At 56.6% G+C, this 57671-nt stretch carries 50 protein-coding genes and 1 pseudogene (1 of these 51 running past the window's edge); 34 read left to right on the top strand and 17 right to left on the bottom strand.

Annotated elements, in window-relative coordinates:
* Positions 1-186: 186 nt before the first annotated feature.
* Positions 187-897, bottom strand: coding sequence for a Crp/Fnr family transcriptional regulator (locus MJ257_RS11840; RefSeq protein WP_178023249.1), 711 nt, complete (start codon positions 895-897; stop codon positions 187-189).
* Positions 898-1095: 198 nt separating this feature from the next.
* On the opposite strand from MJ257_RS11840, the gene MJ257_RS11845 reads away from it, so the two are divergent.
* Both MJ257_RS11845 and MJ257_RS11850 read left to right on the top strand, forming a co-directional pair.
* Positions 1096-1548: a V4R domain-containing protein gene (locus tag MJ257_RS11845; protein ID WP_240269433.1), complete on the top strand. Its 453-nt coding sequence runs from the start codon at positions 1096-1098 to the stop codon at positions 1546-1548.
* A gap of 152 nt (positions 1549-1700) precedes the next feature.
* Positions 1701-3194, top strand: coding sequence for a methyl-accepting chemotaxis protein (locus tag MJ257_RS11850; RefSeq protein ID WP_240269434.1), 1494 nt, complete (start codon positions 1701-1703; stop codon positions 3192-3194).
* Positions 3195-3248: 54 nt separating this feature from the next.
* Here the strand turns inward: MJ257_RS11850 and MJ257_RS11855 are convergent, their stop codons facing one another.
* From MJ257_RS11855 to abc-f, 6 genes are all read right to left on the bottom strand, one after another.
* A complete protein-coding gene (locus tag MJ257_RS11855; protein ID WP_240269435.1) occupies positions 3249-3593 on the bottom strand; it encodes an EamA family transporter in 345 nt (114 codons plus the stop codon).
* Complete coding sequence (locus MJ257_RS11860) at positions 3577-3930, bottom strand: DUF2304 domain-containing protein (protein ID WP_240269436.1); 354 nt, start codon at positions 3928-3930, stop codon at positions 3577-3579. The genes MJ257_RS11855 and MJ257_RS11860 overlap by 17 nt, the downstream gene beginning before the upstream one ends.
* Positions 3931-4656: a glycosyltransferase family 2 protein gene (locus MJ257_RS11865; RefSeq protein ID WP_240269437.1), complete on the bottom strand. Its 726-nt coding sequence runs from the start codon at positions 4654-4656 to the stop codon at positions 3931-3933.
* Positions 4653-5951 carry an ArnT family glycosyltransferase gene (locus MJ257_RS11870; protein ID WP_240269438.1) on the bottom strand — a complete coding sequence of 433 codons (1299 nt, stop codon included), beginning with the start codon at positions 5949-5951 and terminating at the stop codon, positions 4653-4655. The genes MJ257_RS11865 and MJ257_RS11870 overlap by 4 nt, the downstream gene beginning before the upstream one ends.
* Positions 5952-6046: 95 nt before the next feature.
* Positions 6047-6727, bottom strand: coding sequence for a DNA-3-methyladenine glycosylase family protein (locus tag MJ257_RS11875; RefSeq protein WP_240269439.1), 681 nt, complete (start codon positions 6725-6727; stop codon positions 6047-6049).
* Between the two features lie 13 nt (positions 6728-6740).
* On the bottom strand, positions 6741-8729 hold the full coding sequence (gene abc-f, locus MJ257_RS11880; RefSeq protein ID WP_240269440.1) for a ribosomal protection-like ABC-F family protein: 1989 nt from the start codon (positions 8727-8729) through the stop codon (positions 6741-6743).
* Between the two features lie 441 nt (positions 8730-9170).
* Between abc-f and MJ257_RS11885 the strand changes: the two genes are divergently transcribed.
* The 3 genes from MJ257_RS11885 (at position 9171) to MJ257_RS11895 (ending at position 11526) form a co-directional block, all read left to right on the top strand.
* On the top strand, positions 9171-10025 hold the full coding sequence (locus MJ257_RS11885) for an amino acid ABC transporter substrate-binding protein (protein WP_240269441.1): 855 nt from the start codon (positions 9171-9173) through the stop codon (positions 10023-10025).
* 62 nt (positions 10026-10087) lie between these two features.
* Complete coding sequence (locus MJ257_RS11890) at positions 10088-10756, top strand: amino acid ABC transporter permease (RefSeq protein WP_240269442.1); 669 nt, start codon at positions 10088-10090, stop codon at positions 10754-10756.
* A 14-nt stretch (positions 10757-10770) separates the two neighbouring features.
* Positions 10771-11526, top strand: coding sequence for an amino acid ABC transporter ATP-binding protein (locus MJ257_RS11895; protein WP_240269443.1), 756 nt, complete (start codon positions 10771-10773; stop codon positions 11524-11526).
* Between the two features lie 51 nt (positions 11527-11577).
* Here MJ257_RS11895 and MJ257_RS11900 read toward each other — a convergent pair whose 3' ends face one another.
* The 4 genes from MJ257_RS11900 to MJ257_RS11915 all read right to left on the bottom strand — a co-directional run bounded on the left by MJ257_RS11900 (position 11578) and on the right by MJ257_RS11915 (position 15308).
* Positions 11578-12528, bottom strand: a complete 951-nt coding sequence (locus MJ257_RS11900) for a DUF4097 family beta strand repeat-containing protein (RefSeq protein WP_240269444.1) — start codon at positions 12526-12528, stop codon at positions 11578-11580.
* Positions 12525-13145 (bottom strand): HAAS signaling domain-containing protein, encoded by a 621-nt coding sequence (locus tag MJ257_RS11905; protein ID WP_240269445.1) that lies wholly within the window; start codon positions 13143-13145, stop codon positions 12525-12527. Before MJ257_RS11905 ends, MJ257_RS11900 begins: the two co-directional genes overlap by 4 nt.
* Positions 13142-13468 (bottom strand): PadR family transcriptional regulator, encoded by a 327-nt coding sequence (locus MJ257_RS11910; RefSeq protein ID WP_155608870.1) that lies wholly within the window; start codon positions 13466-13468, stop codon positions 13142-13144. The genes MJ257_RS11905 and MJ257_RS11910 overlap by 4 nt, the downstream gene beginning before the upstream one ends.
* Before the next feature lie 271 nt (positions 13469-13739).
* On the bottom strand, positions 13740-15308 hold the full coding sequence (locus tag MJ257_RS11915) for an FAD-dependent oxidoreductase (RefSeq protein WP_240269446.1): 1569 nt from the start codon (positions 15306-15308) through the stop codon (positions 13740-13742).
* A gap of 183 nt (positions 15309-15491) precedes the next feature.
* On the opposite strand from MJ257_RS11915, the gene MJ257_RS11920 reads away from it, so the two are divergent.
* Genes MJ257_RS11920 through MJ257_RS11930 form a run of 3 tightly spaced genes read left to right on the top strand, consistent with a single transcriptional unit; the run spans position 15492 to position 19475 of the window.
* Entirely contained in the window at positions 15492-17159 is a 1668-nt protein-coding gene (locus tag MJ257_RS11920) for a spore germination protein (RefSeq protein ID WP_240269447.1), read from the top strand.
* Positions 17149-18357 carry a Ger(x)C family spore germination protein gene (locus tag MJ257_RS11925; protein ID WP_240269448.1) on the top strand — a complete coding sequence of 403 codons (1209 nt, stop codon included), beginning with the start codon at positions 17149-17151 and terminating at the stop codon, positions 18355-18357. Before MJ257_RS11920 ends, MJ257_RS11925 begins: the two co-directional genes overlap by 11 nt.
* A gap of 14 nt (positions 18358-18371) precedes the next feature.
* Complete coding sequence (locus tag MJ257_RS11930; RefSeq protein ID WP_240269449.1) at positions 18372-19475, top strand: GerAB/ArcD/ProY family transporter; 1104 nt, start codon at positions 18372-18374, stop codon at positions 19473-19475.
* Here the strand turns inward: MJ257_RS11930 and MJ257_RS11935 are convergent.
* Entirely contained in the window at positions 19392-19784 is a 393-nt protein-coding gene (locus tag MJ257_RS11935) for a YczF family membrane protein (protein ID WP_240269450.1), read from the bottom strand. The genes MJ257_RS11930 and MJ257_RS11935 overlap by 84 nt on opposite strands.
* Positions 19785-19939: 155 nt before the next feature.
* On the opposite strand from MJ257_RS11935, the gene MJ257_RS11940 reads away from it, so the two are divergent.
* The 20 genes and pseudogenes from MJ257_RS11940 (at position 19940) to MJ257_RS12035 (ending at position 43437) form a co-directional block, all read left to right on the top strand.
* Positions 19940-20329 (top strand): Fur family transcriptional regulator, encoded by a 390-nt coding sequence (locus MJ257_RS11940; RefSeq protein WP_240269451.1) that lies wholly within the window; start codon positions 19940-19942, stop codon positions 20327-20329.
* Positions 20302-21126 (top strand): winged helix-turn-helix transcriptional regulator, encoded by an 825-nt coding sequence (locus tag MJ257_RS11945; protein WP_372489783.1) that lies wholly within the window; start codon positions 20302-20304, stop codon positions 21124-21126. The genes MJ257_RS11940 and MJ257_RS11945 overlap by 28 nt, the downstream gene beginning before the upstream one ends.
* Positions 21127-21259: 133 nt before the next feature.
* Positions 21260-22510 (top strand): methyl-accepting chemotaxis protein, encoded by a 1251-nt coding sequence (locus tag MJ257_RS11950; RefSeq protein ID WP_240269453.1) that lies wholly within the window; start codon positions 21260-21262, stop codon positions 22508-22510.
* 131 nt (positions 22511-22641) lie between these two features.
* Positions 22642-24165 (top strand): annotated as a pseudogene (locus MJ257_RS11955) (spore germination protein).
* Positions 24152-25378, top strand: coding sequence for a Ger(x)C family spore germination protein (locus MJ257_RS11960; protein WP_240269454.1), 1227 nt, complete (start codon positions 24152-24154; stop codon positions 25376-25378). The pseudogene MJ257_RS11955 and the gene MJ257_RS11960 overlap by 14 nt, the downstream one beginning before the upstream one ends.
* The gene (locus tag MJ257_RS11965; protein ID WP_240269455.1) at positions 25371-25595 is read left to right on the top strand and encodes a hypothetical protein; all 225 of its coding nucleotides are present in this window, start codon (positions 25371-25373) and stop codon (positions 25593-25595) included. The genes MJ257_RS11960 and MJ257_RS11965 overlap by 8 nt, the downstream gene beginning before the upstream one ends.
* A gap of 33 nt (positions 25596-25628) precedes the next feature.
* Positions 25629-26705 carry a GerAB/ArcD/ProY family transporter gene (locus tag MJ257_RS11970; RefSeq protein ID WP_240269456.1) on the top strand — a complete coding sequence of 359 codons (1077 nt, stop codon included), beginning with the start codon at positions 25629-25631 and terminating at the stop codon, positions 26703-26705.
* Positions 26706-26792: 87 nt separating this feature from the next.
* A complete protein-coding gene (locus tag MJ257_RS11975; RefSeq protein WP_240269457.1) occupies positions 26793-27641 on the top strand; it encodes a uroporphyrinogen-III synthase in 849 nt (282 codons plus the stop codon).
* Between the two features lie 64 nt (positions 27642-27705).
* Entirely contained in the window at positions 27706-28014 is a 309-nt protein-coding gene (locus MJ257_RS11980; protein WP_240269458.1) for a phasin family protein, read from the top strand.
* A gap of 2 nt (positions 28015-28016) precedes the next feature.
* A complete protein-coding gene (locus MJ257_RS11985) occupies positions 28017-29687 on the top strand; it encodes an ABC1 kinase family protein (protein WP_240269459.1) in 1671 nt (556 codons plus the stop codon).
* A gap of 90 nt (positions 29688-29777) precedes the next feature.
* Entirely contained in the window at positions 29778-31226 is a 1449-nt protein-coding gene (locus MJ257_RS11990) for a DEAD/DEAH box helicase (protein ID WP_240269460.1), read from the top strand.
* A 135-nt stretch (positions 31227-31361) separates the two neighbouring features.
* Positions 31362-32258, top strand: a complete 897-nt coding sequence (locus MJ257_RS11995; protein WP_240269461.1) for a M15 family metallopeptidase — start codon at positions 31362-31364, stop codon at positions 32256-32258.
* Positions 32259-32501: 243 nt separating this feature from the next.
* Entirely contained in the window at positions 32502-33365 is an 864-nt protein-coding gene (locus tag MJ257_RS12000) for an ABC transporter ATP-binding protein (RefSeq protein WP_240269462.1), read from the top strand.
* Positions 33366-33379: 14 nt separating this feature from the next.
* Complete coding sequence (locus MJ257_RS12005; RefSeq protein ID WP_240269463.1) at positions 33380-34183, top strand: (2Fe-2S)-binding protein; 804 nt, start codon at positions 33380-33382, stop codon at positions 34181-34183.
* Positions 34184-34547: 364 nt separating this feature from the next.
* Positions 34548-35909: an FAD-dependent oxidoreductase gene (locus MJ257_RS12010; RefSeq protein ID WP_240269464.1), complete on the top strand. Its 1362-nt coding sequence runs from the start codon at positions 34548-34550 to the stop codon at positions 35907-35909.
* A gap of 250 nt (positions 35910-36159) precedes the next feature.
* Positions 36160-36996 carry a formate/nitrite transporter family protein gene (locus MJ257_RS12015; RefSeq protein WP_240269465.1) on the top strand — a complete coding sequence of 279 codons (837 nt, stop codon included), beginning with the start codon at positions 36160-36162 and terminating at the stop codon, positions 36994-36996.
* Between the two features lie 584 nt (positions 36997-37580).
* A complete protein-coding gene (locus MJ257_RS12020; protein ID WP_240269466.1) occupies positions 37581-39650 on the top strand; it encodes a molybdopterin-containing oxidoreductase family protein in 2070 nt (689 codons plus the stop codon).
* A 154-nt stretch (positions 39651-39804) separates the two neighbouring features.
* Positions 39805-41028, top strand: coding sequence for an MFS transporter (locus MJ257_RS12025; RefSeq protein WP_240269467.1), 1224 nt, complete (start codon positions 39805-39807; stop codon positions 41026-41028).
* A 47-nt stretch (positions 41029-41075) separates the two neighbouring features.
* On the top strand, positions 41076-41567 hold the full coding sequence (locus tag MJ257_RS12030) for a GNAT family N-acetyltransferase (protein ID WP_240269468.1): 492 nt from the start codon (positions 41076-41078) through the stop codon (positions 41565-41567).
* A gap of 100 nt (positions 41568-41667) precedes the next feature.
* Positions 41668-43437, top strand: a complete 1770-nt coding sequence (locus tag MJ257_RS12035) for a glutamine--tRNA ligase/YqeY domain fusion protein (protein ID WP_240269469.1) — start codon at positions 41668-41670, stop codon at positions 43435-43437.
* 69 nt (positions 43438-43506) lie between these two features.
* On the opposite strand, the gene MJ257_RS12040 is transcribed toward MJ257_RS12035, so the two are convergent.
* Together MJ257_RS12040 and MJ257_RS12045 are read right to left on the bottom strand one after the other, a co-directional pair.
* Positions 43507-44484 (bottom strand): LacI family DNA-binding transcriptional regulator, encoded by a 978-nt coding sequence (locus tag MJ257_RS12040; RefSeq protein ID WP_240269470.1) that lies wholly within the window; start codon positions 44482-44484, stop codon positions 43507-43509.
* A gap of 185 nt (positions 44485-44669) precedes the next feature.
* Positions 44670-45887, bottom strand: a complete 1218-nt coding sequence (locus MJ257_RS12045) for an MFS transporter (protein WP_240269471.1) — start codon at positions 45885-45887, stop codon at positions 44670-44672.
* A 132-nt stretch (positions 45888-46019) separates the two neighbouring features.
* Here MJ257_RS12045 and mobA point away from each other — a divergent pair, with 132 nt between their 5' ends.
* Positions 46020-46706: a molybdenum cofactor guanylyltransferase gene (gene mobA / locus MJ257_RS12050; protein WP_240269472.1), complete on the top strand. Its 687-nt coding sequence runs from the start codon at positions 46020-46022 to the stop codon at positions 46704-46706.
* On the opposite strand, the gene moaA is transcribed toward mobA, so the two are convergent.
* A complete protein-coding gene (gene moaA, locus MJ257_RS12055; protein ID WP_240269473.1) occupies positions 46703-47710 on the bottom strand; it encodes a GTP 3',8-cyclase MoaA in 1008 nt (335 codons plus the stop codon). The two genes, mobA and moaA, sit on opposite strands and share 4 nt — an antisense overlap.
* A gap of 312 nt (positions 47711-48022) precedes the next feature.
* Here moaA and MJ257_RS12060 point away from each other — a divergent pair, with 312 nt between their 5' ends.
* Entirely contained in the window at positions 48023-48715 is a 693-nt protein-coding gene (locus MJ257_RS12060; protein ID WP_240269474.1) for a TorD/DmsD family molecular chaperone, read from the top strand.
* 351 nt (positions 48716-49066) lie between these two features.
* Here the strand turns inward: MJ257_RS12060 and MJ257_RS12065 are convergent, their stop codons facing one another.
* Together MJ257_RS12065 and MJ257_RS12070 are read right to left on the bottom strand one after the other, a co-directional pair.
* The gene (locus tag MJ257_RS12065; RefSeq protein WP_240269475.1) at positions 49067-52267 is read right to left on the bottom strand and encodes an efflux RND transporter permease subunit; all 3201 of its coding nucleotides are present in this window, start codon (positions 52265-52267) and stop codon (positions 49067-49069) included.
* A gap of 43 nt (positions 52268-52310) precedes the next feature.
* On the bottom strand, positions 52311-53219 hold the full coding sequence (locus MJ257_RS12070; protein WP_240269476.1) for a TetR/AcrR family transcriptional regulator: 909 nt from the start codon (positions 53217-53219) through the stop codon (positions 52311-52313).
* 191 nt (positions 53220-53410) lie between these two features.
* Between MJ257_RS12070 and cls the strand changes: the two genes are divergently transcribed.
* The 4 genes from cls to MJ257_RS12090 form a co-directional block, all read left to right on the top strand.
* Entirely contained in the window at positions 53411-54919 is a 1509-nt protein-coding gene (gene cls / locus MJ257_RS12075) for a cardiolipin synthase (RefSeq protein WP_240269477.1), read from the top strand.
* A 63-nt stretch (positions 54920-54982) separates the two neighbouring features.
* The gene (fni, locus tag MJ257_RS12080) at positions 54983-56011 is read left to right on the top strand and encodes a type 2 isopentenyl-diphosphate Delta-isomerase (protein ID WP_240269478.1); all 1029 of its coding nucleotides are present in this window, start codon (positions 54983-54985) and stop codon (positions 56009-56011) included.
* A 673-nt stretch (positions 56012-56684) separates the two neighbouring features.
* The gene (locus MJ257_RS12085; protein ID WP_240269479.1) at positions 56685-57245 is read left to right on the top strand and encodes an ECF-type riboflavin transporter substrate-binding protein; all 561 of its coding nucleotides are present in this window, start codon (positions 56685-56687) and stop codon (positions 57243-57245) included.
* Between the two features lie 15 nt (positions 57246-57260).
* Positions 57261-57671, top strand: partial view of an ABC transporter ATP-binding protein gene (locus tag MJ257_RS12090; RefSeq protein ID WP_240269480.1) — the 5' end (the start) only. The gene runs 1353 nt beyond the window's last position; only the first 411 of its 1764 coding nucleotides appear in the window; its start codon is at positions 57261-57263; the stop codon falls past the right edge of the window.

The raw sequence follows: 57671 nt of genomic DNA on the forward strand, positions 1-57671 counted from the left end.
TTGATGGATTGTTGACGGTAGGCTGGTTGCCTATAGGGCCTCTTTGCACGATTATCCCTTTCGTTCAGGGAGTAGAGTCGATCCGTGATCTGTGTTTTTCGGTAGCCTGAGCCAACGGGATAATCGTGCAAAAAACCGTACGAACAGCGGGGGGGTTAATCTGGCGCCGGAAAACACCAGCCAGCCCTAGGCTTCCCCGGCCAAGCGGCGCAGCGCTGCCGCATCGCGGATCTGCAACTGACGGCCCGAGACGGTGAGCACGCCGTCGTCGCTGAGCTGGCGCAGCTTGCGGCTGAGCGTTTCCGGCGTCGCGCCGATGAGGCCGGCGAGTTCTTTTTTGGATACGGGAAGCATGAATGCTTCGGAGTTCGGCGCGGCTTTGCGGCGGAAATACAACAGCATCTTGGCTAAGCGACGGTCGGCCTCAAGCAAGGTCAGCACGGCCGCCCAGGCGTCGGCCTCCTCCAGCTGCGCGCTGAGCGCGGTCATAAACCGGGCCGCCGTGTTCGGATCACGGCGCAAGATATCGAGGAAATCGCTGCGGAGAATCCGGCAGACGCCGGTCGCATCGGCCGCTATCGCGCTGGCGTAATGGGGCTTCTCCTGCAATAGGGCGAACTGGCCGAAGAAATCCCCGGGAAACAGCAGCCGGATGATATGCTCTTTTCCGTTATCCTCCAGCTTGGTCAGCTTAATGATTCCGCGGTTGACGACAAACAGCGCATCCGAGCGGTCGCCTTCGTGGAAAATGACTTCGCCCTTTTGGTACTGCGAGGTACGCATCACGGAATGAAGCAGATCTACTTCCGCTTCCCGCAGTTGGGCAAAGACGGGGACGTGAGACAGACAGGACGGTGTATTTACCGTATCTCGGGCGTGACAAGCGCAGGAATTCATTAGTTAACCCTTCCTTTCTTGGGATGACATCGCGTTATTTTAACTCTAACGTAACAGTCGATGGATCCAAGGATAGTGATTGTTATCACAATATTTACGCCCCATTCTTGATCCAGATCAAGGCTCTTGGCATGCAGATGTGGCAAAGTAAACCTATCGAGGGAGATAACCCGATGAACGACGACAGGAGGAAGAAGAATGAAAGGTTATACGTTTCATGATCTGCGGCAGATCGACCGCTCCCGGCTGGGAAATCAGGTGCCGCTGGAATTGTTTCGGGCGATCCGGCTGATCGGTATGCAGCAGGGGTTGCCGCTGGAGGGGAAAGGAACAACCGCTTCGATCGGCCGCAAGATCGGCGAAAGCCTGCCCGTAACAACGTTGGACGAGCTGCTTGGCTTATTCGCAGAACTGCGCATCGGCCTGCCGCGAATGGTGGAGCAAGGTGAACGGCTGATACGGATCGCCATTGACGATTGCTTTTGCAAAGGGTTGCCGGTGATCGAGGAGAAGAAAGTGTGCGACCTGGAGGGGGCGATCTTGGAAGGGGCGCTCGGCAAGATGTTAAACCGAAAAGTCAACGTGCGGGAGACGAAATGCAATGTTTGCGGCGACGAGCACTGCGAGTACGAAATCCGAATTTATGAGTAATTGGGGGATGGCCTAGAGGAGTATCTGAAAAAATCGAAAAATGTCGAATAATCAGCTAAATATTAGGTAAAGTTTCTACATAAAACGACATATCCTGCCGATATTGATTTCATACGTCAATACTCTAAAGAGATGCGCAGGAGGTTATGGAAATGGCTGGTCAAGATGTGAGCGATTTTTTGTACAAGGATTTTCGAAAAAGGAACCTATTGATCTGTTTGACTTTAACGACGACGGTCATTTTGAGCCTCGCCATCCTGTTAGGACTACATACGAGCGCCATGGTTACCTCGCTGATCGTGATCCCGAACGCACTGATCTTGTCGCTGGTTTGGGGGGGATACGTGACCCGAAAGAAAGAAAATTGGATCCCCTATATCGCTATCGTGGGCATATTTATTACTTCGATGATTACCGTTCTTCAAGGAGGCGGGGGACCGCTCGGCGCGGTTTCGGCTTTCTTCGTTCTAAGCGTCGGCATCATGTACAATGATTTCAAGGTGGTCATGACCGGACTCGTCGCGGCTTTGGTGGTGATTCTGGTCAAATATACGGCGTTTCATGACCCGGCTGGCGAAGGCTCCAATATTGCGGTACTGCTGTATTTCTTTGCCGTGACCGCATGGGTGCTGCTGGCCCAATCCTCACTGGGACGCAAAATGCTGGCTAACTCGGCGAGAATGAATAAGGAAACGACGGAACTCTTGGCGCGTGAGCTGGAACGGGAGAAAATTACGTCTGAAGCAACCCAGACGATTGCGGTTAGCATCGGGGAAATCCGCGGCAACAGTCAGGACAACTACCATGCGTTTCAGGAAATGGCTACGGCATTTCAAGAGATGGCTTCCGGTGCGGCCGCACAAACGGAAACGATCGGCGGAATCTCGGATACTATCGTGACCTCGAACGGATACATCGACCGGATGACGACCGCTTTAAACGAGTTGGTAGAGACGGTGTCGGAAACCAAAGCGGCTTCCGGCGAAGGCGCGGCGGTCATCAGTCAATTGACGGAAACCATCGACCGCTTCCACGCGAACATGAATGCGATGAAAGAGGATATCGGAGCGTTGATCGGAAATATCCATCTCATCGCCGAACTGACCGCCTCGATTCGCGAAATTGCTGAACAAACGAGCCTTCTATCGCTAAATGCAAGCATCGAAGCGGCTAGAGCGGGCGAGCAGGGGCGCGGGTTCGAAGTGGTAGCTCATGAAATCCGCAAACTGGCGGACTTGACGAACGAATCCGCCAAACGAATTACGGATAATGTGGGTCAAGCCACGCATCAGGCCGATTTGTCCCAGGTACGGCTGGAGGAAAACGTCAAAGACATGGAACAGAGCCTGGCGCTGGTAAAGAAAACGGAAGGTGCGTTTATGTCGATTAACACCAACGTGGAGGAGCTGGCGCAAGGGGCAGTCGAAATGACCGACGTGGCCGGTTCGGTGCAGGAGAAGACGGACGAGATCGAGCAGGCGGTTAACGACTTTGTCGCCGTGGTTGAGCAGTCTTCGGCTACGCTGCAGGAACTGTTGGCTACCGTTGACACGTTGACTTCGCAGAACCTGCCGATGGTCCGTCGGATCGAGGAAACCGACCAGGCCGTCAAACAGCTGGTTGACATGAAATCGCAGGCGAAATAAAGTCATACCCCTAAAATAAACGGCTTGGTCCATGAGACCAGGCCGTTTTGTCCGTTATTTCGCCAGCAAATACACGCCGAGCAAGATGACGACTACGCCGAACAGCTTGGTCAGGGTGATCGTTTCGTGGAATAAGAAATAAGCCGGAACCAGCGCCAGAACATACGCCAAAGCCTGAAGCGGATAAGCGACGCTTAGCGGGAGGCGGGATAACACGACAAACCATAGCAGCGTAGCCAGTCCGTATAAACCGACGCCGCCGATCACTGCCGGCGAGGTCGCCAGCTTGCCCCAATGAAGACCTCCGGAACGGCCTAGACCGATTTTAAACAGGATTTGCCCGGTCACGAGTAGCAGGATATTGCCTAGCAACAGCAAATAACTAATGGTTTTGTCCATGGTCACGGACCGCCTCCCGTTCTTTAAGGATGACGACTTCCTGGGTCAAGCGCAGCACTTGGGCCGTCAGGCGGGTAATCACGATCGTCAGGTGCAGGATAAACGCAAAGCAGAACAGCAGGCCGAACAGGAAAAGCACGGCGGGAGCATACTTCACGCCAAGCTTGGCGGCGAGCCATTCGACGAAATGAACGTTCATAGAGCAGACCAGCAAAACTACGCTGAACAGGATCCAGAGCAGGGAGTACTGCTCCCGCAGTTTTTGGCGGCGCACCAGTTCCAGGACGAATACCAGGAACAATGCGGCAACAAACACGGAAAGAATATAGATCGCCATTTAGTCCGTCACCGCCGTCCGATGCAGCGGGCGGCGCAGCGCGCTCATGAGCACGGATAACGTCACCTTCACCATGTAGTAAGCGGAGCGCCACGGCGTTATCGACGATCTTCCGGTGGTGCGGGGGCGCATTTCAACCGGGATCTCGGCGATCCGGCAGCCTTGGCGTTTCAAGTACACGATCGATTCCACCTCGGGATAATCGGTCGGATAATACCTGGCATACAATTCGATGACCTTGCGCCCGGCGGCACGGAAGCCGCTGGTCGTGTCGGTGAAGCGTTCGCCGGTCACCCAGGAGACGAGCCGGGAGAAGAAGGCGATCCCCATCCGTCTCGCCGTGGAAGATCGGAAGGTCGCCTCCCCTAGGAACCGGGAGCCGATCACGAGGTCCTGCTCCGTAATTCCGGCAATCAGCTTGCGCAATTCTTCAGCCGGATGCTGGCCGTCGGCGTCCATCTGCACGGCGATGTCATAACCCATTTGCTTGGCGTAGAGATAACCGGTTTGCATGCCTCCACCGATGCCGACGTTGTAAGGCAGCGTCAACACCTTGGCTCCGGCTTCCCGGGCACAGCTCTCCGTGCGGTCGGTGGAACCGTCGTTGATCACGAGGATATCGGCCTCCGGCGCGTGCTCCCGCACCTCCCGGATCACAGAGCCGATGCTGGCCTCTTCGTTATAGGCCGGTATGATGACGAGAATGCTCAAAGGTTCGAGATTCATGAGGCGGCAGCCTCCTTTCGTGCCGACCTTTGATGCGAGCAGCGGAAGAACCGGGCGGACAAGTCGCCGAGCAAAAAAGATCCGAACAGGATCAGCAGCGTCATATTGGGATAGCCGTAACGGTTAAACGCTACGAACGGAACGTAGATCACCGTGAAATAAGCCAGCGCCAACAGGAGCGGGAGCAAGCGGTCCAGCTTCAGGCGGTGCGAGGCCATCGCCCACAGGATACCGGCCATGTTCACGTACATCATCACCTCTTGGGCAACGTTCATCACCGGACGGTTGACCGGCCAAAACGGGCGCGAGTAAAACGGATGGAAATACAGCTCCACCCATCTCCCCAGCGTATACCAATACAGGTATTTCATCGGCTCATGCGTAAAACCGTAACGAAGGATGTCCAGACCTTTGCGAATGGCCGCGGAATCGGCGCCTTCGAAGATCGTTTTTGGATCATATTGGGGGTAGGCTTCGAAAAAGCCGGCCGGCGGCAACTGCCAACGGATACGCGTACCGAGGAGAAACGGGCTTCCGCCGGAATTGGTAAACAGGATAAATTCATGAAACGTCACCCAGTTGCGGATCCACCAAGGCGTCAGCAGCAGAGCATAGGTTCCCCCCATGAGCAGGGTGTATTTCAACATCGTTCGCCAAGGAAGCTTCGTGCGCAGCCAAATGACCAGAAGAACGGCCGGGTACAAGGAAGCGTGCGGCTTAAAATAAGCCGCCGCCGCAGTCAGGACGCCGATCAGGACGTATAGGGCCGCTCCGCCGCGTTCCATGGCCAGGATCGTGCAACAGACGAGGAGCAGCAGCAGCGTGCGGAAAGTCGTTTCCGAGAGAATGACCCCGGAGGAAAAGTAATCGGGCGGGTACAGGGCAGACACCGTGCAGGCGATCAGTGCCGCACGGGTGTTGAAGATGCGCCTGCCGATCCAGAAGATGAGGTAGATGCACAAGGTCTGCAGAAGGCACTGGAATAGGCGGAAGGCGACGATGCCGCCCTGCTCCTGGCCGAAAACGGCCATAAACCCGGACAGCATCAGCGGCAGCCCGGGCATGATGAAGGCGGAAGGCGCCTCCTTGGTATTGTAGGCTAGTACGCCTTCGTTCAGCAGAAGACGAGCGGACTGAATATACTTCACGTCATCGTTGTTCGGGCGAACCGGGTCGCCTAAGAGGAAGTAATCGTTGTACATCAGGACGACAAGGCTCGATACGATTCCCACAAATGCCATCAGACCGAACAGATACCACTTGGTCGGGCGGCGGACTTCGGATAACGAGAACACAGCGATTCAACCCCACTTTGTTTGATTTTTGTCTCTAAAAATAGGCATGATCCCCTTCTATTTTATATTATATCCAATATATTCCTGTGACAAGCTTAATCTGTCCGGACGCCGCCCAGCCGCTCCCTAAAGGTTTCTCCCGAATCGACATGCCCTCGGTTGATGGCTTCCCATAAATACAGCGAAGCAATGGAGCCGTAAGACGGCCACCGCGTGGCCGCTTGTTGCAAGTATTTGCGGTCGTCCCGATCTTCCATGTCGTACACCCATTTGGCCGCCCGCTGCAGACCGGCATCGCCGTAGGACACGACATGTTCTCGGCCGAGAGCGAAGATCAGGAACATCTCCGCCGACCAGCGGCCGATGCCTTTGACGGAGACCAGCTTCCCGATGACTTCCTCATCCTCAAGCTCCTGCAGCCGGTCGAGGTCGATCTGTCCGGACAACACTTTGTCGCTTAAATCTTTCAGATAGGCGACCTTTGAAGCGGACAGCCCGGCTGCCCGCAAGTCGGCGTCGCTTTGGGCCAACAGGGCGGCCGGGGACAGATCCCCGGCCAATTCGATCACCCGGCCGCGAATGGTGGAGGCGGCCTTGACCGAGATCTGCTGGCTGATGATGGAGCGGGCCAGCTCGGTGAACAGGGGGCCTTGCGGTTTGGTCGCAAGGCTTCCGATCAGGGCGATCAGCCGGCCCATCCGGGGATCGGCGCTGGCCAGCGCCTGGGCCCGGGGTTCGTCCGGGTGCAGCTCAAATACCGGTTTCCCGAGGTTCATGGGATAACCTCCTTTAGTTTGGATTCTCCTCCAGCAGCGTGACGTACTGCTGGAGGAGTTCGTCGGCGCGGAGCTGCAGGGCGTCACGCCGCTCCTGCAGCTCTGCGAGCCGCGCGGCGTCGCAGGCAGCCTCCGGCGCCTGCATCGCCGCGTCCACCGCCGCCAGCTCCGCTTCGGCGGCGGCGTAGTCGGCCTCCAGCTTCCGCACGGAGGCCGGGTTTGCCCCGGGCTTGCGCGCCGCTCCCGCGGCCGCATCGTCTTCCGCGCGGGCGGCGCTTGCCGCGGCGCCCGCGCTTCCGCCTGCGGCGGCCGGGCCCGCTGCGCCGGGCCGATCGGCCGCGCGGCCTGCAAGCCCCGCGTCCCCGGCGGCGGCGGTCTTCCGGGCGAGATCCGCCCGGTAATCCTCGTACCCGCCGAGGGTGACGGTCAGGCGGCCGCCCGCCAGCGCCCACACCTGCCCCGCTACTTTATTGATGAAGTAGCGGTCGTGGGACACCGCCAGCAGCGTGCCCGGGTACTCTTCCAGCGCCTCCTCCAGCGCTTCGCGCGAATCGATGTCGAGGTGGTTGGTCGGCTCGTCGAGCACCAGCAGGTTCGGCTTCCGGTGCATCAGCACGGCGAGCCGAAGCCGCGTCCACTCGCCGCCCGAGAGGCTGCTCACCTTCTTGAATACGTCGGCGCCGTAGAATAGGAAGCGGGCCAGCTGCCCGCGGGCTTCGCCCGCTTCGAGGCCGATCTCGTCGCGGAAAAATTGCAGGACTGTCTCGTCGTGATCGGCAGGGGCTGCCTGCTGGGCCAGGTAACCCGGTTCAATGCGCGAGCCGAGCCGGACTTCCCCCTCTTGCGGCGGCTCCTGGCCCAGGATGTTCTTGAGCAGGGTGCTCTTGCCGGCCCCGTTGTCGCCGATCAGCACGGCCGCCTCGCCATAGCGCAGCGTGTGGGTCAGGCCGCGGTACAGGATGCGCCCGCCGCGGGCGTCGCCCACGTCCTTGAGGACAATCGCGTCTTTGCCGGAACGGTCCGCATGCTCCAGCTCCAGGCCGATGCGTTTCCGTTCCAGTATCGGCCGTTTGAGCTTGACCATACGGTCCAGAGCTTTTTGCATCGAAGCCGCCCGCCGGTGAAAGCCGGGATTCGGCGGGTTGGACCGGTTGCCCCATTCGATCAGCTGCTTGATCGTTTCCTGCATCTTCTTGATCTTCTTCTGCTGTTCCTCGTAATCGGCAAATTGCTGAAGCAGCCGGCGTTCCTTCTCTTCCTTGTAATAGCTGTAATTTCCGTGGTAGGTGAACGCTTCTCCGTCCTCCAGCTCAATGATCTTGCCAACAACGGCATCGAGGAAATAACGGTCATGGGAGATGATGACGCACGTTCCCGGGAAGGTGCGGACGTATCCCTCGAGCCACTCCGTAGCCGCCATGTCCAAATGGTTGGTGGGTTCGTCGAGCAGCAACAAATCCGGCTCCCGCAGCAAAATGACCGCTAAGCCAACCTTCGTCTTCTCTCCGCCGGACAGCGAGGCGAACGGGCGGACGAATTGTTCTTCCGGGATGCCGAGGCCGCCGGCGACCCGGGCGATCGACGCTTCAATGTCGTAACCGCCGCCGCGTTCGAACGTCTCCTGCAGCCGGCCATATTGCCGAAGCAGCGGATCCAACGCGCCTGAATCGCCGGCTCCCGCCATCTCCGCTTCCAGCCGCCGCATCTCCGCTTCCAGGCTTCGCAAATCCGCGAACGCTCCAAGCAAGACGTCGTAGACCGTTTCTTCCCGGGAATAATCGGGAATTTGCGCCAGATTGCCGATCCGGGCGTTTTTTGGAATGGACAGCAGCCCTTGATCCGGACGCTCAATGCCGGACAGCAGCTTCATGAGGGTGGTTTTCCCCGCACCGTTGCGGCCGATCAGCCCGACCGTATCGCCGGTTTTAATTTCGAACGTCACATCGCTCAGCACCAACTCGGCGCCGTAAAACTTTTGTATATTTTGACCTTGGATCATCATGGCAATGTTTATCTCCTTTAATCCCATGCCGTCCATACAAAAAAAGAAGGCAGCAGGAAATCCTGCTGCCTTCAAAGCTCACGCGTTCGCGAGGTTAAGGTAGGAGCGGCATTTCGCAATTTGGTTTGGATATCGAGTTTCCGAAAAAGGACAGACTTCTCCCGTTGTCGGCTGCTGCATGAACATTGCCAAACATTGCCATCGGCAGTTGGCTCACTCGACTCCACGCAAATTTGCGATCCACTCTACCCACCTCCTTCACGAAATAATTACGCCAATTATATTCGTAAATTTTTGGGAAATCAAGTCTTTATCTATTGAGCATACTAGAGGGAGTAAAAAAATATTTGATGTCTCGTGGCGAATTGTGTAATATTCGATTAAACCCAGTGATTTTGTAGGGAATAAAAACACCAAATGGATAGACGGGGGATGGATTGGATGAAAAAATGGAGTTTATTGCTGTTGACGCTGGTTCTGACCGTGCTGGTTGCGGCTTGCGGCAACAACAATACAAATAATCAGGCGGCGGGCAACGCAGGCGCTAACCAAGGCAGCGAAGGGAATGCTGCCAACGAGCAGCCGGCGGAGCAAAACTCGTTGGAATCCGTGAAAGCCAGCGGTAAGCTGCGGATCGGGACGGAAGGCACCTATGCGCCGTTTACGTTCCATGACAAGGAAGGCAAGTTGACCGGGTTCGACGTGGAGATTGCCCAGGAAGTGGCCAAACGCCTTGGCGTAGAGCCTGAATTTATCGAGACGCCGTGGGACGGTATTTTCGCCGGACTCGACGCCAAACGGTTCGACGCGGTATTCAACGAAGTGACGATCCGCGATGACCGCAAGGAAAAATACGATTTCTCGGATCCTTATATCGTATCCCGCGCCGTGTTGATCGTGCCGGAGGACAACGAGGACATCAAAACCTTCGCCGATTTGAAAGGAAAGAAAGCCGGACAATCGCTGACCAGCAATCTGACGGATATCGCCAAGGCGAACGGTGCGGAGATCGTTGCGACGGAGGGCTTTAACCAAGCGATCGACCTGCTGTTGTCCAAACGGATCGACGCGACGGTCAACGACGGCTTGTCCTTCCTCGATTTGAAGAAGCAAAGACCGGACGTGAAGCTGAAGGTCGTTGACGAAATGCCGGATGCGGCGGAGAGCGCGGCTTTGTTTAACAAGGGCAACGAAGAGCTGGTGCAAGCGGTGAACGAGGCGCTGGCGGCGATGAAATCCGACGGGACCTACTTGAAAATCTCGGAGAAATACTTCGGGGAAGATGTGTCGAAATAAGCTCTTCAACAATCGGAGGCGGCCCTTGGGGGCCGCTTCCTTCGGAAAAGGATGCTTGAGCGATGGATGAACGCATTTGGAATATTATCGTGGACTCTTTCCTCCCCCTGCTGAAAGCAGGGGTTGCCTTTACGGTTCCGCTGACGTTAATTACGTTTGCGTTAGGACTGGTGGTGGCGGTTCTGACCGCGCTTGCGCGGTTGTCGAGCTTCGGTCCGCTGCGGCAGCTCGCCAGGTTCTACGTTTGGATCATACGCGGGACGCCGCTGCTTGTTCAATTATTCATCATCTTTTACGGTCTTCCGACCATCGGGATTACGCTTGACCCGTTCCCGGCCGCCGTCATCGGGTTTACGCTCAGCGTCGGCGCATACGGTTCGGAAATCGTGCGGGCGGCGATCCTGTCGATTCACGAAGGCCAATGGGAAGCGGCTTTTTCGCTGGGCATGACCCGGCTGCAGGCGCTGCGGCGGATTATCCTGCCGCAAGCCTCGCGGGTTTCGGTACCGCCGCTGGCCAACTCCTTCATCAGCTTGGTGAAGGATACGTCGCTGGCCGCTACCGTCACGTATACGGAGATGTTCCGCACCGCCCAGCAAATTACGGCAACGACCTATGAACCGCTGGTCGTTTATTGCGAAGCGGGCTTGATCTATTTGATTTTCAGCACGATCCTATCGGCGCTGCAAAACCGATTGGAGAAGCGGCTGGACCGCTTCACCGCCCGGTAAGGAGGCCAGACATCATGATCCAAATCCGCGATTTACATAAGTCGTTTGGTACCCAGGAAGTTTTGAAGGGAATCAATCTCGAGGTCGAGCAGGGCAAGGTGCTGGTCATCATCGGGCCTTCCGGGTCAGGGAAGACCACCCTGCTGCGCTGCCTAAACCTGCTGGAAACCCCAACGAAGGGAGCCCTCCGGATCAGCGACGTTCAACTGGAATTCGGTGAAGGCCGGAAGCCGAAGGCAAGCGAAGTGCTCGCGTTGCGCAAGAAGACGGGAATGGTGTTTCAGGCGTATTACTTATTCCCGCATATGACGGCCCTCCAGAACGTGATGGAGGCTCAGGTCCAAGTGCTGAAGAGGAGCAAAGAGGAAGCGCGTCGGGTCGCCCTAGAGCTGCTGAGTAAAGTGGGTCTCGGCGACCGGGCCGATTTCTATCCGCATCAGCTGTCGGGCGGCCAGCAGCAGCGGGTCGGGATTGCGCGGGCCATGGCCGTGAGCCCGGACGTGCTGTTATTTGATGAGCCCACATCGGCGCTGGACCCAGAGTTGGTTGGCGAAGTGCTGAAGGTGATGAAGGAGCTGGCCCTTGAGGGACGGACGATGGTCGTCGTCACCCATGAGATGAAGTTCGCCGCCGAGGTTGCCGACCGGGTCGTGCTTATGGACGAAGGAATCATCATCGAGTCGGGAACGCCGGACCAGGTGCTGAATCATCCGTCCAGCGATCGGGCCCGGGCTTTCCTGAACCGGATTGCGCAGCGGGAAATCGAATAACCAAGAGGGGGTCGGAGTTCATTACACTCCGGCCCCCTCTTATTTATTGTTCTAGTGGATGCGAATGTTGCCGGAAGTCGTCCGAACCTTGATCAGATCCTGCGTCTGGCGCAAGGAATCCGGAGCGGTGATGTTCCCGGAACCCGTATGCAGGTCATAGAAGCCTTTGAACTGCGCATCGGTCGACAGCGACGCATTGCCGGAGCCCACGGAGATGTCCAGGTTGTCGGAGCGCTGCTCCGACAAGGTGATATTCCCTGAGGTGGACTTAAAGCTGCCGTCGCCTGTAAACCGCTCAAACCGGATATTGCCGGAGCTTACCGAAGCTTGGACGGTTCCTTGCACCTGGTTGGCCGTGATGTTGCCCGAGGTTGATTTGGCAATCAAGTCGCCTTGCAGCGTGTCGATGCGGATGCTTCCCGACGTCAGCTTGATCTCCGCATTGCCCCGAATGTTCTCGGCCGTAATGTTGCCCGACGTAGAGGCCAAGCTCATCCGGTCGCTCGTGATGTTTTCCGCGCGAAGGTTTCCTGAGCCGATGGACAAATCGATGTCACCGGCGCGGAGCCCGCGGAATGTACCATTGCTGGAGCCGGATTTGTAACCGATCCGATCCAATTCGCCCTTATCGCTAAGCGCGACGGTGATCCGCTGCTTGGTGGACTGGAAATTGACCGAGAAGAAGGTCCAGTCGAAGTCATCCTGCAGGTCTAACTTCAGCGTGTCTCCTGAGATTTGGGTTGCTTTCAGCGCGTCGATCGTCTTTTGCTCCATATTGCCGCTAACTTCCACGTAATTCGTCCCGTCGGGGCTGTCGATCAACTCGAGCTCGATGTCGTAGTCGCTATCGACGAGCAGCGTCTTCAGGGCACCTTGCTCAAACGTCCATTTCTGCTGGTGGGACGGCAGTTGCTCCCCGAAATCAAAATGCTGGTAAGCCATGCCGGCAAACCCGGCCAGAATCAGCAGAACCCCTATGAACGACCATCTCTTCGTATTCATGCTTGGTGATCCCCTTTCGCCACCCGGACATTCCAGCGCAGGAAAGCGGCGCTGAGCCGGAGCATTCCTTTATAAGCGTATCGCGTGACGACGGCGAGCAGAATGCCCAATCCGACGGCCGCGACCGATGCAAATATTTTCGCCGTGAAAATATCCCCATGCCATACATACTCCAGGCCGAGGAGCAGGGGACTTAGGATTCCGGCGGCAGCGCTGGCGGCTAAGCTGACGACCACAGCCCAAAAGGAGATCAACAGCGGAACGGCGATGAGATTGATAAAGAACAGGCCGATGTAAACCATGACGCTGGTGAAACCGCTGCGCCGAGCACCGGCTCTGCTTCCATAAACTCCTGCCGTTGGAGCTTCCGGCACTGCAGCGGGCTCCGCACCTCCAAACCAGTACACATGCTCCCGAGGCACGTAGCGGTTGCCAATAGCCTCCTTCGCCAGCTCCGCCGGGTCGCCCAGCTCCAGAACGATGTCTTCCTCCGTCCGGCCGCTTTCCAAACCAAAGGCGAAGTGGGCCTCGTAATCCTCCAGCAATTCGTTTTGCTCCTCCGGCGGAAGAACCGACAAATGGGCCCGGAGATTCGCCAAAAACTCGCTTTTATTCATAAACGGCTTCCTTTCTCGATTAATGTCGAAACATTATGCACGAACTGTTTCCACTCTACGACAAGTTTCTGGGTGTACGCTTCGCCTTCGGGAGTCAGCTTGTAATATTTACGCGGGGGACCGCCTGTGGATTCCTGCAGGTATGTCGTGCAATAACCTTCACTGACCAGCCTGCGCAGCAGAGGATACAGGGCCCCTTCGGCCACCTCGATATGCTTCGATACCGATTGGGCCAGTTCGTAACCGTACCGGTCGCGGCCTTGGATCAACACCAGCACGCATAGCTCCAAGGCGCCTTTCTTAAACTGGATGCTGATATCCAACCATGCTTCGCCTCGTTTCCTATGAAATGGGATGTTCGTTTTGGGTTTCAATAGTACTGAACATTAATTAGTATCTTTGAAAGCATAATATCATACAGTACTGATTAAAGCAAGGTAGTGAACGAAAAAAGGCATCTGTTCCGTTCGCCCCTTTGCATTCAAGGAAACAAGTTGGACAGATGCGCTTAATTTGCTTGTTCAAAAAGCCTATGGAAGCGGAGCCTCGACGGGTTGGTACGTGGTACCGAAAGGGCGGAAGGCTGGGTGAAGCTCAGCTTTTGGCTTGCTCGGGTTGACGATGGAGGCGAGGGAGCGCCTCCGTGGCCGGCCCTTCGATCACTCCACCCTTGAAATCGAATCTGGACCCGTGACAAGGGCAGTCCCAAGAACGTTCTGCTTCGTTCCATTTCACCTCGCAGCCCATATGGGTGCAAGTCGTATCCACGAGATAGAGCAGTCCTTCCTCGTCGCGGTAGGCCCCGGCCCGTTTGCCTTGGTGCTTCACCACGCCGCCTTGGCCGGGAACGAGATCCTCCGGCTTCAGGTGGACGATTTCAAGCTTGCCGGTCACGAATTCCTTGGCCACGTCCGCGTTCTGGGTTACGAAATGCTTGATCGAGGGATCCGCTTTAAAACGGGATGGGGTAAACAGCTCGACATAGCGGTTTTCCTTCTCCAGGATGAGGTCGCGGATCATCAGCGCGGACAATGCGCTGGAGGTCATCCCCCACTTATAGAAACCCGTAGCGACGTAGATATTCGGATGGTTCGACGTAATCCGTCCGATATAAGGAACTCCGTCAAGGGTCACTAAATCCTGCGCCGACCAGCGGAACGGAATCGATCGGATTCCCAGCGTCTCCCGTCCGAATTTCTCCAGGGTTTCGTAGGATTGAATCGTGCAGTCGTTTTTGCCGGTTTTATGCGACTCGCCGCCGACGAGGACCACCTGTTTCCCGTTGAGCTCCGCGGAACGGAGCGAGCGCGTGGGGGAGCCGCTGTTGATGTACATCCCGCCGGGATACTCCTTCTCCGGCTCGATGGCAACGACATACGAACGCTCGGCATGCAGCCGGGTGAAAAATAACCCCTTCCCGTCAAAAAACGGATAATGGGAGGCGGATACCGCGTGGCGGCAAACGATGCGGTGCCCGTCTTCCGAGGTGAGGCGAAGGCGTCCGTCCGGCTCCGGTTCGGCGGCATCCTGCAGCGTCGTGTGCTCATACACGATGCCCCCGTGGGACGTGACATACGCCAGCAATTCGGTCAAATAGTGAAGCGGGTGGAATTGGGCCTGATTTTTCATCACGACGGCCCCTTTGGCCTGCAACGGCAGATCGAGGGAATCCCGCCACTCCGCGGGAAGCCCCAAACGTTCATAAGCCCGCCACTCGGCTTCCAGCTTGTTGAGCTGGTCGTTCGAATCGGCATACAAATAAGCATCCTCCTGGCGAAACTGACAATCGATCTTTCGTTCCTTGACCGTCTCGGCGACCCAACGGAGCGCTTCTTCATTGGCTTCGAAATATAACCTTGCGCCTTCCTCGCCGAAGTGGCTGATCAGCTTGTCATAAACTAGCCCGTGCTGAGCCGTGATTTTAGCGGTCGTATACCCGGTCGTGCCGTCCAGGATTTGGCCGGCCTCCAGAATCGCGACCTTAACGCCGGCTTGCGTCAGCAAGTAAGCGGTGGTGATTCCGGTAATCCCGGCGCCGACCACGGCGACATCGGTCTCGATGTCCTCGTTTAGCTTGCCAAAGTTCGGCAGAGGCGTCGTTTGGCGCCACATCGATTCCGGGAACCGCGGAAGTCCACCGGACATAAAGGGGATGTCCTCCATTTTAGGCTTCCTCCTGTCTTATTTTTTTCCTTATACTAGGGAGCCGTATCGGATACATTATTTCCCGTTCGCGATCAGAAAAACCGCCGAACCCTCGTATGCGGGTACGTCGATTCCTGTCGCATGAAAAAGGCAAGAAAAGCAAATAATGGGGACAAGATACGCAGAACAGGAGTTGCTGACATGCAGCGCCATTTATCCCGAGGCCGCTCAGGCCGGCAGAACAAAAGCAACGGACAACCACAGATCACCGGGGACTTGCAGCAAATGCTGGACCGCATCGTCGCGGAATCCGGACACAGTCCCGATATCGTGATCCGTCATCTCAAAATCGGCGGCCCCGTTCCGACTCCCGTGAAGGCGGCAATCGTTTATCTGAATGCCCTCAGCAACCAGCAAATGATCAATAATTTCGTCATTAAGCCCTTAATGGAGTTGGACCCCGAAAGGGTTAACGCTTATCCTACCGATCGGCTCATGAAATACATTCTGGAGGATGCCTTGACCTTGGGAGAGACCTCCGTCGTTAATGAATGGAACGATATCATGATGGCCGTTCTTTCGGGGGACACCGTGCTGCTGGTGGATGGCAGCGACCAAGGGATCGTCTCCGGCACGGCGGGCGGGGAATGGAGAGCGGTCAACGAACCCACCTCGCAATTGGTTGTGCGGGGCCCCAAAGACAGCTTCGTGGAATCGATCGCTACGAACATCTCGTTGATTCGGCGGCGTATTAAATCGCCTGATCTTTGGCTGGAGTCGATGAAAATCGGCTCCGTGACCCACACCCATGTGGCGATGATGTACCTGAAGAGCAGCGCCGATCCGGATTTGGTAGCGGAGATCCGCCGTCGGCTAAAGGAGATCCGAATCGATGGCGTCCTGGAGTCTGCTTATATCGAGGAGTTTATTCAAGATAAGACGATCACCCCTTTTCCAACGATCTATAATACGGAGCGCCCGGATGTCGCCGCCGGAAATCTGCTGGAAGGACGGGTGGTTGTGCTTGTCGACGGTACGCCGTACACTCTAATCCTGCCTACGGTTTTTGCCCAGTTCATGCAATCGCCGGAGGATTACGCCCAGCGTTTTGACATCAGCATCCTCATGCGCGTCATCCGCTACATCTGCTTCGTGATCCTGTTGCTCGGTCCGGCGGTTTACGTCGCCTTGACCACCTTCCATTACGAGATGATCCCCACGCTGCTGTTGGTCAGCTTAATGGCCCAGCGCGAAGGGGTGCCGTTTCCGGCCTTCGTGGAGGCCGTCATCATGGAAGTCGTATTTGAGATTTTGCGCGAGGCCGGGGTGCGGATGCCGCGGGCGATCGGCCAAACCGTCTCGATCGTTGGCGCGCTGATCCTGGGCCAGGCGGTCGTCGAAGCGGGGATCATCACGCCGATTATGGTTATCGTCGTGGCGCTGACGGGAATCGCCAGCTTTGCTTTGCCTTCGTATAATCTGTCGATCGCAGGCAGGCTGTTCCGATTCTACTTCTTGGTACTTGCCGGTTTGTTCGGCTTTTACGGAATCACGCTCGGTTTGATTATGCTGATTGCACACATGAACAGCATCCGGTCGTTCGGCGTTCCTTACCTGTCACCTTTCAGCCCGTTCGTGCCGCAAGCCCAGAAGGATGCGATCCTGCGGTTGCCGATTTGGATGCACGGATGGAAACCGCTGATGACCTCAAGCCAACAGGATGTTAAGAAAACGGGGGAAATCAAACGGATGAGCGGGGGCAGTTCCGGAGAGGCTCAGGGACAGTCCGACCCAACCCAGAAAGGCCAGGAGCAAAGCGTCGGGCGCGAATCCGGTCAAAGAAAGAAGGCGGACCCGGATGAGAAATAGGGGGCTGTTGTTATTGGCCATCCTGTGTGCCGTGTTGCCCCTGTCCGGCTGCTGGGATGCGGAAGAACTGAACCGGCGGGCCGTCGTCTCCGGGATCGGGATTGATCGGGCACCCGGGGAACAGGAATATCGGGTTTCCTTTCAAGTCATTATCGCCGATGAAATCTCCGGGAAGAGTGGTAGAGGCGCTACCCCGACGATGGTCTATTCCGCCCAGGGGCGGTCCGTTATGGAGGCGGTCCGCAAAGTCTCCCTCTTGGTGCCGAGGCTGGTTTCGACGGCCCACACCCGAATCGTGGTCATTTCGGAGGAACTGGCCCGGCAGGGGATTTCCGATATCGTCGATTTTCTGGACCGGGATTCGGATATCCGCCTTACGACGAAAATCTACATTGCGAAGAACGGCGTTCAGGCGCACGACATCATCTCCGGGCTTACTCCCATGGGGAAAATCACCGCATACTCGATTGCCCAGAAAACCGAAATGACGGCCCAGGAATTCGGTGCCAATTATCCCATCGAACTGGATGATATCATTCGGGATTTGCTTGTGCCGGACTCCGGACCTGTGATTAACGGCGTCGATATCTTGGGAAGCGCCAAAGAGGTCGGAAAAAAAAGCAATCTGGAAAAAACGGACAACCTCGGGATTATTCGCATGTCCAATTTGGCCCTGTTTAAAGGGGATAAGCTGAAGGGGTGGCTCGACGAGGAAGAGAGCCTGGGGCTGGTCTGGATCAAGGACAAAATGAACAAGACGCCGATCATCATCGCGCCGGATGGCCTGGGGGAAATCTCGCTCGACGTGCGCAGAAGCAAAACCTCGATACGAGTGATCCCGAAGGATCCGGAGCATCCCGTCGTCGTCGTAAAAGTAACGGCTCAGCTGTCGATCCGGGAGATGGACAGCACGATCGACCTGCGCGATCCCGCGGCCTTGAGTGCGCTGGAGGTTTATGTTAACAAGGAGATCGTGAAGAAAATGAAATCGGCCGTCAGCAAGGCCCAGTCCCTGAACAGCGACATTTTTTGTTTCGGGCAGAAATTTGAACGCCAGCATCCGAAAGCGTGGAAGCAGTTGAAAGGCAAATGGTCCGACCTCTTTCCGAAGCTGGAAGTCGAATATCAGGTCGACTCGATTGTCCGCAATTCCCAAATGAGGGACCGCTCTTTCAAGTACGATCTGAAGGAAGAATAGGAGGCGAGATCAAGTTGGAAACCACGAAGTTTAGTCCGCTGCAATTTTTCTCCCTGCTGGTCTTGTTTCAGCTCGGAACCGCCCTGGTTGTCAACTTGGGGATGGAGGCGGGCAAGGACGCCTGGATCGCCGTATTATCCGGCATGATCATCGGGATGCTGCTATATCTGGGATATGCCTTCCTTTACAACACCTTCCCGGATAAGCTTCCCACCCAGTACAGTCGAATCCTGTACGGCAAATATGTGGGCGGGGCGATCGGCCTCGCCTATTCGGTGTTTTACATGAATAAGGCCTCCCGTGATTTGATGGACGGCGGGTTACTGGTTTTCGCCTCAACCTTGAAGGAAACCCCGTTGTTCGTCATTAATATGATGATGATCCTAACGATCGTTTACGTGCTGCACAAGGGGATCGAGGTACTGGCCCGTACAGCGTTTATCCTTCTCTGGATCGTGTTTCTGATCGGAATCGTTATTTTGCTGCTGGTGTTGTTTTCCGGAATCCTGGATTTCGCCCGGATTCTTCCGGTGCTCAGCAATGGCGTCCAACCCGTACTGAAATCCGTCTATCGTCAAAACTATCAATTTCCGTTCGCGGAAAATATTTGCTTCACCATGCTCATGCCATTTCTGAACAATCAAAAGGCGGGGGTTCGGGCAGGGCTCATTTCTGTGCTGCTATCCGGGCTCATTCTGTCGGGGACGGTCGTGATTACGATATCGGTGCTTGGCGTGGAAATCGCGGAGCGTTCGATTTTTCCGCTATTAACGATGGTCGGGAAGGCCTCGATTGCCGACTTTATTCAACGGACGGACATTTTAGTGGTGATGGTGCTGATCATCGGCGATTTTTTCAAGATTTCGGTTTATTTCTATGCGGCGGTCATTGGCACTTCCGATCTATTTCATATTCCGTACCGGAAAGTCCTGTATCCGTTAGCCTTGATCGTGTTGTTTTCTTCGTTGACCATTGCCCGAACCTACAGCGAGCACGTAAAAAAAGGCGGTGACGTGCTGTACATGATGGATCCCTTATTTTACGTTGTTCTGCCCGCCGCCTTGATTGTTGCTGCCGCGATTTATCGATTCCGCTCCCGACGGCAGACCGGAACTTGAATCGTCTAGCGGCACGGAGGAATCTTTGTCCGCCATGGCGTGCATGGACCCTCCGTGCAGGCCGGCCCCTTCGCCGGAATTTTGCCCATCCTTCTTCCGCTTGCGGCTGGCGAGGTGCAGGATATCCGGAACAACTAGGAACAAGACTAGGAGATAGGCAAAGATCCGCTCGGCAGGATCGGTCAGCGAGTAGTTCCAGTTGATGATAAAGTTATTCCATGGAAGCCCGATCAGCACGTCGACCCAAACGGTATAGCCTATCGTAAATACGGCGATGAGGAGGGTAATCAGATATTTTCGGATCAACAAAGAGATTCCTCCTGATTCGTAGGTGATGTACAGTCTGGCCTTAGTATGCGGGAAAGGGTGCTGGAACATGCAGGGAAACCGGGGTCAAGGGAATTGACGAATTATAAAATAAGACTTATACTAATTCTAAAAACAACTACAGGGATTGATGATAAATGAAAGCCTTAAATTTAACGACTCAGCGCCAGGCGGTGTACGATGTCGTCCGTAACGCCACCGACCATCCGACGGCGGCGGAAGTGATGAACCGTTTGGTCGAGCAAGGATATAATTTCGCTTACGGCACGGTCTACAACTCGCTGCGTTATTTGACCGACAAGGAACTGATTCGCGAATTGAAGCTGGGCGAGGCGGCCAGCCGGTATGATGCGAAGCTTGACGACCACCAGCATATCTTGTGCGAGGTATGCGGCCGCGTGGATGAAGTGATGTCTCATGTGCCCGAAGAATGGAACCGTACCGTGGCTAAGGAAACGGGATATGATGTACATCATGCCCACGTCGTATTTGGGGGGGTGTGTCCGAATTGTCAGCAGAAGAAGTGATTCGGGAAGGAATTTCGGGTAAAACCGTACCTTTCCGCCGGCCGTCCGGCGTCGAGGTTGCCGAGCAAGAGGACTTGATGCCAGAACGGGTGGCTTGTCCGGTAACGCAGCGCGTCATTCTGGTCAGTCCGTTTCCGAGCGATGTTCATGAACTGGTGCGTGATTTGTCCGAAAATTGCTTTGACGTTCTCGTGTTCCATCACTGGGAGCAAGGTATTCGCAACGCTTTGGCTGCCGACTTGCTAATCTTCGATTTAACCTCCTACCGGGAAGACGATGAGATGGCGGCCGTCCGCGCGCTGGTGGGACAGGAAACCGGCGGAACCCCCTCGCTCTTGCTCGTCAAGGAGTCGATGCTGGGACAACTGGACCAAGGTTTGATGAATCAAGAGCTCCTGGTTTGGCCAACCCGGCCGATGGAGATCGTATATCATACGCAGCGAATTATCCGCAGCAGCGGCCCTCGGCCGTTGTCATCCCGTCTGCTCGCCGGCACTTCGCCAGCCATCTTCAAGGACTTATGGATCGACCGCAAGAAGATGGCCGTTTACCGGAGCGGCGCTAAAATCGAACTGACCAAAACGGAGTACGAGCTTCTGATCAAGCTACTTGAGCAGGAAGGAACCGTCTTGTCCCGCGAAGAGCTGCTGTCCGAGGTATGGGGGACTTCTTTTCTTGGCGGCAGCAATGTCGTCGACGTTCATATCAAGAGTCTTCGGAAGAAGCTCGGTGACAAGGCCGCAAGCCCGACCTACATTACCACCGTCCGTGGCGTAGGCTACCGGCTAGCCGATTAATCCATGCTGCATCATGAACGAAGCCGTTTGTCGATCCGACAAACGGTTTTTTGCGTCTATATTCAAGCCCCGAAAGAGCGAGTATAATTTAGGCTATAAATCTATTACTCCGTTAAAAAAGGAAGGGTCTGCTATGAAAAAACGCGTAAGGTTATCCCTGTTACTGACAACGATACTGGTAGCGATTATCCCATGTATTCTGGATGTGGTGCTAAACGGTGAAGTCGAATCGACCTGGTACCCGATTGCGGGCATTTCCGTCATACTGGCGGCCGTAGCCGCCTGGATATCGATTCGCATGATCGCCGTGCCGCTCGATCGTTTGACGGATACCACCAAACAAATCAGCGAAGGGGATTTAACCAAACGCGTAGACTATTTGAACCGTCCGGATGAGATCGGCGTTCTTGCCAATCAATTTCAACGGATGGTGGACCATCTGCGGGAAATGATTGCAAGCGTCCGGGATACGACGAACCAGGTCGTCACCTCGTCCGAACAATTGTCGGCCGGCGCGGAGCATACGGCGAAAACGATCGAACAGGTAGGCGTAGCCATTCAAGAGATCGCGGTCAGCAGCGAACGTCAGCTGTCGGAACTGGAAACCGGAGCCCAGGGGATGGGAGAAATGTCCCGCCAGGCCGGTATTATGTCGGAGCAAGTTTATACCGTTAGCGAAACGATGGAGAAGACGACGGTAGCTGCTGAGGAAGGAAACTCTTCCGTGCTAAGCGTTGTGGAGAAAATGGAACGCATCCAGCAGACGGTTGATGAGCTGGGAGAGGTTATTCGGACGTTAGGCGAGCATACGGCGAATATCGGAGGCATCGTTGAAGTAATTACGGGGATTGCCCAGCAAACTAACCTGCTGGCGCTGAACGCATCGATCGAAGCCGCACGGGCCGGCGAGGAAGGCCGGGGGTTTGCGGTGGTTGCTTCGGAGGTACGCAAGCTGGCGGAAGGGTCCGAGCAATCCGCGAAGCAGATAGCAGAGCTGATCGGCAGCGTCCAGGCTGAAGTCGAGCGGGCAGTCGTTTCGATGGAGGACGCCAAGCAAGGCGTTCAAGAGGGAATTCTCGCCGTCGATACCTCCGGCCGTTCCTTCTCGCGGATTCGCAAAGCGGTTCGCAGCGCCGCTGACAAGATGGAAGGGATCGTCGCGGGCGCTAAAGGGATGACGATCGGAACTGAAGTCGCAAAGGAGTCCATTAAGGGGAACCGGCAGGTATCCGAGGAGCTTGTCAGTAAAACGCAGACGATTTCCGCCGCAGCCGAGGAACAGCTCGCATCCGTGGAGGAGATCGCGGCCTCTGCAGCCAATCTGTCCCGGATGGCCGAACAGTTAAAGGTTATGGTGGACAAGTTTAAGGTGGATCGGAAGTAATGCTTTAATCTTTTATTCCAAGCTCTCCGGCTGGCAGCCGGGGAGCTTTTTTTGGTCTACATAGATTTTCCAAAATGGTACATTCTACATCATGTCAACGATGAATCGGCAGACCGGCAAGGAGTGTTTCCATGAAGGCCAAGGAACGTAAACAAGAGGACAAAATCAGCCGGGATTTGGCGGAAAATATCAAGCAAGTGAAAACCGTATTCCAGGACTGTTCCGACGTCATCTACCGCGAGCTTCAGTTGACTGAGGATCTTCGCGGACTGCTGGTGTACATCGAAGGGATAATTAAAGTCGAGGACGTTCAGCAGCACATCCTTCGTCCGTTGATCGAGGGTTTGGCGCAACGCCCGGAAGCGGACGGGGATATTTATCCGTTATCCTTCACAAGAGTCTCCCTCAGCCAAACGCAAGCGGCCACCGACTGGCCGGCGGTGATTAACGGGGTATTGACGGCGAACGTCGCCATCTTCGTCGACGGCATGGATGAGGTGCTTCTGTTCAGCGTAAAAGGCGGTTCGCGGCGGAGCGTCCAGGAGCCGCAGACCGAAGCGGTGATCCGCGGTCCGCGCGAGGGCTTCACGGAGTCGCTGCGGATCAATACCGCCTTGATCCGGTTCAAAATCAAAACGGAGAAGCTGAAATTACTCGATATGGTGATCGGAAAGGTCACCAAGACGGACGTCGCGATGGCCTACATCGAAGGCTTGGCCGAGGAGAAGCTGGTCGCGGATGTGAAGGACCGGCTGGAGAGCATCGAGATCGACGGCATTCTGGAAACCGGATATATCGAGGAATGGATCGAGGATAATCCTTCCTCCCCGTTTCCGCAGATGCAGTATTCCGAACGGCCCGACTCGGTCGCCGCCCAACTGCTGGAGGGAAGGATCGCCATCTTTGTGGACGGTACGCCGTTCGTGCTGATCGCGCCGGTGACGTTATGGCAGCTTCTGCAGGCCAGCGAGGATTATTATGAGCGTTATTTCATCAGTAATATGTTCCGCTGGATCCGCATCTTTTTCCTGTTCCTGGCCTTGTTTCTGCCCAGCTTGTACATTGCGGTAACGACATTCCACCAGGATATGCTGCCTTCTACCTTGATCTTGAGCATCGCGGCCTCCCGGGAGGCCATTCCTTTCCCTGCCTTGGTGGAGGCCTTTATCATGGAAATCTCGTTTGAAGCGTTGCGGGAAGCCGGGATTCGTCTGCCGAAGACCGTGGGGCAAGCGGTCAGCATTCTGGGCGCGCTGGTGATCGGCCAAGCCGCGGTGCAGGCCGGAATCGTCTCCGCGCCGATGGTGATCGTCGTCTCGCTGACCGGGATCGCATCCTTTACGATTCCCCGGTTCAGTCTCGCGGTGACGGTTCGCATGCTGCGCTTTCCGATCATGCTGCTGGCCAGCGCATTCGGATTGTTCGGCATCGTGATCGGTGCGATTTGGATCGTCGTTCATTTAACGTAGTTAAAATCGTTTGGCGTTCCCTATATGAACGGCATCGCCCCTTATGAACCGCAGGATACGAAGGATATCTTCAGCCGGGTTCCGATGTGGAAGATGAAGAAGCGGCCTTCCGATGCCAATGGGGGCAATGTCCGGCGGATCGGGAAATCTCGGCCATTGGGGAGTGATTCCAATGAGGGGTGGTAGCATCATCCTTCGAACGGCCGCGTTCCGGCTGCGGCTTACCCTTGCCGTTCTGCTGCCTTCCCTAGGCCTCACCGGCTGTTGGGATCGCATCGAAGTGAACGATGTGGCCTTTGTCCTGGCGACCTCGACGGATATGGAACAGGGCCAAGTTCGCTCCACGGCCCAAATCGCCTTGCCCAGCTCCTTGGGGGGGGCCGGCAGCCAAGGCGGTGGGGGCGGGACATCGGGCAGCAAAACGTACTTGATGGTTTCTCAAACGGCGCCTACGCCCTATCAGGCGAATAAGTCCATTCAAAGCAACTTATCACGGATACTCAACTTTTCGCACCGACGCGTAACGATTATCGGAGAGGAATTCGCCAGATCAGGAATCGGAGGGCTGATCGACGTGTTAGCCCGTTTTCCGCAAAACCGCTTGACCACATATGTGATATTGAGCCGAGGTCCGGGGTATAAACTGCTAGGGGTCGACGCTCCGATTGAGCAATCCCCTTCGGAAATGATTCGTGAACTGGCCAAGTCGGCTATGAAGGAGCCGGTTTGTGTCCAAAGCCTGGCGAACACCTTGCTGACCGAAGGCATCGATTTGGCCCTTCCGGTGATGGAAACCAAGGAAAGTGTTCCTCAAAAAGTCGGCAACGGGCAAAGCTTGATCAAGATAGATGGAATGGGCTTATTTCGCGGCGACAAGCTGTCGGGATATCTTCCTTCGACGCAGGCTCAAATGGCTTTGATGGCGATGGGGCAAGCGATGAATCCCAAAGTGACGGTCACGATGAATGAGGAGCGTCCGCATGAGGCGGTTACGGTCGTGTTAACCCAAACCGGTACAAGGATCCGACCTCATTTAAAGGGCTCGAAAATTTCGTTTGATGTTGTGGTGAGGGCCAGAGGGTTCGTCTTGGAGAATACGACCCGACAAGATATCCAGTCCACGATGATGGAGATCGTAGAGAAAAGCTGCAACGAATATGTGACCGAGGGGATCCAAGCGGCTATTCATGAGGCAATCCGAAAAAACCGGTCCGACATCTTCGGCTTTGGCGTCGCTTTTAATAACAAGTACCCTTCCGAATGGAAGAGGATTCATCGTCAATGGCATGACATGCTGCCGGAAGTCGACGTGAATGTCCGTACGGACATTCATTTGGAAAGCAGTGGAGAATTAATCAACTCGGTTGGAGTGAGGGAGGATCGTCTCGAAAATGACTAGTACCCATATCTCGTTTCTGCTGCTGATCGCTTTCAGCTGCTGGCGGGACAGGGAGGCGCTGCGGGAGGGAGGGGCGCTGAGCCGATGGACATTTTATTTGGTCATCGCGGTGTCCTTCGGGATTGTGGTCTATGTAACATGGGCCTCTCGCGTCTTCTATCCGACGGATTGGCTGAGCCGGGTGCTTGGGCCGTTGCTGCCGTTTCATAAACTATGAAACCCGACCGAATATGGAGGAGTGTGCCCCGTCATGAAAATAACCAAACGGCAAATCGTTCTGCTCGGGATCCTGTACATCGGATCGATTTCGTACCTGCAGACGTTCTCTCTAGCGACTCAAGCGGCGCACCAGCACGCCGTAATGAGTTATATCGCGGGCGGGCTGATTAGCCTTACGGCATTGTGGCTGGTGTCCACGACCCTGAAGCGATTCTCCGATCGCAATTTGCTGCAGGCCCTAACCGGCCGGTTTCCTATTCTCGGCAGGGCGCTGCTGGTACTGTACCTTCTGTTTCTGCTGTTCGTTTGCGCGAGAGACATCCGAATCATCTCGGATTTCACCAATACGGTGCTGCTCAACCGGACGCCGATCCCGATTCTCGGATTGATGGTTACCGCCACGGCGGTTTACATTTGCCAGGGGGGAATTCGGGCTTTTCTGGGTCTCAGCGAAATTTACATTCCGATTTTTATCGGCGCTGTGTTTTTTATTGTCTTGGTATTGGCGCGTGATCTGCACCTCTCTTACCTGGTTCCTTACTTCTCGCTGGATTGGTCCGGTATCATGAAGGGGACCTGGTTCGTTTTCCCGTATCAGGCCGAAATCCTGGCGCTTCCGCTCGTGATCTCCGGAAAATATTATAAGGCCACGGCAGGTTATGTCAGCCTAGCCATAGGCAGCGCCTTGATGATGGTGCTGCTGCTGAATACGCAAATGGTACTGGGCATTCCTTTGGTCGGAAAATTGATTCATCCCGGTTACGAGATGATCCGCCAAATCCAGATCACCGATTTTATCGACCGCTTCGATTTGCTGTTAATGGCTCTGTGGTATCCGACGGCTTTGGGTAAAATCGCTTTCGATCTCTACGTGCTGTGCTACACCGTGCAAATCGTCGTCCCCAAGCTGTCCGGCCGCCTGATGACGGCCCCCGCCGGCGCGCTTGCTTTTGCCTGCTCGATCTGGTTCTTCAGAAATGCGCTGCAGCAATTTCATTTTAACTTCGTGTTTCCGTTAATTGCTTTCGCTTTTCACATTGCCCTTCCGGTCTTGTTCTTTGCGGTGCTGCGTCCGCGCCGGGGGAAACCGGAACCAAAGGCGGGCTAACTCGCATAGGCCGAAAAGGCAATTTACTTCGCCCTCTCCGTCGTATAAGCTGAAGGTAGCTAATAGGATAAACCTGGGAGGGATACAATGGCAAGGAGACTGGAAGGGAAAAGAGTGGCGTTGACCGGGCCCCGCCGGGCGGAGGAATTGGGCAAGCTAGTAGAGAACATGGGCGGTACTCCGCTGTATCGTCCGGCGCAAGGAACGGTGCTTCTGGACGATCAAGCCTTGCGAAGCGGCATTGTCGACTGGGTGGAGCATCCGCCGGACTGGTCCATTTTTACGACGGGGATGGGACTGGATGCGTTGTTCGACATGGCCGGGGAGATGGGCGTCGCCGAGCAGTTGCGGGAGCATCTGCGGGTGGGGAAGATTGCGGCTCGGGGCTACAAGACGGTAAATGCCCTGAAAAAGCGGGAATTGACGCCGATCGTTCGCGACGATGACGGCAGTACGGGAGGGCTTATTCGCGGGCTGGCGGAACACGAGCTCCGCGGAGCCACCGTGTTGCTGCAGCTGCACGGGGATCCGGCCCCACGCTTGGTGGCCTGGCTGGAGGAACAGGGGGCGGAATGCCGGCAGCTTCTACCGTACCGGCATATCGCTCCTCCTGCAGAGGCGTTGGAGCAGCTCTTGAACGATATCCTGGCCGGGGAGGTCGATGCCGTGACGTTTACAAGCGGCCCGCAAGTGCGGTTCCTGATGGAGCACGCGGATCGCCAGGGACGTCTCGCGGCCTTAATGGACGCCCTGGAGGGGCCGGTATTGGCGGTGGCCGTGGGCAAAGTGACGGCAGCCGGGCTGTATGAGGCCGGGGTGCCCCGGGTGCTGGCTCCCAAGGAAGAACGCATGGGCAGCATGATGGTTGAGTTGGCCCGTTATTATGCGGGCGAAGCCGAGCCTCTCTTTGCAAACACGCTCGGCGGGGATGAATAACGAGCCTAAATGGGTAATGATAAGGATAGGAACACCAAACCTCGGATGGAAAGGATGATGGGTAATGAGCGATTTGCTGAAAAAAGCGATTTCCCTGGGATGGGGTTTGACGATCATGAGCAAGGAGAAAGTCGAAAGCATCGTGGATGATTTGGTGAAACGCGGCGAACTGGCTCCTTCCGAATCGAAACAGCTGGTGGAGAGGCTGATTGACCGCGGCGCCGAGGAACAAAGCAGGTTCAAAGAGTTGGTGAATGAGCAAGTCCGGTCCGCGCTGCAGAGCATGGGCCTGGCCTCGGCCAAAGAGGTGGAGGAATTGACGCGGCGGGTAGCGGAGCTGGAGATTAAGCTCGCCGAGATGCAGCAGCCTTAACGATGAGCAGCTTTGTCCGTCATACCGGCCGTTATCGTGAAATCGCCATGGCGTTAGGGCGCCATGGCTTTGGCTATTTAGCCGAGGAAATCGGCCTGACCCGGCTGATCCGCTTGCCGCTGCGACGGTTACGCAAATCCGAGCCGGGTACGCGGACTTTGGCCGAGCGAATCCGGCTCGTTCTGGAGGAGCTGGGTCCGACCTTCGTAAAGGTCGGGCAGTTGGCCAGCACGCGCTCGGATTTGCTGCCGGAGGCGATCATTCAAGAACTCGTCAAGCTGCAAGACCAGGTTCCGCCGTTTCCGGCCGAGGAGGCCCGTGCCATTCTGGAGGCGGAGCTGCACCAGCCTCTTGCGGAGCTGCTCCAAAGCTTCGAAGAGACGCCGCTGGCCGCGGCTTCGATCGGCCAAGTGCACCGGGCTCGCCTCATCACGGGCGAACCGGTCGCGATCAAAATCCAGCGGCCCGGGATCACCCCGGTGATCGAGCTGGATCTCGACATTCTGCAGCACCTGACGACGCTGGCGAACAAACGATGGTCCTGGGTCTCTCGGTATCAAATTCCCCAGATGGTCGAGGAATTCGCCCGATCCATCCGCGCGGAGCTGGATTACGGTTTTGAGGGCCGGAACATGGAGAAGATCCGCAGGCAATTCAAGGCGGATGAGGGGATTTACATCCCTGGGGTACATTGGTCCCTCACGACCTCCCGCGTGCTGACGATGGATTTCGTAGAGGGGGAGCATCTCAACCGTTTACTGGCGATCGATGAGCTGGGGTACGACCGCAAGGAGCTGGCGGAGCGCCTGGTCAACGCGCTGCTGCGGCAGATCTTCGAGGGCGGCTTCTTTCATGCCGACCCCCATCCCGGCAACCTGCTGGTGACACGGGAAGGCAAACTGGCTTTTATCGACTTCGGCATGGTTGGGCGGCTTAGCGGGGAGATGAAGGACCATTTGTCGTCGCTGGTGATCGCCTTGATGCGGCGAAGCACCGAAGGCATGGTGCGCGCGATCCTGCGTATGGGCCTTGTCGGGGACGATGCCGATACGGCCGGGCTGCGAATGGACCTGGAACGGCTCCGCGAACGCTATTACGATATCCCGTTCGCGGAGATTCAGATCGGCCAGGCCTTGCATGACCTGTTCGCGACGGCCCAGAAACATCAAGTGGTGCTGCCCGCCGACCTCCTGCTGCTTGGCAAAGCGCTGTTGACCGTCGAAGGGGTGGCGCTGGCGCTCGACCCCGAGCTTCGCATCCTGGATATGGCGGAGCCCTTCGGGCGCAAGCTGCTGCGCGAGAAGTACGCCGCGCGCCGGCTCGGCAAGAAGCTGTTTGACGAAGCCGCCGAGCTGACGGATTCGCTGGTTGACCTTCCGCAGCAGGTACGCAAGCTCTCGAGCACGCTGGCTCGCGGCAAGCTGAAAATGGACATGAACGTGCCGGAGATGGAGCAGTTTCTCCGCAAGCTGGACCAGATCAGCAACCGCTTGTCGTTTAGCATCGTGTTGCTGGCGTTCAGCATTATTATGGTCGGCCTCATCATCGGCTCTTCTCTATCTCGGATGCCGACCCTGCTCTGGGACATTCCCGCGATCGAAATCGGCTTCGTCGTGGCGACGTTGATGTTCTTGTGGCTGCTGTTTTCCATCTTCCGGTCGGGAAGGTTCTAAGGATGTGTTACAATAAGAAAGCTGATTTTAAGGCACCCTCGCGCAACGTGAAGTTAAACGCTGCACGATAAGAATATGAGGTGAAACCTGTTGACGACTTTTGAAAGTTTAAATCTATCGCCCGTCTTGCTCCGCAAGCTGCAGGGACAAGGCATCGTAAATCCTACGCCGGTGCAGTCTGCGGCGATCCCCGTGCTGCAGTCCGGCGAAGATGCCATCGTGCAGGCGCAGACCGGCACGGGCAAGACCCTGGCCTTCCTGCTGCCGATTCTGGAGAAGATCCGGCCTGATCGCCCCGAGGCGCAGGCGCTGATCATTACCCCGACGCGGGAACTGGCGATTCAAATTACCGCGGAGGCCCGCAAGCTGGCGGAGGCCCGCGAGGGATTGTCCGTGTTGGCCGCTTACGGCGGCCAGGACGTGGAGCGGCAACTGCGCAAGCTGAAGAATGGCGCTCAGCTGGTCATCGGCACGCCGGGCCGGCTGCTCGATCATTTGCGCCGGGGCTCCCTGACATTGGGGGCCGTCCGCATGCTGGTGCTGGATGAAGCGGACCAGATGCTGCATATGGGTTTTTTGGCCGAAGTAGAGGAGATCATTTCGCTCGTTCCGCGCAGCCGCCAGACGATGTTGTTCTCGGCGACGATGCCGGACAATGTCAAGCGCTTGGCCAAGGCTTATATGGACAAGCCGCGGGATATCCGGATCGCGGAAACCTCGCGCGTTACGCTGGACAGCATCCGGCAGATCCTGGTGGAGTGCACGGACCGGACGAAACAAAGCGCGCTGATCGAGACGATCCGCAGCCAGCGCCCGTATTTGGCCGTGATTTTCTGCCGCACGAAGCGCCGGGCCAGTACGTTGAATGAGGCGCTGCAGGCCGCGGGCTTCCAGTCGGACGAGCTGCACGGCGACCTCTCGCAGGCGAAGCGCGAGCAGGTGATGCGCGCGTTCCGCGACGCGAAGCTGGAGCTCCTGGTCGCGACGGACGTGGCGGCGCGCGGGATCGACGTGGAAGGCGTCACCCACGTCTTCAACTACGACATTCCGCACGATGTGGACAGCTACATCCACCGCATCGGGCGGACCGGCCGCGCCGGGGAGAAAGGCGTGGCCGTCACGTTTGCGGCGCCGAAGGACATGGAGGCGCTGCGCCTGATCGAGCGGGGCATCGGCCGCAAGCTGGAGCGGCAGCGCTACGAGAAGAGCGGCGCCGGTTCGGGCGCCGAGAAGATCGTCGCCGTAGGCCGCACCGGTGCGGGTGCGGACAAGGCGGGCGGCACGAGCCGCCGCAGCCGCGATGAGCGCGGCGGCGCACAGCGCCCGGCCGGCCGCCGCAGCGATGCGGGCGGTGGGCGAGGCCGCTCGGCCGGCGGCGCAGGGGCGCCGGCCAAAGGAGGCCGCGGCGCGGACAGCCGCCGCGGCGATGGTGCGCGCGCTCAGCGCGGCTCCGCCGGGGGCGCCTCGCGCGCGCAAGGGCCGGGCCGCCGCGGAGAGAGCGAGCGCGGCGGCGGAGGGCGCGGGCGCCGGGGACGTTAACCCGGCGCCCCCGCTATTTTCCATGTAACTTCTTGCTCGCAGGATGCGTTTAAAGGATAGGAACAAAGAACAAAACATACCGGGGTGCCCCATGATGCATCATGCCGAGGCACCTGCCTTAGGGGAGGAACCAGGATGTACAGCAAGAAAGGCGCGGTAACCGTGGCGGTAGCGCTGATGTTGACGGCGGTTTTATTCGCGGGCTGCGGGAAGCAAGCGGCGGACGCTCCGCAGACGCCGGAGCAGAACGGCACGAACGCGGCTGCCGGATCGAACGTCGATTCAGGAAATGCTGCCGCAAACGGTGGCGGCGCCGAGGGGAATCAAACGGCGGGTGACAACAACGCAACAAATGACGGCAATGCCGGAAACGGGGATTCCGCCGCTCAAACGCCGGACCCTGCCGGTTCAGAGAACGGCAGCGGGGGGGACCGAACGGCGATGGCCGACCCGGAGAGCGTGGCGGTGCTGATCAACAAGCAGTTTGCCCTGCCGGATGAATACGAGCCGAAGGATCTGGTTTACCCGGACGTTCGTTTCACATTCAAAGACAAAATCGAAAAACGCATGATGCGCAAAGAAGCGGCTAGCGCGCTCGAGGAGCTGTTCGCAGGAGCCGAGAAAGATGGCATCTATCTGGCCGGCGTATCGGCGTACCGTTCGCATAGTACCCAGACGGCCCTGTTTAACCGTTATGTGGAGAAGGACGGCGAAGAAGTGGCCAAGACCTACAGCGCCGTGCCCGGCCACAGCGAGCATGAGACGGGATTAGCCATCGACGTATCGGGCAGCGATGGGAAATGCGCGGCGGAAAGCTGCTTCGGCGACACGAAGGAAGCGGCTTGGCTGGCAGACCATGTAACCGAATACGGATTTATCATTCGTTATCCGGAAGGCAAGGAAGACATTACCGGCTATAAATATGAGCCATGGCACCTACGCTATGTAGGGAAAGAAATCGCAGCCGATATCGGGGAACGGAACATCACGCTGGAAGAATACTACGATGCCGTGCCGGTTTCGGGTCAGTAATTTTTTGAGGACCGCCCAGAACTGTGGGCTGTGAGGGGAAAGACGCCTGCAGGGCGTCTTTTTTATGATTTCAGCAGATGCTGCGACCATCTAAAATTAACAGTTGACAGCTGATAATGATTATCAGTATCTTTAAGAAGATGAAGTTTACATGAATTCATGATGAAGCCGTTAACCGGATTCTTATTTTAAGATGATACATTTGGCGGGTTTATTCAGTTGGACACGGAAAGGAAGAGTGCCATGGTCTCCTTAAAAACTTCGCATCTGGACATTGCCTATGAGGATCGTCTGATTGTCGAAGATTTAAACATTTCGATTCCCGAGGGGAAAATCACGGCGTTGGTCGGAGCGAACGGCTCCGGCAAATCGACGGTCCTGAAAACGATGGCCCGGATCCTTCAGCCGAAGTCCGGCAGCGTGCTGCTGAACGGCAAGTCGATCCACAAGCAGTCGACGCGGGAAGTGGCCAAACAGCTGGCCATTCTTCCGCAAAACCCGACCGCCCCGGAGGGGTTGACGGTATATGAGCTTGTATCTTACGGGCGTTTTCCGCATCAAAAAGGGTTCGGCGGTCTGAAGTCCGAGGACCGGAACATCGTGGAATGGGCGATCGAAGCGACCCGCATGACCGAGTTCAGCGATCGGGCCCTGGAGCAGTTGTCCGGCGGACAGCGGCAGCGGGCGTGGATTGCGATGGCGCTGGCACAGGAAACGGATATCCTGTTCCTTGACGAACCCACGACGTTCCTGGATATGGCGCATCAGCTGGAAGTGCTGCAACTGCTCGAGGAGCTCAACGCCACTTCCAACCGTACGATCGTGATGGTCGTCCATGACCTGAACCATGCCGCCCGTTACGCTCATTACATGATCGCGATCAAGCAAGGCCAGGCGGTCGCTTCCGGCACGCCGGAAGAGGTCGTCACCTCCAACGTGCTGCGCGACGTGTTTGGCATCGAGGCGGACATCGTCACCGATCCGCGGAGCGGCGTGCCGCTGTGTCTCCCTTACGAACTGTACAAGGCGGCATCCGAAGGTAAAGTACGCAAAGGCAAAAACGATGGACCGGAAGAGGCTTCGCCCAAAGTAGTCTCGTTCCTGTAACGGAGGAACCGGTCATGAGTATAGATTATCAGCTGCTCGAGCAGCAATTGGGAATCGTCACGCACAAACGAACGGATGCGCTGTTCACGATGCCGGCCGCTAAGCTGTTGGATCGTGGACAGCTGGTTGCTTTTTTGGAATTGTATCAGGAGAAGATCAAGGGGCTTGACCTTCAGGTGTCGGCGACTTATTTCGCTACGAGCTGGCGGGTTGTGTGCGCGGCGCTGCAATACATGGTGTCCGCGACGCCGGGCAGGCTCCATTTTGCGTTGGGAAACTTAACGATTCAACTCGTGATGGTAAACGGGTTTCCTTGGGTTTATTTTGTGCTGAACGATAAGTCGGAACAGCCTTGGTCAGGCGGGGATCATTCAGCTTCTCGAGTAAACGAGCTCAGCCGTTTCTATGGCGAGGTGCTGCGTCCGGTCATGGAGAGCGTCGCCGCAGTTTCGGGATTGCCGGTGGCCCAATTATGGGGTCAACTGCCGTTGGGCGTCCAATTTTACGTGAACGCGGTTGCCGAACGTCTGGACGATGAAGCTTCGCGTTATCGGCTTATGAAGGATTATGAGCTCGTTAAGCAGATGCCGGGGGAGGCGTTTGGCCTGAGACGCAATCCTTATCAGATCAAGGAAATCCTGCTGGATGATCCTTATCGGCCAGGCGAGAAGTCGCCGATGAAACCGACCTGTTGCTTGGCTTACCGGACGGATAGCGGACATGGATACTGTTACGGATGTCCTAAACTCTCGAAGTCGGAACGAGAGGCCAAATACGCCGAGATTCGGGAACAGCTTACTGCGGCTCAAGCGCAGTGATGCGCCGGCTTCCGCTGAGGAATGCTGGGAATATGGGCGGAATTCGAATAACAAGCACTTGGCAGTCCTGAAGGAAGCTTCAGGATTCTGGCCAAGTGTTTTTTTATTAAACCGCCCCCTCGACCTTCCAGCGTAACATTCGAAGTGGCCGGGAAACCTGAGAAAGGCTCGATTCGGAAATTTAAATTGTGAATATTTAAAAAATTGTCCTTTACCTCTTGCAATGTGAAAAAAGTCACACTATAATAAAGGACATGAGGTGAAAGTTTTCACAACCTAGCAATTTTATAAGTGACAAAATTCACAAAAAAATTCGTTATCTATGACAAATTACAAGCAACGACTTCTGGAGGAGGAAGAAATCATGAAAGTAGCAGTTATCGGATGTACCCATGCAGGCACGGCGGCGATCGTCAACACGGCAAAACTTTACCCGGACGCGGAAATCACTGTTTATGAACGGAACGACAACATTTCGTTTCTGTCTTGCGGCATCGCCTTATACGTGGGGGGAATGGTGAAGGATCCGCAGGGGTTGTTCTACTCCTCGCCGCAGCAGTTGGCCGAACTTGGGGTAACTACGAAGATGCGGCATGAAGTAGTATCGGTCGATACGGATGCCAAAACGCTTCAAGCCCGGAATTTGGAGTCCGGCGAAGTGTTCGAAGATACGTTCGACAAGCTGATCGTGACAACCGGGTCGTGGCCGATCGTACCGAAGTTCGAGGGCAGCGACCTGGAGAACATCGTACTTTCGAAGAACTTCAACCACTCCAACACGATCATCGAAAAAGCGCAGCAAGCAGAGCGTATCGTGGTGGTTGGGGCCGGCTACATCGGCGTGGAGTTGGTGGAAGCGTTCCAGTTGAACGGCAAGCAAGTGACGCTGATTGATGCGGAGGACCGCATTTTGAGTAAATACCTTGATCCGGAATACACGGACAAGATTGAGCAATCGCTCCGCGAACATGGCATCGAGCTGGCCTTGGGCCAAAAAGTCATGCGCTTCGAGGGCAAGAACGGGAAAGTGGCCAACGTCATCACGGACAAAGGCGCTTACGCCGCCGACCTCGTGATTATGTGCATCGGGTTCCGCCCTAACACGGAGCTGCTGAAAGGGCAAGTCGACATGCTGGGCAACGGCGCGATCATCGTAGACGAATACATGCGCACCAGCAAGCAGGACGTGTACGCAGCGGGCGACAGCTGCGCAGTATTCTATAACCCGACGGGCAAACACGCGTATATTCCGTTGGCTACGAACGCCGTTCGAATGGGCACGCTGGTGGCACGCAACCTGGTAGCGCCAACCGTGAAGTATATGGGTACCCAAGGCACATCGGGGATTAAAATTTACGAGGATAATATCGCGGGGACCGGGCTGACGGAAGCGGCGGCGAGAGAGGCCGGACTGGAAGCCGAAGCGGTATTCATCACCGATAACTATCGGCCGGAATTCATGCCAACCCACGAACCAGTCATGCTGAAGGTGGTCTACGAAAAGAACACCCGCCGAATTCTCGGGGCGCAAATCATGTCGAAAGTGGACCTGACCCAGTCGATCAACACGATTTCGGTTTGCATTCAAAACGGCATGAAGATGGAAGAACTCGCGTTTGTCGATTTCTTCTTCCAGCCACATTACAACAAACCGTGGAATTTCCTGAACAGCGCGGGTTTGGGGGCGCTGCCGGAAGTTCCAAAGCGGGAGACCGTTCACGTTTAACGGCGACGACACGCGCATAAAATTTTAACTTCCTAGCCGGCCGAACGGGGCGATTGCGATTGCCTCCTTTGGCCGGCTTTTTTTGCTCAAAGGGCGACAGGTTTGCTTTGATGTGAAAAATTTCACCATATGAAAACGCTATCGTGATCTATGTTACTTATCCGGGGCAAATCGGCAGGCTACAATAGACACGGATCAAAAGCAAGGATGACAAGCAACAAGTCAAGCGATATAAAAAGGAGACTGGATCATGGCTTACTATAAACCTGCGCAAATTGCCGACGTAACCGTGGAAAATGGGATCAAAAAAGCGCATAATCCTTTGTTGACCGTACTGATTCTCGGTTTTTTGGGCGGGGCGTTCATTGCCCTCGGCTTTCTGCTCGATATCCGCGTCATCAGCAGTGCTCCGGCGGAATGGGGCAGCATTGCTACCTTCATCGGCGCCGCGGTGTTCCCGATCGGGCTGATTCTCGTACTGCTGGCGGGCGGAGAGCTCTTAACCGGCAATATGATGGCCGTCCCGTTAGCGCGTATGGCAGGGCGGATTTCTACCGGGGACATGTTCAAGAACCTCGTACTCATTACTTTGAGCAACTTCGTTGGCGCTTTGTTCGTCGCTTACTTTTTTGGGCATGTGGTTGGTTTGACGTCCAGCGGCCCTTATCTCGATAAGCTGGTAGACATGGCCGGCCATAAGCTGGATGACAACTTCCTGCAAGCGTTCGTATCCGGCATCGGCTGCAACTGGTTGGTTGCTTTGGCGGTATGGCTCTCTTACGGCGCAGATAACATGAGCGGCAAAATCCTCGGCATCTGGTTCCCGACCATGGCGTTTGTTGCCATCGGTTTCCAGCACGTAGTCGCCAACATGTTCCTGATCCCGGCGGCGATTTTTGAAGGATATTACTCCTGGGGCGAGTATTTGAAGAACTTCGTACCGGTTTGGCTGGGCAATCTGACGGGCGGCGCCATCTTCGTGGCTGCGGCGTATTGGACCGCCTATTTGAAGGACAAAGGACATAAGGACGCACCGGCCACCGAGCATGCAACTTCTGCATCCGCACCAGTAAGCAAAACCGTCTAGTTCGGAAAATATCTGGCGTTAATCTTTAACCGCTTCTCTTTCCGGGGAGGCGGTTTTTTGCGTTGTCCGTCTGTGGGGGGAGGGTGCGAATCTCGAAAAGTGTCGTCGGGCCGCGTTTTGCACCATTATCCCGTTTAATCAGGTATCCAAAGTAACGAGCTAGATAAGCTTCCGGTAGGAAATAGATCGCGTAAAGTGAACGAGTCGCTTTGAGGCAGATCAGTCAGCCGCATTGCCGAGATGCCGTCGGGAGGAATAACTCCAGCACTTGGAACCACAACCGACTTCGTCTGCCCGCGCTGTGCTCACACCCGGTGCAGCCGTCTGCCCCAGTTGATTTGTAAAGTCTAAGTCTAACATCATCACTACTGCACCTGAACAAAAGGGATAATCGTGCAAAGGGGTGGGCAGAGTGCAAGTTGGTTCGGGATACAAGGCGCAGGGTGTAGGTGCAGGATGTCTGTATTAGGATACAGGAACAGAATACAGGAAGCTGGATGAAGGTCCGTAAGGAAATTCACGCCGGGGGTTTACGCAGGGGACCGTTTTTTCTTACAATAAGCTACAGACAGGAGGGGTGGAACATGATCCATGAACCCAATGGGGTGTTTCCTGCGGTGTGTCCGCTGGATTGTCCCGATACGTGCAGCTTGCTGCTCCATAAAGAGAACGGAAAAATCGTCAAGGTGACCGGCAACCCCGATCACCCGATTACGCAAGGCGCAATCTGCAACAAGGTCCGCAATATGACGGAACGGGTCTACCATCCCGAGCGGGTCCTTTATCCCCTGAAACGCGTTGGAGCCAAGGGGGAAGGGAAGTTTGAACGCATCACCTGGGACGAAGCGGTCCAGGAGATCGCGGGACGCTACAAAACGCTGATTCGTGAGCACGGGGCGGAGTCGATCCTGCCGTACAGTTTTTACGGCAATATGGGGTTTTTAAGCGTCGACGGCATGGACCGGCGGTTCTTCAACCGATTGGGCGCGACGCAGCTGCAACAAGGCATATGCAATTCCGCGGGCAACGCGGGTTGGAGATATACGATGGGATTCGGCGGCGGGACGAGCCCGGAAGACACGGTCAAGGCGAAGCTGATTATCGTGTGGGGCGGCAATCTCGTCAGCACGAACATGCATCAGGTCGCCCTGATCGAAAAAGCCCGCAAACAAGGCGCGCAGCTCGTCGTCATCGACGTGCACCGCAACCGGACGGGTCAGCGGGCCGACTGGTTCATCCCGCTGTATCCCGGCACGGACGGCGCGCTGGCGCTCGGAATGATGCACGTGTTGTTCGAGCGCGGCCTGGTGGATGAAGCGTTCCTGGAACGCTATACGTTTGGTCATGCCGAGCTGCGCGAGCACGTGAAGCAGTATACGCCGGAGCGCGTGGCGGAGATTACCGGCGTGCCGGCCGGAACGATCGTGAAGCTGGCCGTTCTGTATGGCGAAACTTCGCCCGCCTACATCCATATCGGCAATGGCCTGCAGCACCACGACAACGGCGGCATGACGGTCCGTACGATCAGCTGCCTGCCGGCGCTCACCGGACAATGGTTGGTGCCGGGCGGCGGCGCGTTCAAGTCCAACGGGGCATACGGCAAGATGAACGCGGCCGCGCTCGAGCGTCTCGACCTGCGGCCGAACCCGGGCGTGCGTACGGTAAGCATGAACCAGCTGGGGGACGTGCTGTTAACGCTGGATCCGCCGATCCGCGCCCTGTATGTTTATTGCTCGAATCCGGCGGTCGTGGCTCCGGATACGGGCAAGGTGGAGCAAGGCCTCATGCGCGAGGACCTGTTCACCGTCGTGCACGATCTGTTCCTGACGGACACGGCGAAGTACGCCGATATCGTGCTGCCGGCGACGTCTTCTTTTGAAAATACGGATCTATACGGTTCTTATTGGCATCATTATATCCAGCTTCAGGAGCCGGTCATCGCGCCTCGGGGCGAAAGCAAAAGCAATGTCGAAACGTTCAAGTTGCTGGCGGCGGCAATGGGATTCGAGGATGAGGCCTTCCGCGACACGGAGGAAGACATGATCCGGCAGGCGCTGGATTTCCGGCACAATCCTTACCTTGAAGGCGTTACGCTGGAGAAGCTGAAGGAGCAGCGGGCGGTGAAACTGAACATGGAGCCGCAGCAAACCTGGCTTGATCGCCTGCCGACGCCGTCGCGGAAGATTGAGCTGTACTCCGCCACGCTGGAGCGGGCCGGACTGCCGCCGCTGCCGACGTATGTACCGCTGGTGGAAGGCTATGATGGCGAACGCCGTCCCGGCAAGGACGCGTCATACCCGCTGATGTTCGTTTCGCCGCCGAACCACAGCTTCCTCAACTCCACGTTCGGCAATGTGGAGAAGCTGACGGCGCTGGAAAAAAGCCCGCTACTGCAGATTCACCCCGATGACGCAGCCGCTCGCGGGATTTCGGATGGCGACGAGGTTACCGTGTGGAACGATCGCGGCAGTTACGACGTCAGGGCTTCCGTCACCGACAAAATGTTGCCGGGTACGGTCGTCAGCCAAGGGCTGTGGTGGCAGCAAGAAGGCGGAAAGCGCACGCGCGCGAATGCCTTAACGCCGGACCGGTTGGCCGATATGGGCGGCGGGGCGGTGTTCTTTTCCACCGTCGTTGATGTAAAGCGGCGATAGATGTACTTGCCTGACTTGCGCTTTTAGGCGATACTAGTGTAATCTGGGCGTTGTACAAGCAAAGGTTGCGTACCGAAACGGTAGTAGGAGAGCCCCTGTCGGCTCTCCTTTTTTATACATAGGCATTACTTTGGGCAGCAAAGGGGGAGAAAAAATGAGATGGCTGCAGTCCTATCCGCGGGAAGTTAAAGTGTTTTTGGTGGCAAGCTTGATCAGCTCGGCCGGCGGTTCGCTGATGTGGCCCTTGGTCACGATGTTCGTGTTTAAGGTGCTGGGGCGGACGGTGACGGATGCCGGTTTGGTGATTCTGGTCATGTCGGTCGGAGGGATCGCCGGCCAGCTGCTGGGTGGGGCTTTGTATCACCGGCTGGGCGTAAAGCGCCTGATCGTGGGCGGTCTGGCTTTGAACGCGCTGTTCTTGCTGCTGCTGCCCTACGGGAGCGGAAACTGGCATCTGTTTATGCTGTTGATGTTGCTCGTTGGTTTTTTTAACGCGACCTCGATGCCGGCGATTCAGGCGTTTATCGGCTTCCGATTTGCTGAGCGGCGCGGGGAGCTGTTTAATGTCATTTACGTAGCCAACAATATTGGCGTGGCGTTGGGGACGGCGATCAGCGGATTTTTGGCGCAGATTTCCTACGACCTCAGCTTTATTCTGAACGGGTTGACTTCGGCTGCGTTTGCGTTGTTTTTTTGGTTTTATTTGAACAGGGTTCAAAAAAGCCAAGGCGAGCTGCAGGTGCAGAAGCGCAAAAAATCCGTGGAAGGGCAAAGCATCTGGCCGCTGTTGCGCGGGTATCCCGTTTACCTGTTCATGGGCGTGGGGTCGTTTTTTCTCTGGCTCGGCAATTGCATTTGGAACAACGGCGTATCGCCGTATACGATATCCCAAGGCATGCCGGAATGGAACTACAGCATCCTGTGGACGTTGAACGGGTTGTTGATTTTTGTGGGACAACCGTTTATTTTGTGGGTAAAGCGGACGTTTGCCGGCTCCCCGCAAGCGCAAATGACGGCCAGCGCGCTGTTCTATATGCTGGGGTACGCGACGATATTAGGCTTTCATACGTACCCGAGCATGGTGGCGGCGATGGTGCTGACGACCTTCGGGGAGATGCTGATCTCGCCGGCGATTCCGTCCTTTATTTCAGACCGGACGGGCAAGGCGGCACCGTTCTATCTCGGGCTGGTCGGCGGGATGGGGGCGGCAGGCCGCGTGGTTGGCCCCTATGCGATGGGGATGTTGTTCGACTGGAACGGACTGATTCCGGTCGCTTGGCTGGCGGTGGGCATTGCCGTGCTGTCGGTTGCCTCCTTCCTGGTGCATGCCGCCATGAACCGGGACGACAGCCTGCACCCGACCGGCCTGCCGTCTTGACAGGCTAGAAGCCCCATAGTCCACATTTATCGAAGGGATGGGATACCATGAACAATCGTGACATTTGGACGCGGCTGTCGGAAATGCGCGATGCGGCTGCATTAATGGAGATAGACAAGCTCACTTGGGACCACGACAATACCCCGGCGGAAAAGATGGAATGGGATTCGCGGGAGCAGTATCTGCAGAGCTGCCCGCCAGGGAGCCAGATCGTAGCGGGCCTCGGCGAGGCCATATGCGGCTATATCGGCTTTAAGCCGCCGACACCGCTGCCAAGCAACCGGCATGTGCTTGAGCTCAACATCGCCATCCATCCGGCCTACCAGCGACAGGGCATCGGACGGGTGCTGATGGATGCCCTCCTCGAACAGGCTGCCGGACAGGGCGTCCGCAAGCTGTCGCTGCGCGTGCTGGCCAGCAACCCCGGGGCCATTGCGTTTTACCAGAGCTGCGGATTCGCGGAGCAAGGCCGGTTGGTGGATGAGTTTTGGATCAATGGAGCGTATGTCGACGATATTTTAATGTGGCGAAAGGTTTAGCGGATGAAGGTTCCGGCATTGAACTATTCGGAAGATATCGGTATATTTAGAAGAAGAAAAATCGGGTCTTGCACACAGTTGCATAAGTTACTCTTAATGAATGGAAAGGTTGATACCCGTGGAGAACAACTTTACCCCTCCCAACTTTATTAAAAACATCATTACGGAAGATTTGAAATCCGGTAAGGTGAAAACCGTCATTACGCGGTTCCCGCCGGAACCGAACGGTTACTTGCACATCGGGCATGCCAAAGCGATTTGGATCAACTTCGCGCTGGCGGACGAGTTCGGCGGACGGACGAACCTGCGGTTCGACGACACCAACCCGGTTAAAGAAGACGTGGAATACGTCAATTCCATTAAGGAAGACGTCAAATGGCTGGGCTTCGATTGGGAAGAGCTGCATTTCGCGTCGGATTATTTTGAGGAGATGTACAAACGTGCCGTGCTGCTGATCCAAAAAGGCAAAGCCTACGTCGACGATCTCAGCGCCGACCAAATCCGCGAGCTGCGGGGGACGTTGACCGAGCCGGGGAAAAACAGCCCGTATCGCGACCGTTCGATCGAGGAGAACCTCGACCTGTTCGAGCGGATGCGCGCCGGCGAATTCAAAGACGGGGAAAAGGTGCTGCGCGCCAAAATCGACATGGCTTCGCCGAACATCAACCTGCGCGACCCGGTCATTTACCGGATCGTGCATGCGTCCCACCACAACACCGGCGACAAATGGTGCATCTATCCAATGTATACGTTCGCCCATCCGCTGGAGGACGCGATCGAGGGCGTGACGCATTCCCTGTGCTCGACCGAGTTTGAGGATCAACGGCCGTTCTACGACTGGGCGATTGCCGAGACGGAAATGCCCAATGTCTCCCATCAATACGAATTCGGGCGGTTGAATTTGACGCAGACGGTGACCAGCAAGCGGAAGTTGAAAAAGCTCGTCGACGAAGGCATCGTTGACGGTTGGGACGATCCGCGGATGCCGACGATTTCCGGGATGCGCCGCCGGGGGTATACGCCGGAGGCGATTAAAGCGTTCATCTTCGAAACGGGAATCTCCAAGAACTTCGGCAGTATCGATCCGAAAATGCTGGAGCACTTCATCCGCGAAGACTTGAAAATGAAAGCTCCGCGCACGATGGCCGTGCTGGATCCGTTGAAGGTCGTCATCACCAACTATCCGGAAGGACAAATCGAATGGCTGGAAGCGGAAAATAACAGTGAAAATCCGGAAATGGGCAGCCGCCAAATTCCGTTCTCGCGCGAGATTTACATCGAACGCGACGATTTCATGGAGAATCCGCCTAGCAAATACTTCCGTTTGTTCCCGGGCAACGAAGTTCGCCTGAAAAACGCCTACTTCGTGAAATGCAATGACGTGATCAAGGATGCGGAAGGCAACGTGGTGGAGATCCACTGCACCTACGATCCGGAGACGAAGAGCGGGACCGGTTTTACCGGCCGCAAAGTTAAGGGCACGATCCATTGGGTGGAAGCGACCCAAGCGGTGCCTGCCGAATTCCGGCTGTACGAGCCGCTGATCCTGGAAGAGGAATCAGAGGAAACGGCGAACGTGGCGTTGGAGGAAACGGTGGAGGGCCTGGTGGATGACGCGGCAGCCGATGCCGGGGATGCGGTTATAGAAGCCGCCGAGGAGAAAACGTTCCTCGACCTCATCAACCCGGTTTCGCTGACGATTGCCCACGGCTTTGTGGAACCGAACATGAAGGATGCGAAGCCGCAGGATAAATTCCAATTTTTCCGGCATGGGTATTTTAACGTCGATACGAAATATTCGAAGCCGGGACAGCCGGTGTTTAACCGCATCGTTTCGCTGAAAAGCTCGTTCCAGCTGCCGAAAGCGTAAGCGGCGGAACCCAAGTTTTTGCCTAATACAAAGGAGCCTTGCAGATCCCTGCAGGCTCCTTTATTGGTTTCACACCGAGCTTCGCTCGATGAACCGAAAGCCCAGCTCCTCCGAGACAGGCGTGCCGCCGCCGTCGGCAATTTGCGCGTGGACGATGGAAAAGGCCCGCTCTCCGATTTCGGACAGCCGATTGTCGATCGTCGTAATCCCGAGCAAGCCGGAGATCGGCTGGTTATCGAAGCCGATGACGGCAAAGTCGTTCGGCACCTCCAACCCGCGAAGGCGTGCGGTGAGGATGAACCCGGCGGCGACCTGGTCGCCGGTGATGAGCAGGGCGTCCGGACGCTCGTTCATCGCGAGCAGCCGGTCCACCAGCGCCGCGCCATCCTCCCAATCAAGGCAGCCGTCCAGCACCCAATCCTCCCGGGCCTGTCCGCCCAAGGCTGCAAGGGTGTCGGCATAGGCCTGCAGGCGGCTGCGGCTGCTGGGGCTGTTGCGGCGGCTGATCGTAAACGCGATGCGGCGTCGCCCCTGCTCCCAGAGATGGCGGATCGCGGTTTGAAAGCTGGCGTAGTGGTCGATATACACCGAAGAGAGGTTACGGCCGCTCACCCGCTCGCATAACGCGATCGGACCGTAGGCGGCATAGGTCTCGATTTCGTTGAGGGAAAGCGCACGCGAACAGATGATGAGCCCGTCCATCTGCTTGTTGCGCAGCATCTCCAGCACCTTCCGTTCTACATTCGGACGGTAGTCGGTCTGGCATAACATCAGCTGGTAGTTGCATTTCAGCGCTTGCTGGGCCATCCCCTCCATGATCCTGGCAAAGTAGTAATGGTTGATGTTCGGCAGGATCACGCCAATCGTTTGCGTAATGCCTTTGATCAAATGAACCGCGTTCATGTTCCGCGAATAGTTGAGCCGGCGGACGGCGTCCTCGACCGCAGCCCGTTTGGCCGAGCTGACGTATGGATGTCCGTTCAGGACGCGCGATACGGTGGTGACCGAGACGCCGGCGGCTTCGGCGATCTGTTTGATGTTCGGCAAGGCGAGCAGCTCCTTCCCCGAATGAGGTCGAAAAAATATCTTGCTATGGAATGCATTTCATATTTTACACTGGAGCTGCAGTAAAGAAAACAATGCCCTCAACCGGCGTTACCTCGTGAAAATGCGAGGGCGTTACGGCATCAGGCATTGTTTTCTTTCGTGATGCGGCGGAGAACCAACCGCTCTTATTGCTCGTCCCGTCCGAGCTTCGGCGAATATCCGTGATGGCGGACCTGGTACCAAATGGCGGCGAACCCCAGCGCACCGATCAGCGTCAAGGCCACTCCGGACCGGTACATGACGACTGAGCCGAAATTTTGGAACATCCAGCCGCCCCAGAATCCGGCGATAACGCCGGCAAGGCCGCTGGCGGCAAATGTATACACCGCTTGCCCCGCCGATCTTAACGGCCGCGGCAGCAGTAGGGTGATCAGTTTCGTGCCGACGTAGAAGAATCCGCCAAACGTCACGGAGTGCAGCAGCTGAATGAGCAGGATTTGAATCGGTTGCGTCGCCTCGGACATCAGGTCCCAACGGACGGCAAACAGCAGGCTGACGATGGTGATACAAGCAAGCAAATAAGACATTTTCCGTTTCAAAAAACGATCCAGCAGGATAAACGCCAGCAATTCAAAAACCGTCGATAGGAACACGGCGCCGCCGACCGCCAGCCTTGATCCGCCGAGATCGGTCATGAACAACGGCATAAACATGCTGTTCATCGCGTTCGGGATCGCCACCAGCATGCTAAACACCACGAAGGCGAGCAGGTATTTGTTCTGCAGCGCCCGCCGCAGTTCCCGGCCCTTCAGCCAAGGCGTCTGAGACGATTGGCGAATGGACGGAAGCAAGAGTGTGGCGCCGATCGCCAGCATCAAGGTGATGCTGAAGAGCAGGGAGATCCCGTGGTGGCCGATGGCGTCAATGATCGGTCCGGCGGCCAAAGCGATGAAGGTCCAGCCGAGCGAACCCCAGATGCGGTAGGTCCCGAACCGGTTTTCCGTCTCCGCGGTATAGCCGAGAATCAGGGTGTTGCTATGCGACAGCAGTGGACTTAGAAAAAAATAAAGCAGGATCATCGTCAAATACAGCATCGAAAACGTGTTGACCTTAAACATCAGGTGCCCCATGACGAGCAAGCCCAGCATCATGGCTAACAGGATAGCGCGCGGATTTTGCCTTTGGTCGCCCAGGTATCGCCAGAAGGGATGAGCGAGCAGCGAAATTAAGGGCCCGATGGCCATCAGGCTACCGATTTCGAGCTTGTCCATGCCGATGTCCTGCAAATATAATTGAAAAAAGGCGGCAAAAATGACCATGGTTCCGTAAATGAAAAAGTTAAGCAGCCCTAGCGGCAACAACGAAAAGGACGAATGTCGTCTTTTGTCCTGCAAACGCGCCATTCCTTTCTGTCCGGGTCCAAGTGGTCACAAAGGGTAGCTTGTGACTATGATCCCAATGTAACACACAGGTGAAAGGGGATACAAACCAAGTTTTTTTGGATTTACCATAATTTATGCATCGGGGGAAAACTGATGAACACAACCGCCATCATTTTAGCCGGAGGACGATCCAGCCGCATGGGCACCGATAAGGCGCTGCTTGAGCTTGGCGGATGTACGGTGCTGGAAAGGCTCATCCGGGAGCTGGAGCCGGTGGCTTCCAGAATCGTGATCGCGGCGGGCGACAAAGCGGTGTACGACCGGTTTGGAAAAGAAGTCGTGACCGACCTATTCCCGGGGGCCGGTCCGCTAGCCGGCCTGCACGCCGGTCTGGAGAGCTCGGCGACCTGCTGGAGCCTTGCGGTAGCTTGCGATACGCCGTTCGCGAACAGCGGCTTGTTCCGGGCCTTGCAGGAGCGGGCGGAGGCGGCGGAGGAAGCCGAGGCCCGGGCGGGTGGCCCGGCAGGCGAGCTGGCAGTGGCAGGCGCTCAGGAAGGCTTCGCTGCGGCGGAGGCGATCCTGGCCCGCACGGAGGGGCGGGCACATCCGCTGCTGGCGGCCTACCGGCGCAGCGTGCTTCCGGGCCTGGAGGAGCGGCTGCGCGCAGGCCGCCTCAAAATGACGGCTTGGACGGAAACGCTGCGCACCGAATATATCGAAGGGGAGACCCTCGCGTTAGCGTCGGGCCTCCCCTTGGAGTGGTGCGCGTTTAATATGAACAAGCCGGAAGATTACGAGCAGGCCCGCGTCCTGTTGGAATCGGGCCTGCTGAAGGACTAACCGCCGATTTGCGACATCCGGCGGGTCGTCGGCGTATGGCTTTGTTGCTTTTGCTCCAAGGCCAGCGCCATTTCGTGGTTTTTCGGCTTGCCTCCAAGCGCCTTCAGGAACAGGGAGCGGATGCCCTCTTGGTCGCCGACAGCGGCATACGGGCGCACATGCAGTTCATCCGACCAATACAAGCAGGCCTTGATATGTCCGTCGGCGGTCAAGCGCAGCCGGTTGCAATTGTCGCAGAAATGGTCGCTGACCGGATGAATCAACCCGAACGTTCCGGCCGCGCCTGCGATCCGGCGGCTTTCGGCAGGACCGTTTCCGCGAGGACCTTCGACTCCTTCCACCTCCCAGCCCGCTTCCCGGCACACGTCTTCCACGGCCGTCAGGGGCAAGTATGTTTTGCGCCAGGAGTCGCTGGCACTGCCGATCGGCATGTATTCGATAAAGCGTACATGCAGCGGCCGATCCAACGTCAAGGCGAGGAATTCGCGAATTTCATCCTCGTTGATTCCTTTCATCAGGACGACGTTGAGCTTAATCGGCTCGAAGCCGACCTCAACGGCTGCCTGAATCCCTTCCAGCACTTTCTCAACCTCGCCGCCGCGGGTGATCATGGCGAAACGGTCCTGACGCAGCGAATCCAAACTGATGTTCACCCGCTTTAATCCCGCTTGCTTCAGCAACTCCGCTTTCTTGGCCAGAAACATGCCGTTTGTGGTTAACGCGATATCTTCAATGCCCGGAATGCCGGAAAGCATGGCAACAAGTTGTTCCAGATCCTTGCGCACCAGCGGTTCACCGCCGGTTAGCCGAATTTTGCGGAGGCCCATCGGAGCAAGAGCCGATACCGTCTCGGCAATTTCCTCGTAGCTCATGATTTCCTCATGCGGCTGAAAAACCATTCCCTCGGCGGGCATGCAGTAGACGCAGCGCAAATTGCACCGGTCGGTGACGGAGATGCGCAAGTAATCGTGCTTTCGCCCAAAAGGGTCAAGAAGCTGCTCCATGTGTATGCCTCCTTTCGTTCTAAGTGCTTCAAATTTTATATATATTCAAGCGGGTCGTCAATGCGTTGACACACACTGTTCAAGTATATTCTGTGGCGGACGATGATACAATGGAACTATAGTGAGTGTAAGAAAGATCACATTAAAGCGCTTACATTGTAGGGTATAATGCAAGTAAGCGATACGTGATCCCCCTTAATCATGTGTCGGTATATGCATTCTAGATGATTTCCGACACTTTAAGGAAGTCATCTTTTTTTTTTAGATCGGAAGATGACTTTTTGAACAACCTATATAGGGAGATGAATTCAGATGGCAATGCTGTTCAAACCTTTGGTCTACACGCAGGAGCAGGTTCAGTGGCTGGAAACACGCGGGATGGTCTATCAGTTATTGATGGACTTTCTGAGCCGCCCGCCGCGGATGTCCTTGATTGCTCAGTGGCGCCGCAAGGTGGAAGGGAACCCGAAGGCAGGGGTCAGCAAGGGCGGCCGGAGGCTGATTGCCTATCTGGAAAGCATCCCCGAAGAAGAGTTTCGCAGCGTCTGCCATCAGGAGGCGAAGGAATACGATCGCCTGTTTTCGGGCCGCGAGGCGATCATCCCGTCCTGCGAAAGCTTGTTCCGCAGCCGCCGGGAAGGATCCGGCGCTTTGGCTTGCAGTGCCGAGGTTCGCAAGTTATACATGGATAATGCGGTGGTATTCAACAAATTGAACGGGGAGCGCGACGACCATATCGCGCTGGAGCTGGAATTTATGGCGGTGCTGGCCGAAGGGATGCTGGCCAAAGCCAGCCTGCAGCAAAGCTGCCTGGCCTTGGCGGACGCGCAAATCCAATTCCTAGAGGCGCATTTGCTCAAATGGGCGCAGCCGTTTGCCAAAGAGCTGATGCAAGCAACGCAGAGCCCGCTCTTTACCGGCTTGGCTGAAATGATGGATGAATTCCTGGCGGACGATTTACGGCAGCTTCGGGCGTGGCGTGAGAGCCAGCAGCCGGCGATCTAATTAAAACAAAGCAAAAAAGACCTTAACCTCCGCAGAGATGCGGGGTTGAGGTCTTTTTTAACGGCCGGTACAGCTCTAACGCTTATCACAGGGCTTATTTGCGTAAACGCCACCGGTTTGAAATCCTAACGCTTGGGACAATGCTTATTCCCCCATTTAGCGGCCGGGATCAGCTGTTTTGACCGGAATAGGGTTGCTCACCGTCGTTAGAATCTCCATCCCCTCGGATTTGCCCAAATAACGCTCGTCATCAGCGTTACGCCCGGGATTCGTCTGCGGCAAAGGGACAATGGCTCATTCAATGTGAAAAGACGGCGCAGGGATTATTTCCTTGCGCCGTCTTTGACTGTTCTATTCCAGTTCCTTGGCCGATAAATCGCGGCGACGGAACTTCATCAGGAATTCGTACACGATCGGCACGATGACCAACGTGAGCAACGTCGAGCTGATCAAGCCGCCGATAACGGTGATGCCGAGGCCGCGCGAGATAATCCCGGCGCTGTGCTCCCAGCCGAAGACCAGAGGCAGCAGCGCGCCGATCGTCGCCAGGGCGGTCATCAGAATCGGGCGAAGCCGGGTCGTCCCCGCTTCGAGCAAGGCTTCGCGGGTCGACATGCCCTCGCGTTCCTTATGGATCACACGGTCGATCAGCACGATCGCATTGGTGACGACGATACCGATCAACATGAGTACGCCCATCAAGGCCGAGACGTTTAGCGTCTCTCCGCCGATCAGGAGGCCCACCATGGCACCGATGACAATGAACGGCAGGGAGAACAGAATCGTAAACGGAGCCAAGCCGCCGCCGAAGGTGACAACGAGAACAAAGTAGACGATGGCGATCGCCGCCAACATGGCGATGCCCAGCTGGCCAAACGTATCGTTGATCTGTTCGGTGACGCCGCCGAATTTGACGGTGACGCCGTCCGGCAGATCCAGCTTGTCGATTTTCTCCTGCAGGCTGGTCGAAGCTTTCTGCACGTCGGTAGAGGTGATTTTTGCGCTGACCTCAACGACCATCTTCCCGTCGATCCGCATGATGGAATCCGGGGAAGTGCCTTTTTCAACCTTCGCCACGTCCTTGATCGGGACCTGAATGCCCAGCGGCGAGGACAGCGTTTCGTTCTCGATGTCCGTGATGCTGTTATAGGTCTGGGTGTCGGTTTCGATGTACACGTTGTAGTTCTTGCCGTCGATGGCGACCTCCGTCAGGACCGGACGTTCGCGAACCGGGCTCAGCTTCATTGCCAATTGGCCCGGCGTGAGGCCGAGGGAACTTAGCTTCTGTTGGTCCGCGACCAACGTGTACTGCTCATAGGTTTTCGACAGGCTGGTTTCGCCTTTCTCGAAGTTCTTCGTATCCTCCTTGATCAAAGCGAGGATTTGGTCCGATACGGGCTTGATTTGCTCCAGCTCGTCACCAAACACATTCACGCTGAGCGAGCCGCCGCCCAGACCGCCGGTCATGAGCTCGGACATATCGCTCCATTCGCCTTTTGGAAGCTCGGCCCGTAAGCCTTCCATCAGCTTCTCCTTCACGTCGCTGAAGTGGTCGGTATCCGGCTCATAAGCGATGTAGAACAAGGCCGAATTGGAGGAGCCCATCCCCAGCGGATTGTCGCCGCCAACGGAATACTGCATCTTATCGACGCCCGGCTGCTCCAGAATGTATTTCTCAATATTCAGCATTTCCTTCTCCACATCTTCCAGTTGGGTTCCTGGTTCAGGGGAGTAGGTTGCCATCACATATTTGTCCTCCTGCTCGGGCAGGAAGCTGACGCCGACCAGCGGGTACAGGAACACGCTGCCGACGAGCAGGACGACCGCAAGCCCGAAGGTGATCAGCTTATGGGACAGCGACCACTCCAGCACCCGCCGATAGCCGCGGGCAATGCCTTTCGGCTTCTCGTCGCGGTTGTGCTTCTTGCCGAGCCCCTTGCGGAACAGCGTATGCGCCAGCGCCGGCACGAGGGTGATCGCTACCAGCAGCGAGGCCAGCAGCGAGAAGACCATCGTCAGCGCAAACGGTTGGAACAATTCGCCGACCATTCCGCTGACGAAAGCGAGCGGCAGGAAGACGGCGATCGTCACGATCGTCGAAGACATGATCGGGACGAACATCTCCCGCGTCGCTTCGATGATCAGCTTGCTGCCCTTCAGCTTCTCGCCGGTCAAGGACAAGCGACGGTAAATGTTCTCGATGACGACGATCGAGTCGTCGACGACGCGGCCAATGGCGACGGTCATAGCACCCAACGTCATCATATTTAGCGTAATATCCATCTGCTTCAGGGCCAAAATGGCGATCAGCAGGGACAGAGGAATCGAGATAATGGAAATAATCGTGGAACGGATGTTGCGCAGGAAGATCAGGATGATCAGCACCGCGAACAAAGCGCCGAACAAGGCTTTAGACAACATCGTGTTCACCGAGTCGGTGATCGGCTGACCTTGGTCCAACAGGACCGTAAAGTTGATATGGTCGTATTGCTTGCCGAGCTCCTCGGCAGCGTCCTTAACTTGGTTAACGACGTCAACCGTGTTGGCATCGTTGGATTTGACGATCTGAATGCCGATCGACTCCTCCCCGTTGGTCCGGGAGATCGATTCGGCTTTGCCGATCGTTTCGATGTCGGCGATGTCGCCAAGTTTGACGGTCGGGATGCCGAGCGGCGTTCCCGTCATGGCGCCGCCAGCGGCGGCGTTGCCGGAGTTCACGCCTGCGGCGCCTGCAGCTTGGCTGGCACCGCCCGGCGCAGCACCTCCAGCGGCATTACCGCCAGTTGCCGTGCCGGGAGCGGGGCTGGGAACGGCTGGGATGGCCAGGTTTTCCAAGTCCTCCACGGTCGTGATGTTGCCGTCGACGACGACGGCCTTCTGGGATTGCTCCAGACTGAACAATCCAAGCGGGACGCGGAGCGCGGAACCTTGTACGATCCCTTTCACGGTATCTTCCGTCAGGCCGAGCTCCTTCAGCTTGGCTTGGTCGAATTTCAGGCTGACCTCGCGAACGAACTGACCGGCGATTTGCACCGAAGCTACGCCATCCAGATCTTCGAGCACCGGCTTGATATCATTCTCCGTAATCCGGGTCAGATCCTCAAGGCTGCCGGATTCCTTATCCGACAAGCTGAGGGACACGACCGGCATGGAGCTCAGGCTAAATCGGGTGATTTGCGGCTTCTGCGCATCTTCGGGAAGCTGCACATCGTTCAGCGCTTCCCGAACGGCCGCGGTGGCGTTATCCAGATTGGTGCCGTATTCGAATTCAATAATCAGCGAGGCGGCGTTCTCCATCGAGGTGGAGGTGACCGTCTTTACGCCGTCGACGTTGTGCAGCCGCGTCTCCAGCGGCTTGGTGATCTCCTCGACCACGCCCTCCGGCGCGGCTCCCGGATATACGGCCGTTACGCTGAGGTAAGGCACATCGATGTTCGGAATGGTCTCTTGCTTCATGGTCAGGCCGCTGTACAAACCAACGGCGGTCACGATGACCGTGAGCAGCCAAATAGCAAACTTATTGCGCAGGGAAAACTGGATGATACTCTTCATAAGCGGGTTTCTGCTCCTCTCTTTCTAGGGGTGACATCATCAATTACGAGTGCTGGGTATAACCCTGTAACAATTGCTCCAGTTCCGCCGCATGACGGGCAAGTTCCGGCAGGGCGGCCAAATTGGCCAACATGCCTTTGATGATGGCGCGGCGCGGGCGAAGCTCCAGGATTTCGCGCTCCAGAATCTGCAGCGTTTCCAGCGCTTCCTGTTGACTGCCCGGATCGGCGATGGCATCGCCAAGCGTATCGCGGAGTCGTTTGATCGCGATCAAAGGATGCTGCTGCAAATCCAGACTGCCCGGAGCGCCTTCGGACATCAGCCGCAACGTCTCCTCGGAAATCAAAGGGACCGGACGATGGTTCAGCTGATGCTGGGCCGCAAGATCGAGCAGCTCCATCAGGTGGACCGCCATCCGTTCCGGCGAGGCCGAAATATGGGGCTCGAACAGCAAGCGGATATAGATGCTGACCATACCGTAAGCGATCGTTAACAGGTCGCCCGCGTACGGCTCGATCTCTGGTCCGTAGACCGCCACGAGCTTGTTCTTGCCGTGTCGCAGCAGCTTGGCGTTATGGGCTTGGACCGCCTCCGGTTCCTTATAAGGCGTGCCGTTCTTGTGCCAGTCCTGGAACTGCATGATCAAGAATTCCCGCAGCTCAAGCACCAGCTCAAGCATGACGACCAGCTGGCGATGCAGCTTCTCCTTCGGCGATAACTCCTGCTGCAGTTCTACCTGCGTCAGATGGTCGAGCAGCATCTGGTAGCAGTAGTCGAACAAGCTCTGCTCCAGTTCCTCCTTCGATTTGAAGTGAAGGTACAAGCTGCCCTTGGACATCCCGCAAGCTTCGGCGATTTCCTGCATCGACGTGGCGGACGAGCCCTTGGCTGCAAACAACTGCATGGCCGCGCGCAAAATCAGCTTCTTTTTGTCGATGGATGGATGGGTCAAAAAGGACCGAACCCCCTTTCTCTGACTCACGGGTTCTTTTTTTGACTTATGGGTCATTTCCGATTATAGTACAAAGCCCAAGCGGATACAAATCGGCGCGCAAGTACATTTTTCCCTCGCACCAGTAGGAAGAATTCGAACGTTCATGTAGAATATAAACATGCATCAATAGAAAAAGAAGGAGTACAACGATGAGACGGGGACTTCAAATCATTTTCATCGCCGCGATTTTATTTGCTTTCTATTATTTCGGATTTGGCGTCTTCGGTAAATTCGGGGGTACGCTCGTTAGTATTTTCCAAACGCTGACCGTCATCACGATCGGCTTCGCCATTTTTATGGAGAACCGCAATCCGTCCAGCACGGTGGCCTGGATTATCGTGCTTGCCTTGCTGCCGGTCGTCGGGCTGTTGCTCTATTTTCTGCTGGGTCAAAACTATTTCAAACGGCGCAAATTCGATAAAAAAGCGGAGCAAGACCGCCTCAGCTACGAGCGGATCGACCGCAGCGGCCACCCGCTGCCCCGCGACTTGTCACAGTTCAGCCCCGGCCAGCAGCGCCTTCTGCATCTGTCGCAGAGGCTGGCCCGCACGCCTTATTCGATGGCGACCCGCACGCAGGTGTTAACCAACGGGGAAGAGACCTTCACCAACCTGCTGCGTGAGCTTAAGAAAGCCGAGCACCATATCCATATGGAATACTACATATACCGCGCCGACGACATCGGGCGGGAAATCCAAAAGACGCTGATGGAGAAAGCGCGGGCCGGCGTGGAGGTCCGGTTTATGTTCGACGCCGTCGGCAGCATCGGCCTGCCCAAATCGTTCATCGCGGAGCTGCGGGAGGCCGGGGTTAAGGTCGGCATTTACGGGCAGATGCGTTTCCTGGCCCTGTCGAGCCGGGTGAATTACCGCAATCACCGCAAGATCGTCGTCATCGACGGCAATACTGGATTTATCGGCGGCCTTAACGTTGGCGACGAATATTTAAGCCGCAGCAAAACCTACGGCTTCTGGCGCGATACGCACATGCTCGTCAAAGGGGAGGCGGTCCGGTCGCTGCAGGTTATCTTTCTGCAAGATTGGCAGTATGTGACCGGGGAGAAAATCATGGACCTCGCTTACCTGTCCCCCGAGCTGGAGCAGGGCTGCAGCGGCGCGGTGCAGATCGTGCCGAGCGGGCCGGACAACGAAAGCCGGACGCTCAAGAACATTTTCTTTGCGATGATCACGTCGGCAAAGAAATCGGTGTGGCTGGCTACGCCGTATTTCATCCCGGACGAGGATATCCTGACCGCGTTGCGCGTAGCCGGTTTATCGGGGATCGACGTGCGCATTCTGTTCCCGGCCAAACCGGACAAATGGCTGCCGTTTCTGGCGTCCCATTCCTATTTTCCGTCGTTGCTGGAGGTTGGGGTGAAAATATTCGAATACGAAAAGGGCTTTCTGCATTCCAAGCTGCTCATCGTGGACGGGGAAGTCGCCACGGTCGGCACGGCCAATATGGATATGCGCAGCTTCCATTTGAATTTCGAGGTGAACGCGCTTTTAGTACAAAGCGACAGCGTCGCTAAGGTCGTGAACAATTTCGAACGGGACCTGCTGTCGGCGAAACTGATCGACAGGCATGTCTTCATGAATAAGAAAATCCCGGTACGCCTGGCGGAATCCGCGGCCCGGCTGTTATCCCCGTTGCTATAGGGGACGGGAGGGCCTGGCGGTAAGCCGCCCGGCGTATTTTCGCGGTACAAGGAGGGCTTCCGCATGGAACCGACATCGGAACGCAAAACCGAGCATATCCGGCTCTGTTTGGAGGAGCAAGTAAACGCGGAGGGCATCCGCAACGGGTTTGAAAAATACCGCTTCCGGCATAACGCGCTCCCGGAACTGGATTTCGCCGAAATCAGCCTGAAGACGGCGTTTCTCGGCGCTTCGCTGCGCACGCCGCTGTTGATCAGCTCGATGACCGGCGGCAGCCGGTTGGCCGGCGAGATCAACACGCGCCTGGCCGAAGCGGCGGAGCGGCGCGGCTGGTCCATGGGCGTCGGCTCGGTCCGGGCCGCTGTAGAGCGGGACGAGTTGGCGCCTACGTTTGCCGTGCGGCGGTTCGCGCCGTCCATTCCGATCATCGCCAACTTAGGCGCGGTGCAGCTCAATTACGGCTACGGGCCGGAGGATTGCAAGCGGGCGGTGGAGATCGCCGGAGCGGACATGATCGTGCTGCATCTGAACAGCCTGCAGGAGGTGTTCCAGCCGGAGGGAGATACGAACTTCGGCGGGCTGCTTCGGCGGATCGAGGAGGTCTGCCGTGAGCTGCCGATCCCGGTTGGCGTAAAGGAGGTCGGCTGGGGCATCGACGGCGCTACGGCGAGACGGCTGCGCGAAGCGGGCGTCGCTTTCATCGACGTCGCCGGCGCCGGCGGCACCTCGTGGAGCCAGGTCGAGAAGTTCCGCGGCAGCGACCCTGTTCGCCGCGCGGCGGCGGAAGCATTCGCGGATTGGGGCATCCCCACCGCCGAATGCATCCGCGAAGTGCGGGCGGCGGTGCCGGACGCCGCACTGATCGGCAGCGGGGGCCTGAACACCGGCGTGGACGCCGCCAAAGCGCTGGCGCTTGGCGCGGACTTGGCCGGGTTCGGCCGGGCGTTGCTCGAACCGGCGGTGCATTCGGAGGAGCGGCTGGACGCGCTCTTGGAGCGCGTCGAGCTGGAGCTCCGCACCGCCATGTTTGGGGTTGGCGCCGGCAGCATACCGGCGCTGCGCAATACGCCGCGGCTCGTTCGCCGCGAGTAGCAGCGTAGCGTCGGTTCAGCCGACCGCGGCAAGGCAGAGGCGGAACGGTGCGGGTGGCGTGTACGGTGCAGGTAGGGTACAGGTGCAGTGCGGGTACAGGAGCAGGTAGTGTACGAGTGCAGTGTGGGTGCGTGTACGGTGCAGATAGGGTGGGAGTGCAGTGTGGGTACAGGTGCAGGTGCAGGTGCAGGTGCAGGTGCAGGTGCTGGGAACGAGGCTAGTGCAGGTACAGTGCGGGTGCGATGCGGGGTACACGGCATCGAGTTGTCGCGGCCGGCTCCTTTGCACGATTATCCCTTTGATTCAGGTCTGGTAAAGGAAGCTTGCGGCTCAGTATCCTATCCTTACTCTCCACTGTTTGTGAGCTGATCCCCGGCACCTGATCGAAAGGGATAACGGTGCAATGTACTGATCGAAAGGGATAATGGTGCAAAGCTGATCCAAAGGGATAATGGCCAAAGCGGTGGGTCCACGAATGAATGCATGAATTCCAACTAATCTAGTAAGAATTTGTTGCAATCGAACGAAATCCCTATTATATTGAAGGGGAACACCGGTCCGCATGGACGGCAGCCTGGATAGATTCGATAAGGAAACGGCGGCCGGTCATTACATAATTCGGCGGCGGATCCCGCGATGCGGCGGGTTTTGGCGTGCGGAGGGGGAGTTGGAAATGAAACCTTCATTGTGGAAGTGGAACACGAGAACGGTGGTGACCATCGGGATCGGGGCCGCCCTGTACGGAGCGACCAGCTGGATCGGCATCCCGATCGCGCCGGATACGCAACTGCGTCCGGCCATCGCCTTGCTGGCGATTTTCGGTGCGTTGTTCGGACCGGTCGTTGGTTTTATCGCCGGATTTATCGGACACGTGATCAACGATCTGATTACGAGCGGAACCGTATGGTGGGGCTGGGCACTTGGCTCGGGCATCACAGCGGCTTTTATGGGACTGATCTATTTGGCCAAGGATTTCAACGCCAAAGAAGGGCAGATGAAGAAAAACCACGTGGCTTGGTTCGTCGTGTACGGCATCGTGGGGATCTTCGTGTCGCTGGCTTTTTCCGGGTACTTCGACATCCTCGTGATGGGCGAACCCAACGACAAAATCGCGGTTCAGGTCATTTCCGCGGGGCTGGCGAACCTGGCCGTGTTTCTCATTCTGGGGCTTCCTGCGGTGCTGGCCTACGTGAAACGTAACCGCAACAACTCGAATTTAAGCGTGGACAGATAGGAGCTAACTGAAAAAATGCAGGCAGTTATCACTTTCCGACAGTTCAGTTTCCGCTATAAAAACCAAAGCGAACCTACGCTAAAGAACATCCATTTGGAGATAACACGCGGGGAGAAAATATGGATCGCCGGCCCCAGCGGGTCCGGCAAATCGACATTAGCCCATTGTATCAATGGGCTAATTCCCTTTTCGTACGGCGGCGAAATGTCCGGGCAACTGCTGTTGGACGGCCAAGATGCCTCGGCGATGACGATCTTTGAGCGCAGCCGCCGGGTTGGGACGATCCTGCAAAACCCGGACGCCCAGTTCGTCGGCCAGACGGTTGGCGAGGATGTGGCGTTCCAACTTGAAAACGAGGCCGCTCCGCAAGACGAGATGAAAGCGGCCGTCTCATCGGCGCTGGATCTGGTCGGGATGCGGGCTTAC

The organism is Paenibacillus timonensis (assembly GCF_022427145.1).
GTDB classification, from domain to species: Bacteria; Bacillota; Bacilli; order Paenibacillales; family Paenibacillaceae; genus Fontibacillus; species Fontibacillus timonensis.

Coding starts and splice junctions, on each gene's coding strand:
- MJ257_RS11840 (WP_178023249.1), bottom strand. CDS start 897: ATGAATTCCTGCGCTTGTCACGCCCGAGATACGGTAAATACACCGTCC.
- MJ257_RS11845 (WP_240269433.1), top strand. CDS start 1,096: ATGAAAGGTTATACGTTTCATGATCTGCGGCAGATCGACCGCTCCCGG.
- MJ257_RS11850 (WP_240269434.1), top strand. CDS start 1,701: ATGGCTGGTCAAGATGTGAGCGATTTTTTGTACAAGGATTTTCGAAAA.
- MJ257_RS11855 (WP_240269435.1), bottom strand. CDS start 3,593: ATGGACAAAACCATTAGTTATTTGCTGTTGCTAGGCAATATCCTGCTA.
- MJ257_RS11860 (WP_240269436.1), bottom strand. CDS start 3,930: ATGGCGATCTATATTCTTTCCGTGTTTGTTGCCGCATTGTTCCTGGTA.
- MJ257_RS11865 (WP_240269437.1), bottom strand. CDS start 4,656: ATGAATCTCGAACCTTTGAGCATTCTCGTCATCATACCGGCCTATAAC.
- MJ257_RS11875 (WP_240269439.1), bottom strand. CDS start 6,727: ATGAACCTCGGGAAACCGGTATTTGAGCTGCACCCGGACGAACCCCGG.
- abc-f (WP_240269440.1), bottom strand. CDS start 8,729: ATGATGATCCAAGGTCAAAATATACAAAAGTTTTACGGCGCCGAGTTG.
- MJ257_RS11885 (WP_240269441.1), top strand. CDS start 9,171: ATGAAAAAATGGAGTTTATTGCTGTTGACGCTGGTTCTGACCGTGCTG.
- MJ257_RS11890 (WP_240269442.1), top strand. CDS start 10,088: ATGGATGAACGCATTTGGAATATTATCGTGGACTCTTTCCTCCCCCTG.
- MJ257_RS11895 (WP_240269443.1), top strand. CDS start 10,771: ATGATCCAAATCCGCGATTTACATAAGTCGTTTGGTACCCAGGAAGTT.
- MJ257_RS11900 (WP_240269444.1), bottom strand. CDS start 12,528: ATGAATACGAAGAGATGGTCGTTCATAGGGGTTCTGCTGATTCTGGCC.
- MJ257_RS11905 (WP_240269445.1), bottom strand. CDS start 13,145: ATGAATAAAAGCGAGTTTTTGGCGAATCTCCGGGCCCATTTGTCGGTT.
- MJ257_RS11915 (WP_240269446.1), bottom strand. CDS start 15,308: ATGGAGGACATCCCCTTTATGTCCGGTGGACTTCCGCGGTTCCCGGAA.
- MJ257_RS11920 (WP_240269447.1), top strand. CDS start 15,492: ATGCAGCGCCATTTATCCCGAGGCCGCTCAGGCCGGCAGAACAAAAGC.
- MJ257_RS11925 (WP_240269448.1), top strand. CDS start 17,149: ATGAGAAATAGGGGGCTGTTGTTATTGGCCATCCTGTGTGCCGTGTTG.
- MJ257_RS11940 (WP_240269451.1), top strand. CDS start 19,940: ATGAAAGCCTTAAATTTAACGACTCAGCGCCAGGCGGTGTACGATGTC.
- MJ257_RS11950 (WP_240269453.1), top strand. CDS start 21,260: ATGAAAAAACGCGTAAGGTTATCCCTGTTACTGACAACGATACTGGTA.
- MJ257_RS11960 (WP_240269454.1), top strand. CDS start 24,152: ATGAGGGGTGGTAGCATCATCCTTCGAACGGCCGCGTTCCGGCTGCGG.
- MJ257_RS11965 (WP_240269455.1), top strand. CDS start 25,371: ATGACTAGTACCCATATCTCGTTTCTGCTGCTGATCGCTTTCAGCTGC.
- MJ257_RS11970 (WP_240269456.1), top strand. CDS start 25,629: ATGAAAATAACCAAACGGCAAATCGTTCTGCTCGGGATCCTGTACATC.
- MJ257_RS11975 (WP_240269457.1), top strand. CDS start 26,793: ATGGCAAGGAGACTGGAAGGGAAAAGAGTGGCGTTGACCGGGCCCCGC.
- MJ257_RS11980 (WP_240269458.1), top strand. CDS start 27,706: ATGAGCGATTTGCTGAAAAAAGCGATTTCCCTGGGATGGGGTTTGACG.
- MJ257_RS11985 (WP_240269459.1), top strand. CDS start 28,017: ATGAGCAGCTTTGTCCGTCATACCGGCCGTTATCGTGAAATCGCCATG.
- MJ257_RS11995 (WP_240269461.1), top strand. CDS start 31,362: ATGTACAGCAAGAAAGGCGCGGTAACCGTGGCGGTAGCGCTGATGTTG.
- MJ257_RS12000 (WP_240269462.1), top strand. CDS start 32,502: ATGGTCTCCTTAAAAACTTCGCATCTGGACATTGCCTATGAGGATCGT.
- MJ257_RS12005 (WP_240269463.1), top strand. CDS start 33,380: ATGAGTATAGATTATCAGCTGCTCGAGCAGCAATTGGGAATCGTCACG.
- MJ257_RS12010 (WP_240269464.1), top strand. CDS start 34,548: ATGAAAGTAGCAGTTATCGGATGTACCCATGCAGGCACGGCGGCGATC.
- MJ257_RS12015 (WP_240269465.1), top strand. CDS start 36,160: ATGGCTTACTATAAACCTGCGCAAATTGCCGACGTAACCGTGGAAAAT.
- MJ257_RS12020 (WP_240269466.1), top strand. CDS start 37,581: ATGATCCATGAACCCAATGGGGTGTTTCCTGCGGTGTGTCCGCTGGAT.
- MJ257_RS12025 (WP_240269467.1), top strand. CDS start 39,805: ATGAGATGGCTGCAGTCCTATCCGCGGGAAGTTAAAGTGTTTTTGGTG.
- MJ257_RS12030 (WP_240269468.1), top strand. CDS start 41,076: ATGAACAATCGTGACATTTGGACGCGGCTGTCGGAAATGCGCGATGCG.
- MJ257_RS12035 (WP_240269469.1), top strand. CDS start 41,668: ATGGAAAGGTTGATACCCGTGGAGAACAACTTTACCCCTCCCAACTTT.
- MJ257_RS12045 (WP_240269471.1), bottom strand. CDS start 45,887: ATGGCGCGTTTGCAGGACAAAAGACGACATTCGTCCTTTTCGTTGTTG.
- mobA (WP_240269472.1), top strand. CDS start 46,020: ATGAACACAACCGCCATCATTTTAGCCGGAGGACGATCCAGCCGCATG.
- moaA (WP_240269473.1), bottom strand. CDS start 47,710: ATGGAGCAGCTTCTTGACCCTTTTGGGCGAAAGCACGATTACTTGCGC.
- MJ257_RS12060 (WP_240269474.1), top strand. CDS start 48,023: ATGGCAATGCTGTTCAAACCTTTGGTCTACACGCAGGAGCAGGTTCAG.
- MJ257_RS12065 (WP_240269475.1), bottom strand. CDS start 52,267: ATGAAGAGTATCATCCAGTTTTCCCTGCGCAATAAGTTTGCTATTTGG.
- cls (WP_240269477.1), top strand. CDS start 53,411: ATGAGACGGGGACTTCAAATCATTTTCATCGCCGCGATTTTATTTGCT.
- fni (WP_240269478.1), top strand. CDS start 54,983: ATGGAACCGACATCGGAACGCAAAACCGAGCATATCCGGCTCTGTTTG.
- MJ257_RS12085 (WP_240269479.1), top strand. CDS start 56,685: ATGAAACCTTCATTGTGGAAGTGGAACACGAGAACGGTGGTGACCATC.